Raw genomic sequence first — 55,445 nt, forward strand, 5'->3', positions numbered from 1 at the left:
CCGAGCGTCGCGGCATCGGCGGTCAGATCGAGCAGGTCGTCGGAAAGCTGGAAGGCAAGGCCGATCTTCTCGCCGAAGCGGCGCAACCGCGAACGGCCATCGTCATTGGCGCCGGCAAGGATCGCGCCCGCTTCGCAGGCAAAGCGGATCAGCGCCCCCGTCTTCATCGCCTGCAGCCTGATGATGCCGGCCTCGTCCGGGTTTTCGGTTTCCGCCTGCAGGTCGAACATCTGCCCGCCGGCCATGCCGCCGATACCGGCGGCGCGTGACAGGGCCAGCATCAATTCCACCTTGCGACAGTCGTCGAGCGGCGTTTCCGGCGCGGCGATGATATCGAAGGCGAGGGTCAGCAGGCTGTCGCCGGCAAGGATCGCGGTCGCCTCGTCGTATTGGATGTGAACCGTCGGCTGGCCGCGGCGGGTGTCGTCGTCATCCATTGCCGGCAGATCGTCATGGACGAGCGAGTAACAATGGACGCATTCCAGCGCCGCCCCGACGCGGAGCGCGGCGCCGGCATTGCCGGAGAGAAGCGCCGCGCTTTCGACCACCAGGAAGGGGCGCAGCCGCTTGCCGCCATTGAGCGCCCCATGGCGCATCGCCGCCATCAGCCGCGCGGGCCGGGCGATCTCGTCGGCCTGCGGCGTATCGCCCAGCAGGCGGGCCAGCAGCGCCTCCACTTGCGTGGCGCAAAGTTCCAGGCGGGTCTCGAAGGCGGCGGTCGGCGTGTTCATGGCCGCTGTTTGCCATGCGGGCCGGCCCAAGGCAATGTGAATTGTCGAAACTTCCAGCCCTTGCGGGACGCTGGCGCTTTCCTTGCGGCGGCTGAAACGATATGAGAACCGGAAGAGGGCGGTTCGCGCAAAGAGGTGCGGCAGGACGACAGGCCCGCTAAACCCAGGCGCGGATGATGTGACTTTGGAAATCACCCCCGAGACGAAGCCCGAAGAGGAGCCCATGCCCCAGGGAAGGCAGGGTTTTTGGGCCGGGACTCGCGGTTTCGTCACCCGCCATCGCCGCCGCCTCGTTCTCGGCGTCGGCGCGATCGTCGCCCTCCCCTATGCGTTGATGCTGCTCTATCTGCTGCCCTTCGTGCATCCGGTCTCGACGCTGATGCTGGCCGATCTGGCGCTGCTGCGCGGCTACGACCGGCGCTGGGTGGATTTCGAAAACATCTCGCCCGAACTGGTGAAGGCGGTGATGATGTCGGAAGACGGCCAGTTCTGCATGCATGGCGGCGTCGACTGGAGCCAGATGCGCGGCGTCGTCGAGGATGCGCTGGCCGGCGAGCAGACGCGCGGCGCCAGCACCATTCCCATGCAGACGGCGAAAAACCTGTTCCTGTGGAACAGCCGCTCCTTCGTGCGCAAGGGGCTGGAAGTGCCGCTCGCCATGTCGGCGGATTTCGTCTGGTCGAAGCGGCGGCTGATGGAGATCTACCTCAATATCGCCGAATGGGGCCCGGGCATCTACGGCATCGAGGCGGCCTCGCGCTATCATTTCAAGATCCCGGCCTCGAAGATCTCCAGGAAGCAGGCGGCGCTGCTGGCCGTGTCGCTGCCCAATCCCGCCATTCGCATCGCCAGCAAGCCCGGCCGCGGCATGCGGCGCCTGGCCGCGGTCATCGAACACCGCGCCCGCGCATCCGGCGATTACATCAAATGTCTTTATGACTGATATCAGCCCCCGGGGCTGGATCACCGGCCTTTGCAGGGCCATGCTGCGATTGCGACAGAGACCTCATCGAAAGACGCCCGGACCATGGAAGACCTGACCCTCTATATCGGCAACAAGAACTATTCCTCCTGGTCGATGCGACCCTGGATTGCGCTCACCGCCGCCGGCATTCCCTTCCGGGAGGAACTGATCCCTTTCGATTTCCCGGCCGGCAATCCCGCCATCCGCGCCGTTTCGCCGAGCGGCCGCGTACCGCTGCTGGTTCATGACGGCCTGAAGATCTGGGAATCACTGGCGATCATCGAATATGTCGCCGAGCTTTATCCCGATGCCGGCCTGTGGCCGAAGGCGCGCGTGGATCGGGCGCTCGCCCGCGTGCTGTCGACGGAGATGCTCGGCGGCTTCCGCGCCATCCGCAATGCCTGCCCGATGAACATCCGCCGCCCGAAGCGCGCCATCGAACTGCCCGACGGCGTCATGGACGACGTCGCCCGCATCGAATCGCTGTGGCGCGAGCGGCTGGCGGCCTCGGGTGGCCCGTTCCTGTTCGGCGCGTTTTCGGCCGCCGACGCCATGTTCGCCCCGGTCGTCAACCGCTTCGAAACCTATGAACTGACCCGCGACCAGACCGTGCTCGCCTATATGGCGGCGGTGAAGGCGCATCCGGCCTGGAAGGCCTGGGAAACGGCGGCCCTGGCAGAGCCCTGGATTGTGCCGGAAGATGAAGCCTGAGCCGTAACCGACTCTACAGCCTTAAAAATCAGGCATTCGAGGGCGAAAAAATTGCCATAGGGACTGGTCAACCGCGGGCGAGGCATGTATAAGCCCGGCCAATTCCCGATATCGAACGCGGTTTGCCGCCGGGTATCCGGCTGGAAAATCACGTTTCGTCCCGTCAAGTGGAGTAAGAGAAATGGCTGTACCGAAAAGAAAAACAAGCCCGTCCAAGCGCGGTATGCGCCGCTCGGCTGACGGTCTGAAGGCTCCGACCTACATCGAAGACAAGAACTCCGGCGAACTGCGCCGTCCGCACCACATCGACCTGAAGACCGGCATGTACCGCGGTCGCCAGGTTCTGACGCCGAAGGCTTCTGCCTAAGCGTCTCGCGGAACCGCGATGAGCCGGATGCCGGCTCGCCCGGATAGGATCGAACCCTCGGCGAAAGCCGGGGGTTTTTCGTTTCGGGAGTGTTTGCCGCCAATGCCATTCGCAAACGGCAATGCTATCGGATGTAGCCTTGCCCCTTACGAAAAATTCCAGCATTTCGCCGGCTCAATCAGAACCTCATGCCGGGAATGGCCAGCGGATTGTCTTCCATGGCCTGGCGATCCGGCCGATCGATGCGCGGCGTGCCGGTGAAAGCGTCGAACAGGTCGCGGACGAAGTCTTCCGGCAATCCCTTGGTGATCAGCACCATGCGCGTGCGCCGGTCGCCATCGTCCGGCCAGGCCGGCAGGCGCACCGGCGGGTGGAAGACGGACTGGACGCCATGCAGCACCAGTGGCTGTTCGGGCCGGTCTGCCGTCGCCACGATCGCCTTCATCCGCAACAGCTTTTCGCCATGGGCGGAGCGCAGCAGGTCGACGAACATCTCCAGCGCCATCGGCTCGATCGGCTTGTCATGGATGATCGAGAAGGAGCGGATATCGCCGCCATGACGGGTCACGTCATGATGGTGATGACCGTGATGGTGATGCGCATGATCGTGGTCGTGGTGATGATCATGGTGATGCCCGTCGTGGTGATGCCCGTCGTGGTGATGATTGTCCGCCGCCGCTTCCTCGCCCAGCCATCGCCCGACATCGGCGATCTTGGAGGAAACATCGTAGAGCCCATTGGCGAGCAGGGCCGCCTGGCCGGCCGCCTCGCTGTCACCATCGACGAAAGGCGCGCGCGGATTGAGCTGGCGCAACGCCGCCTTCAACGCCGCGATGGCCTCCGGCGTCGCGAGCGTCATCTTCGACAGCACCAGCCGGTCGGCGACCGCCGCCTGCTTGCGCGCCTCGACATGGTGGTCGAGCGTCGTCAGACCGTTGACGGCATCGACCACGGTGAGGAGACCGTCGAGGATGAAATCTTGCGCCAGCACCGGATTGCCGAGCACCGACTGCATCACCGGGGCCGGATCGGCGAGCCCCGTGGTTTCGATGACGATGCGCTTCAGCGGCTTGATGCGGCCGGTTTGCATACGGTCGACCAGCGTCGCCAGCGTATCGACAAGTTCGCCGCGCACCGTGCAGCACAGGCAACCGTCCGACAGTTCGATGATCGAATCGTCCGACGTTTCGACCAGCAGATGATCGATGCCGACTTCGCCGAACTCGTTGATGATGACGGCGACGTCGCTGATCTCCGGATCCTTAAGGATCCGGTTGAGCAATGTCGATTTCCCCGCCCCGAGAAAACCGGTGACGATGGAAACCGCGATACGGTCGCTGAGCGCGCTCATCGCAAACCTCAGAACGTCGCCGGACGCGGGATCGGGATCGGCACATTGGCGAGCTGGCCGCCGGCGGCGGCCGCCGTCGCCTTCGGCGCGGGCTCGCTGCCGGGAATGAGGCCGGCGAAGACATAGTTCGGCTCGCGCGTCATCTCGCGGATATAGGCCGAATGCATCTTCATGCGGCCCACCTCGTCACGGCCCTCGCTGCGCACCTTGGCGCTCTTGGCATTGCAGATATCGGCGCTGATATCGGCGACGGTGTCGCGGTCGACGCCGTAGGGCTGCAGGGTGCGCAGGGTGGTGTTGCCGTTGCCCGGCGTCGTCAACGCCTTCTGCAGCAGGTCCGCCGACATGTCGGCGCGGGCGCCCAGGCTGTCGGTGCCGAGCACGACCGAGACCACCGTGCGGCCGTCGCGCGTCGCCGAGGACACCTGGTTGAAGCCCGAAGCGCAGATGAAACCGGTTTTCATGCCGTCGGCGCCGTCGAAGCGGCCGATCAGCAGGTTGTAGTTCGGATAGTTCTTCTTGCCGGTGGTAAAACCCTCGACCGCGAAGTAATTGGCATATTCGGGAAATTCCCGCTTGATCGCCACGGCGAGCACCGCCAGATCGCGCGCCGTCGTATACTGGCCCTTGCCGGGCAGGCCGTTGGGATTGATGAAATGGCTGGAGATCATGCCGAGCCTAGCGGCCTGGTCGTTCATGCGCGCCACGAAGGCATCCTGCGAGCCGCCGACCGTCTCGGCGATGGCCACCGCGATGTCATTGGCCGATTTGATCAGCATCATCTTCAGCGCGCTGTCCAGCGTCATCTGCTGGCCGGGCTTGTAATACATCTTGCTGGCCGGCTGGGAAGCCGCGTGCTTGCTCATGGTCACCGGGCTTTCCAGGCTGAGCTGGCCTGCGCGGATGGCGCTGAAGGTGACATAGGCGGTCATCAGCTTGGTGAGCGAAGCGGGATACCAGCGGTGGAAGGCATCTTCGTGATCGATCACGCGGCCGCTCTGCACGTCGACGACGATGCGCGGATTGGCGAAAACGGGCTGTGCAGCCGCAAGCGCCGTCGCCGCAATCGCGGTGAACAGACGCAAGGCAAGCTTGGGGGCAGTCTTCGTTGGCACGGCAGTTCCTCGAATTGTCCGGAATGGTCTCGTCACTTGGCGTTATTTATCCTATATGGCTAAGCCATGGCAAAGGCCATGGCAGACGTCAATCTTTGCGCCTTTTGCATGACGCCAAGCCCGCTTGGCCGCCGAATCACTCGATTTGCGACAGGAACACACCATGCCCATTCTCAACCGCGCCGCCGATCTCCAGGACGAAGTCACCGGCTGGCGACGCCATCTGCACGAGCGGCCGGAACTGCTGTTCGACGTCGACAACACCGCCGCCTTCGTTGCCGAAAAGCTGCGGGAATTCGGCGTCGACGAGGTTGTGACCGGGCTCGGCCGCACCGGGGTCGTCGGCCTGATCCGCGGCAAGGGCGAAGGCCGCACCATCGGCCTGCGCGCCGACATGGATGCCCTGCCGCTCACCGAAATCTCCGGAAAGCTCTGGGCCTCGACCACCCCCGGCAAGATGCATGCCTGCGGCCATGACGGCCACACCGCCATGCTGCTGGGCGCCGCCAAATATTTCGCCGAGACCCGCAATTTCACCGGCAATGTCGCCGTGATCTTCCAGCCGGCCGAGGAAGGCGGCGGCGGTGGCCGCCTGATGGTCGAGGACGGCATGATGGAGCGTTTCGGCATCGCCGAGGTCTACGGCATGCACAACATGCCAGGCCTCCCCGTCGGCCATTTCGCCATCCGCAAGGGCCCGATCATGGCCTCGACCGACGAATTCACCATCACCGTCAAAGGCCGCGGCGGCCATGCGGCCCAGCCGCACCGCACCATCGATCCCATTGTCATCGGCGCGCAGGTGGTCACCAACCTGCAGCAGATCGCCTCGCGCACCGCCGATCCTTTGCGCTCGGTGGTGGTCACCGTCACCAAGTTCAATGCCGGCTTCGCCTATAACGTCATCCCCAACGATGCCGTCATCTGCGGCACGGTGCGCACGCTGATGCCGGAGGATCGGGACATGGCCGAAGCGCGCATCCGCCAGGTGGTCGAAGGCATTTGCGCCGCCCACGGCGCCGAGGGCACGGTCGGCTATCACCGCAACTATCCGGTCACCTTCAACCATGCCAGCGAAACCGATTTCGCCGCTGACAGCGCCCGCGCCATTGCCGGCGCCGACCATGTCGATGCCGAGGTCGATCCGATGATGGGTGGCGAGGATTTTTCCTATATGCTCAACGCCCGCCCCGGCGCCTTCATCTTCGTCGGCAACGGCGACACGGCTGGACTGCACAACCCCGCCTATGATTTCAACGACGACGTCATCGCGCACGGCATTTCCTACTGGGTGCACCTCGCCGAAAGTCGCCTCGCCGCCTGAAACGGCGTGGCAAGCCCGGCGGCAACTCCGCCGGGCTTGCCGAAAGCGTCACGCGCCGCCCGCCGTCCGGCAGACGCGGACCTTCTGGATATAGAGCCGGCCGCTGTAATCATATTTGCGGTGCATTTTCACGACGCAATCCGGCAGTGCCTGCTGCGCCGTTGCCTGGCTGCCCGGACCGCGCGCCACGACATTGGCTGCGGCCGTCAGCAGAAGGGTGAGGACGAGGGCGGAAAGGACGATATGGCTACGCATCGGCGGGCTCCGAAAGGGGCGAAAAGCCCCGTTGACGGTTCCAATCTGCCATGCGGCGCAGCGATCCTCTGTTTCCCGCGGAACAGGCTTGCCCGCCCCTTGCAGCCCGCAATAAGGGTTTGCGAAAACGCCCGCTTTCAGTCTATAGAAGGGCAGCGACAGAATCGCTGACAATGTCCACGTAGCTCAGCAGGATAGAGCACAGGATTCCTAAAATTGGGCGTCATGGACGGAAACGCCATGGCGGATCTGCTCAAAGTCGGGGAACGCTTCGCTGGTCTTCCAGCATGCCGATCCCGAGCCAAGCTTCGGAGAAATCCGTCGAAGGTGTAGAGACTGGACGGGCAGCGCCTAAAGACCTCAGAGTCCATGGCGAAGGGACAGTCCAGACCACGAATGCTGCGGCAGCGGCGAAAGCCGAAGTGGTATGAATCCTGGGGTCGGAGGTTCGAATCCTCTCGTGGACGCCATTTTTCCTGCTTGTCATTGCTTTCTTTTACTTTTTTGAATTTTCCGCACACGAAACAATGAAGATCGTTTGGGACGAACCGGGCGCCTCGACGCCGAGACGGTCGAGCGTTTCAAACGAGCCGGCGGCTCGGCCTGGCGTTCACTGATGGCATCGGCCATCGAAAAAGCCAGACCTTAAAGCGCAGTTATGTTGGGCCGCCACCCTTGCGGATATGAAACCGGTGCCCGTCTTCCATCTTCTGCGTTTCCAGAAGTCTGTGGCCGTCCTCGTTGCACATGTGGGTGATATCGATGACGGCGAGCGGGTCGGTGGTGGTGACGATCAGCTCTTCGCCGGGGGCAAGGCGCAGCAGACGGCGGCGGGCCTTGAGGACCGGCAGGGGACATTTGAGCCCCCTGAGATCGTAAAGCGCCGCCACTTGATTACCAGAACTTCCAGAACGGCTTTTTCGCGTCATCGGTCGCGGCGACGGTAGGCCCTTCGGCCGGGGCCGCGACTTCGGCGGTCGGCTTGACCGGATTGGGCTTCGGCACTGGAATGGATGCGGTCTTTTCCAGCTTTTCGGCGGCGACGGCGGTTGCGGCGGCCGTCTGGCGGCTGATCGCCGCGGCGGCGGTGCGCGCCTCGTTTTCCTTCAGCCGTTCCTGGTAGTCGGAAAGCTTCATCAGCTTGCCGGCTTCGAGCGCCGAGCCGGTCGGCGCATAGGCAAGCTCGCGGCCCTTGCGCTGCTTGGCGACCAGCGCCTTGCGTTCGGCTTCGCTCGGATCGTACCAGACCATGCCGTCGAACTTGCGCATCGCCTTTTCATAGGCGACGTCATAGGTGCGGTTGTAGGCCGAGAGCGCCGCCTGCAAGGCCGGCGGCGTCGACATGGCCGGGCAGGCGCCGATCGGATTGAAAGCGCCGTTCGACTGCTGGTTGAAGACATATCTCTTCTCGCAGACATTGACGTCGGGGGGCCGTTTGGTCACTTCGAAATTGTCGTAGCCGACCTTGAGCATCTTCCAGAAGTCGATGTTCTCGCTATGGGCGTGGCGAGCCATGTTTTCCGCGGTCATGCGGAAGGGGAAGGCCTGCAACTGCACGGTCTTCTGGCCGCCCTTGAAGGCGTCGCGCGCAAAAGCGTAGATTTCCAGCACCTGCTCATCGGTCATCGAATAGCAGCCCGAGGAGGAACAGGCGCCATGAATCATCAGATTGGTGCCGTAGCGCTTGTTGGCAGCGTCATACTTGTTGGGGAAGCCGGTATTGATCGCCAGGTAATATTTGGAATTCGGGTTCAGATGCGCCGGCGTCAGGTTGTAGAACCCTTCCGGCGCCTGCCGGTCGCCTTCCTTGACCTTCGGGCCGAGACGGCCGGACCAGGCGCAGATCTTGTATTCCGTCAGTTTTTCGAAGCGATTGTCGGTTCGCGCCTTCCAGACCTCGAGCACGCCTTCTTCCTTGAAGATGCGCAGTACGATCGGCGAGAACTGGTCCATGCTCTTGGAGCGCATCTTCGCCAGCATCGGCTGCGAAAGCGGCTCGGTCACCTTGTTCTTGACTTTAGACAGATCGACGGTCGAAACGGATTCGAGCGTTTCGTTGCAGCCGGCCAGGGCAGCAGCCATCAGGGAAAGGAGCGCGAGGTTTCTCAGGCGCATTGCACAAGCTCACCGGTGTTCCGGACGGCAGGGGCCGTCTCTTAACGAATCGTAAACGCACCATACGCAGGGACGGTTAACGAAATCTTAACTTCTCGCGACCGCATGCCGTTTCGCCAAGGGCACCGTCCTGCCCGAAGCGCCGCACGCGGCGACTCAAACGCATATATGCGTCCGAATACTACAGGTTACGGCCAATGTTGAGGAATTTCTGACGCCGGTCGTTGCGAAGCTGCTCGCCGGTGCGCTTGTTGAGTTCCTCCAGCGCCTGCGCAATGGTGTCGCCGGCCGAGGCGATGACCTTGTCGGGATCGCGATGGGCGCCGCCGATCGGTTCGGCGATAATGCCGTCGACGATGCCGAGCGCCTTCAGATCGTCCGCCGTGATCTTCATGGCGGTCGCCGCTTCCTTGGCCCGGGCCGAATCGCGCCACAGGATCGAGGCGGCGCCTTCCGGAGAGATGACGCTGTAGATCGAATGCTCCAGCATATAGACGCGGTTGCCGGTGGCGATCGCGATGGCGCCGCCCGAGCCGCCCTCGCCGATGATGACCGAGACGACGGGCACCTTGACGTTGAGGCACATTTCGGTGGAGCGGGCGATGGCCTCGGCCTGGCCGCGCTCTTCGGCGCCGACGCCGGGATAGGCGCCCGCCGTGTCGATCAGGGTAACGATCGGCAGATGGAAACGGTCGGCCATTTCCAGCAAGCGGATCGCCTTGCGATAACCTTCCGGCCGGGCCGAGCCGAAATTGTGGCGGATGCGCGACTTGGTGTCGTTGCCCTTTTCCTGGCCGATGACGGCGACCGGCTGACCGCGAAAGCGGGCGAGGCCGGCCTGGATGGCGGCGTCCTCGGCAAACTTGCGGTCACCGGCCAGAGGCGTGAAATCGGTGAACAGCCCACGAGCATAATCGACGAAATGCGGCCGCTGCGGATGGCGCGCGACCTGGGTCTTCTGCCAGGGATTGAGCTTCGAATAGATGTCGACCATGGCGTCGCGGACGCGCACTTCCAGCCGGCCGACCTCGTCTGACGTATCGATGCTCTCGTCTTCGCTGGCGAGCTTCTTCAGCTCGTGGATCTTGCCCTCCAGATCGGAGATGGGCTTTTCGAAATCGAGATAATTATGCATGAGATCCGTTTCCGATCATTCCAGGACAATAACGCGGCCGCTCCCGTGCCTCTGCAGGGGGTCTAATCCCGTGTTTTTGCCTGTTTGGCAAGAGGGTGATGCGTTTCGACCAGCTCGCGCAGCCTTTCATCCAGCACATGTGTGTAAATTTGTGTCGTGGAGATGTCCGAATGGCCGAGCAATTCCTGCACGACGCGCAGGTCGGCGCCGTTCTGGAGCAGGTGGCTGGCAAAGGCATGGCGCATGACATGCGGCGAGATTTTCGACGGCGTGAGACCGGCGCGGATCGCCAGATCCTTGAGATCGCGGGCAAAGACCTGGCGCGGCAGGAAACCCTGTTTCGAGGCGGCCGGAAACAGCCATGGGTTTTCGGCCGGCAGGTTCGCCGCCGTCTTCAGTCCGGCATAGGCCTTCAGCGCGGCAATCGCCGAGCGCGACAGCGGCACCATGCGCTCCTTGTTGCCCTTGCCGCGGATCATCAGGAAACGCTCGTCGGTCTCCTGCACCCGCGCCGGCAGCGAGACCAGTTCGCTGACGCGCATGCCGGTGGCATAGAGCAATTCCAGCAGCGCCAGCATGCGGGCGCGGGCCAGTTGCTCCGGGCCGGGCTGGGCGGCTTCCTGCTCGGCCAGGCTTAGCAGGCGCGTCACCTCGTCGACGCTCATGATCTTCGGCAGCGCCCGCCCCTTCTTCGGGCTGTCGACGATGCCGGTCGGATCGTCTTCGCGAAGACCCTCCGCATAGAGGAATTTGAAGAATTGACGGAGCGCCGACAGCCGCCGCGCCTGCGACGACGCCTTGAAACCCTCGGCGGCAAGGCCGGCGAGATAGGCGGTGATATCGGCGCTCGCCGCGCGGCTCATGGAGACGCCGCGCCGCGACAGGAAGGCATGGGCATCGAGCAGGTCGCGCTCGTAGGATTGCAGCGTGTTGACCGCCGCGCCGCGCTCGGCGCTCATCATTTCGAGGAAGGATTCGATATGCGCCCGGCTGAGATCGCGTGCCGTCATGGCGTGGCCAGCGCTGGGGTCGGCTTGACGGGTGCGGGCGGATTGACGCGCTCGGAAGGCAGGCGCACCGTGATATCGCGCTCGCGCGGCTCGACGAACACGGCAAGCGCATACAGGGTTCCGTAGACAATGCCGGCGATGCCGGCGCACATCAGCAGGAACCGGAACAGGGTCGGCATGGGCAACTCCGGCGGGCCTTCGAACCTTCTCTATATGACCGGCACCAGTCAATTATGCAAGAACGGCGGTCCGGTCGCGACTTTCGGGGCGGCCATGACTTGACGCTCCCCCCGCATTTGTCGATACGGTGACAAAACGGATTTGTTCAGACCGATGACAGACAGCAACATCGCCATCGCCGACACCTTGCGGGACAGGGCACGCGCCGCGCTCGACGGCCGCAACCTCATCCTCGTCGGCCTGATGGGGGCGGGAAAATCCTCGGTCGGCAAGATCGTCGCTTCCCAGCTCGGCATTCCCTTCATCGATACCGACCACGAAATCGAGCGCGTCTCGCGCATGACCATCCCGGAACTTTTCGCCCGTTACGGCGAGCAGGAATTCAGAGATCTGGAAACCCGCGTCATCAGGCGGCTGTTGCGCCAGGGACCGCGCGTCGTCTCCACAGGCGGCGGCGCCTTCATCAACGAACGGACGCGCCAGCATCTGAAGAGCGGCGGGCTCTCCATCTGGCTGAAGGCCGATCTCGACGTCTTGTGGGACCGGGTCAGCCGCCGCGACAACCGTCCGCTGCTGAAGACCGAAAACCCGAAGCAGACGCTCGAAAACCTGATGACCGCCCGCTATCCGATCTATGCCGAGGCCGATCTCACCGTCCAGTCGCGCGACGTGCGCAAGGAGCTGGTGGCCCGCGAGATCCTGGACGCCATCATCCATGCCCGCGAGGCCCTATGACCGACATTCTCTCTCCGTCGCGCAGCGTCCATGTGCCGCTCGGCGAACGTTCCTATGACATCCTGATCGGCACGGGCCTGATTGCGCGCGCCGGCGCGGAGATTGCCGCGCGCCTGAAAGGCCGTAAGGCGGCGATCATCACCGACGCCAATGTCGGACCGCTCTATCTCGATGCGTTGACAGCAAGTCTCGCGGAAGCCGGCATCGACTCGGTGTCGCTGACCCTGCCGGCCGGCGAAAAGACGAAAAGCTTCGAGCATCTGATCACCGCCTGCGACACGCTGCTCGACGGGCGCATCGAGCGCAACGACGCCGTGATTGCGCTCGGCGGCGGCGTCATCGGCGATCTCACCGGCTTTGCCGCCGGCATCGTCCGGCGCGGCGTCCGTTTCGTGCAGATCCCGACCTCCCTGCTGGCGCAGGTGGATTCCTCGGTCGGCGGCAAGACCGGCATCAACACCCGCCACGGCAAGAACCTCGTCGGCGTCTTCTACCAGCCCGACCTGGTGCTCGCCGATACCGACGTGCTGAAGACGCTGAGCCCGCGCGAATTCCGCGCCGGTTATGCCGAGGTCGCCAAATACGGGCTGATCGACAAGCCGGACTTCTTCGCCTGGCTGGAGGCCAACTGGCGCGACGTCTTCGCCCATGGGTCCGGCCTTGCCGAAGCCATCGCTGTCAGCTGCCAGGCGAAATCCGACGTGGTCGCCGCCGACGAGCGCGAAAACGGCCAGAGGGCGCTGCTGAACCTCGGCCACACCTTCGGCCACGCGCTGGAGGCCGGCACGCAATATGACAGCGCCCGCCTCGTGCATGGCGAGGCCGTGTCGATCGGCATGGTGTTGGCGCACCAGTTCTCGGCGCGCCTCAATCTCGCCAGCCCCGACGATGCCGCCCGCGTCTCGGCGCATCTGCAGGTCGTCGGCCTGCCTGTGTCGATGCGCGACATTCCAGGCCTCCTGCCGCCGGTGGAGATGCTGATGGATGCCATCGCCCAGGACAAGAAGGTGAAGGGCGGCAAGCTGACCTTCATCCTCACTCACGGCATCGGCCAGTCCTTCGTTGCCGACGACGTGCCCGCTTCGGAAGTCTTCGGTTTCCTGACGGAAAAGCACCCCTCCGCCTGATCGCCATCGTCCCGAAACAAAACAGCACCGGACGGGGTTCCCGACCGGTGCTGCGAAGCATGGCAAAACCCCTGCCCTCAGGCGGCGAGGTCGTCGTTGTCGCTTTCCTTGAACATCTTCGTCAGGTTGAGGAAGCAGATCATGCCGGCCTCGCTGGCAATGATGCCTTCGGAATAGGACTTGTCGAAGGAGGCGGTGACTTCCGGGACCGGCTGCACCTGGGTCGCGGAGATCGTCAGGATGTCCGAAACGCGGTCGACCAGCATGCCGATCACCATATTGTGGACTTCGGCGACGACGATGGCGCTGCGCTCGTTGGCGACGATGCTGCTCATGCCGAGCTTGTAGGCGAGGTCGATGATCGGGATCACCGAACCGCGCAGATTCATGACGCCGACCACATCCGGAGGCGAATGCGGGATCGGCGTCGAAGGCGCCCAGCCGCGGATTTCGCGGATCGAGGTCGTCTTGACGCAGAACTCCTGATCGTGGATGCGGAAAGCGATGATCTCGATGGTCTCGCCGCCATAATTGGTCGAATTGATCGGAGCCATTCTCATGTCATCCCACTTTGGGCACGCGCCACGGCGCGTTGCGCTGTTTGTCGACAGTGAGACTAGCAAGCTTTCCTTTCGCAATTCTAAATCGTCGCGCAAAGAAAAAGGCGGCCTGATAGCCGCCTTTCCGGAATGCGATGTCAGCCGTTTCAGGCCGGAATGACGACGCCGTTTAAATGGGTCAGTTCGGCGAGATGACGCTCGAGGTGAAACTTCCGATCATGGCTGTCGGCCCCCTGCAATTCGCCACGAACCGCTTCGATACGCTTCTGCAGCGTCTCGCGGCTCATTTCCGAGGCCGGAACGGCGGATTCGGCGAGAATCGTGCAGCTCGTCGGCAGGATGTCGGCGAAGCCGCCGAACACGACGTAGCGCTCGGTCTTGCCGGAGGCGGTTTTGACCGACACGACGCCGGGCTTGATCGTCGTCATCGTCGGCGCATGGTTGGCCAGAACGGTCATTTCGCCCTCGGTCGCCGGGATGACGACTTCGATGGCCTTCTCCGACAGCAGAAGACGCTCGGGAGAAACGAGTTCAAACGTGAAATTCTCGGCCATGGCGGATCAACTCTTTTATGGGGTCGCAATCGAACACGACGCGCCGGCCCGTCAGGAGCGGCGCGTCGAGATTATTTCCGGATCAGGCCGCTTCGGCGGCCAGCTTCTTGGCCTTCTCGATGGCTTCTTCCATGGAGCCGACCATGTAGAAGGCGGCTTCCGGCAGGTGGTCGAACTCGCCGTTGACCAGGCCCTTGAAGCCCTTGATCGTGTCTTCGAGCGCGACGAGCTTGCCCGGCGAACCGGTGAAGACTTCGGCGACGAAGAACGGCTGCGACAGGAAGCGCTCGATCTTGCGGGCGCGGGCAACGGCCACCTTGTCGTCTTCCGACAGTTCGTCCATGCCCAGGATGGCGATGATGTCCTGCAGGGCCTTGTAGCGCTGCAGCGTCGACTGGACCTTACGGGCGACTTCGTAGTGCTCTTCGCCGACGATCATCGGGTCGAGCATGCGCGAGGTCGAGTCGAGCGGATCCACGGCCGGGTAGATACCCTTTTCGGCGATGGAGCGCGACAGAACGGTCGTGGCGTCCAGGTGGGCGAACGATGTGGCCGGTGCGGGGTCGGTCAAGTCGTCGGCGGGAACGTAGATGGCCTGGACCGAGGTGATCGAGCCCTTGGTCGTGGTCGTGATGCGTTCCTGCATCTGGCCCATGTCGGTGGCGAGCGTCGGCTGATAACCCACGGCCGACGGAATACGGCCGAGCAGAGCCGACACTTCCGAACCTGCCTGGGTGAAGCGGAAGATATTGTCGACGAAGAACAGAACGTCCTGGCCCTTGTCGCGGAAGTCTTCGGCGATCGTCAGACCGGTCAGAGCGACGCGAGCGCGCGCGCCCGGCGGTTCGTTCATCTGGCCGTAAACGAGGGCTGCCTTGGAGCCTTCGCCACCGCCATGCTTATTGACGCCCGACTCGATCATTTCGTGATAGAGGTCGTTGCCTTCGCGGGTACGCTCGCCGACGCCGGCGAACACCGAGTAACCACCATGCGCCTTGGCGACGTTGTTGATCAGTTCCATGATCAGAACGGTCTTGCCGACGCCGGCGCCGCCGAACAGCCCGATCTTGCCGCCCTTGGCGTAAGGCGCGAGCAGGTCGACGACCTTGATGCCGGTGACGAGGATCTGGGCTTCGGTGGACTGCTCGACGTAAGCCGGGGCATCCTGGTGGATGGCGCGCTTGGTCGGGGTGACCAGCGGACCGGCTTCGTCGACCGGCTCGCCGATGACGTTCATGATGCGGCCGAGGGTCTCGTCGCCGACCGGAACCATGATCGGGCTACCGGTGTCAGTGACCTGCTGGCCGCGGACCAGACCTTCGGTCGAGTCCATGGCGATGGTCCGAACGACGTTTTCACCGAGGTGCTGGGCAACTTCCAGAACCAGGCGATTGCCGCCGTTGTCGGTTTCCAACGCGTTCAGAATGGGCGGCAGCTCACCTTCGAACGCCACGTCGACGACGGCGCCGATGACCTGTGTCACCTTGCCAATGGAAGCAGCTGCGTCAGCCATGTTCCTTACCTCTTTCCTTAACCTCAGAGCGCCTCGGCGCCCGAAATGATTTCAATCAGTTCCTTGGTGATCTGCGCCTGGCGCTGACGGTTGTAGTTAAGCGTCAGTTTGTTGATCATTTCGCCGGCGTTGCGCGTCGCATTATCCATCGCGCTCATCTTGGCGCCCATTTCGCCCGCGACGTTCTCAAGAAGAGCGCGGAAGATCTGGACGGTGATGTTGCGCGGGATCAGATCGCTGAGGATCGAACCTGCATCCGGCTCGTATTCGTAGACGGCGGTGGCACCGGAGGCGGTCGCCGTATTGGCAACCGTCGTGTCGACGGCAGCCGGAATGAGCTGGAGCGCGGTCGGGATCTGGCTGATCACCGACTTGAACTCGGAATAGAACAGCGTGCAGACGTCGAACTCTTGCCTGTCGAACATCGACATGACGGTGCGAGCGATCTGGTCGGCGTTCTCGAAGCCGATCTTCTTGACTTCGCGCAGATCCGTGCGACCGACGATCAGCGAGTTGAACTCGCGACGCAGGCTGTCATAGCCCTTCTTGCCGACGCAGTAGATCTTGACCGTCTTGCCCTGCGACAGCAGGCGACGGGCGTGATCGCGCGCAAAACGCGCGATCTGGGAGTTGAAGCCACCGCACAGACCGCGTTCGGCGGTGCAGACGACGAGCAGATGCACGTCGTCCTTGCCGGTGCCGGTCATCAGGCGCGGCGCGCCGTCGTCACTGCCGACCGCCTGGGCGATGTTGGCGAGGACGGCGCTCATGCGCTGCGAATAAGGCCTGGCGGCTTCTGCCGCTTCCTGGGCACGCCGAAGCTTCGCCGCGGCGACCATTTTCATCGCCTTGGTGATCTTCTGCGTCGCCTTGACGGAGGCGATCCGGTTTTTCAGATCCTTAAGTGAAGGCATCCGTGATCCGTCCTACTCGTGATCTGGAAATCAGGCGAAAGACTTGGCGAAGCTGTCGAGCGCGGCCTTCAGCTTGGCGCGGGTGTCGTCGCTGAGCTGCTTTTCCGAACGGATCGCGTCGAGGATCGCCTTGCCTTCCGAGCGGAGGTAGGAGAGGAAGCCCTGCTCGAACTTGCCGACCTGGTTGACGGCGATCTTGTCGAGATAGCCGTTGACGCCGGCGAAGATCACCGAAACCTGCTCTTCCGTCTTCAGCGGCGAGAACTGCGGCTGCTTCAGGAGTTCGGTCAGGCGGGCGCCGCGGTTCAGCAGGCGCTGCGTCGCGGCATCGAGGTCCGAGCCGAACTGGGCGAAGGCGGCCATTTCGCGATACTGGGCGAGTTCGCCCTTGATCGAGCCGGCAACCTGCTTCATCGCCTTGATCTGGGCCGAGGAGCCGACGCGCGAGACCGACAGACCGACGTTCACGGCCGGGCGGATACCCTGGTAGAACAGGTCGGTTTCGAGGAAGATCTGGCCGTCGGTGATCGAGATCACGTTGGTCGGGATGAAGGCCGAAACGTCGTTACCCTGGGTTTCGATGACCGGCAGAGCCGTCAGCGAGCCGGCGCCGCGCTCGTCGGAGAGCTTTGCAGCGCGCTCCAGCAGGCGGGAGTGGAGGTAGAAAACGTCGCCCGGATAGGCTTCGCGGCCCGGCGGGCGGCGCAGCAGCAGCGACATCTGGCGATAGGCGACGGCCTGCTTGGACAGGTCGTCGTAACCGATCAGCGCGTGCTGGCCGTTGTCGCGGAAATATTCGCCCATGGCGCAGCCGGCAAACGGGGCCAGGTACTGCATCGGGGCCGGATCGGAGGCCGTGGCGGCAACGACGATCGAGTATTTCAGGGCGCCGCGCTCTTCCAGAACCTTGACGAACTGGGCAACGGTCGAACGCTTCTGGCCGATGGCGACGTAGACGCAGAACAGCTTTTCGCTGTCCGGGCCGTTGTCGTGGATGGCCTTCTGGTTGAGGATCGTGTCGAGGATAATGGCGGTCTTGCCGGTCTGGCGGTCGCCGATGACCAGCTCGCGCTGGCCGCGGCCGACCGGGATGAGGGCGTCGATGGCCTTGAGGCCGGTCGACATCGGCTCATGCACCGACTTGCGCGGAATGATGCCGGGAGCCTTGACGTCGACGCGCGAACGGCGCGACGCGTTGATCGGGCCCTTGCCGTCGATCGGATTGCCGAGCGCGTCGACGACGCGGCCGAGCAGTTCCGGACCGACCGGAACGTCGACGATGGCGCCGGTGCGCTTGACGGTGTCGCCTTCGCGGATTTCGCGGTCCGAACCGAAGATAACGACGCCGACATTGTCGGCTTCGAGGTTCAGCGCCATGCCGCGGATGCCGTTCGGGAACTCGACCATTTCGCCGGCCTGGACGTTGTCCAGACCGTAGACGCGGGCGATACCGTCACCGACGGAGAGAACCTGGCCGACTTCCGAGACTTCCGCCTCTTTGCCGAAATTCTTGATCTGATCTTTCAGGATTGCGGAAATTTCCGCGGCGCGGATATCCATCAGCCGACCTCTTTCAATGCGAGCTTAAGGGTAGAGAGCTTGGTGCGAAGCGACGTATCGATCTGTCGCGACCCGACCTTGACGATCAGGCCGCCGAGGATCGACGGATCGACGGTGACGGCAATCGTCACGTCCTTTCCGGTCACGCCCTTCAGCGCCGCCTTCAATTCGTTTTCCTGCGCTTGGGTTAGCGCATGGGCCGAGGTGACCTCGGCGGTGATTTCACCGCGATGACGCGCGGCAATGACGCGGAACGCCTTGATCATGCCCGGCAGGGCGAACAGGCGGCGATTGCCGGCGACCACCTTCAGGAAATTGCCGACGAGGCCGGAAATGCCGGCGCTCTGGCAGACGGCCACCAGGGCCTTGGTCTGGTCCTCGGCCGAAAAGACCGGGCTTGCGATCAGACGCTTCAGGTCTTCGCTCTCATCAAGCAGACGCTGAAAACGGTCGAGGTCGGCACTGACGGCGTCCACCGCGTTCGCTTCGAGCGCCAGCTCGAAAAGCGACGAGGCATACCGTTCTGCCACACCGGATGTGATCTGGGAGGTGTCTGCCACGGGCACAAAATTCCCTGATTTCCCTCCAAGACACCGCCACGACGCTTCGAAACGGCGATGTGCTTGAAAATGTTTCGGTTTCACCCGAAAACGGCCGGACGGAGCGTCCTGCCTTTTCCGAAATTCGGGGACCCTCTACCATAGGAGACCGGGACTCGCAACACGCGCAAGCGAGGAATACGCGTTTCGCTCCGCAATAATGCGGAGAAATTGAGGCAAAGTTACCGTATCAGGGGCCTATGCGCCTTGGCGTGGCCGCCGGCGGGATTCAGACCCAGCCGAACACATAGAGAAGCGGCAGCGTGGCGAGCACGGCCTGCGCAATCAGAAGTAGTAAATTCTGAACGGCGCCGCCGCGATCCGACAGGATGGAGATGACCCGGGCGAAGGCGGCGAGCGCGAAGGAGGAGCCGAGCGCGAAATAGACCATCGGCTGGGCGAGGATGATCGCCGCAAGCCCTGTACCGAGATAGAAGCCGCCGAGCATCGAGCGCGCCTCGCCATAGGCGCTTGCCCGGCCCTCACGTGTCTGCAGGCCGAGGATGCGGAAGGTCAGCCCCGGCGCGAACATCATGAAGAAGCCGGCCAGCGCCACGAAGGCGGCCGCGCCGAAGGCCAGCCGCTCGCCCAGTTCGGCCGGAAAGTAAAATTCCATCCTGTCATCCCCGACGAAGCCATTTTCGGTGGTTATGGCACGAAGCCGGCGACCTGGGAAATGCCATGATCCGTTTCGACACAGACTTTTAACCATGTCGCCGCCCGGCAGCGGCCCTACAGGAAGCTTTGCGGGTCGATATCCACCTGCACATGGATGCTCGCCCGCTCCTTCGGCCCTCGCGACAGCATTTCGCGCAGATAGGATTGCAGGTCGCTGTTGCGGCGGCCATGCACGAGCAGGCGGAAGCGATGGCGGCCGCGGATCAGCGCCAACGGTGCTTCGGCCGGGCCGAGCACCATGATGCCGGAGACCTCGGGCGCCGCCTGACGCAAGCCGCGCGCATGCCCTTCCGCATCCTGGCGGGTGTCGGCCGAGACGATGACCGAGGCCAGTCGGCCGAAAGGCGGCAGCGCCGCCTTCTCCCGCTCACCGATCTCGCGGTCGTAGAAGGCCGAGGCATCGCCGGAGACGATCGCCTGCATGACCGGATGCTGCGGCTGGTAGGTCTGGAGAAGCCCATGGCTCTTGAGCCCGGTGCGGCCGGCGCGGCCGGTCACCTGGCTCAAGAGCTGGAAGGTGCGCTCGGCGGCGCGCGGATCGCCATTGGCAAGGCCGAGATCGGCATCGACGATGCCGACCAGCGTCATCAACGGGAAATTATGGCCCTTGGCGACGAGCTGGGTGCCGATGACGATATCGGCCTCCCCCCGGGCAATCGCCTCCAGTTCCAGCCGCAACCGCTTGACGCCGCCGAGATCGGAAGAGAGCACGATGGTGCGCGCGTCGGGAAAATGTCGTTCCACTTCCTCGGCGATGCGCTCGACGCCGGGGCCACAGGCGACGAGATGGTCGAGCGTGCCGCATTCGGGGCAGGCATCGGGCGTGCGTTCGGCATAGCCGCATTGATGGCACTGGATCTGGCCGCGAAACCGGTGTTCCACCAGCCAGCTCGAACATTGCGGGCATTGAAAGCGATGGCCGCAGACACGGCAAAGTGTGAGCGGCGCATAACCGCGCCGATTGAGGAACAAGAGCGCCTGTTCCTGCCTCTCCACCGTCCTGCCGATGGCGCGCAGCATCAGCGGCGACAGGAAACCACCGCGTTCGGGCGGATGCCGACGCATGTCGACGAGATGCAGATCGGGCAGGGCCGCATCGCCGAAGCGGGTCGGCAGGTGGATGGTGGTGTAGCGCCCCGTCTGGCCGTTGACCTGGCTTTCGACCGAAGGCGTCGCCGAGACCAGCACCACCGGAAAGCCGGTGAGACGCCCGCGCACCACCGCCATGTCACGGGCATTGTAGAAGACGCGGTCTTCCTGCTTGTAGGCGGGATCGTGCTCTTCATCGACAACGATCAGGCCGAGATCCTCGAAGGGCAGGAACAGCGCCGAACGGGCGCCGGCCACCACCCGCACCTCGCCGGTCACCGCCTGCCGCCAGACCTTTTCGCGCATGCGCGGTGACAGATCGGAATGCCATTCGGCGGGCTTGGCGCCAAAGCGATCCTGGAAACGCTCCATGAAGCTGGCGGTCAGCGCGATTTCCGGCAAGAGGATCAGCACCTGTTTGCCGCGCCTGAGCGTTTCGGCAATCGCCTCGAAATAGACTTCAGTCTTGCCCGAACCGGTGACGCCGTCGATCAGCGACACGGCGAAACCGCCGCCTTTGACCATCTCCACCAGGTCGGCGGCGGCTTCCTTCTGCGGACCGGCAATGCGCGGCGCGACGAACTCCGGATCGGGCTTCGCCACCACCGGCGGCGGCGGCAGGAAGACGGTTTCGAACAGGCCTTGCGACATCAGCCCGTCGATGACGCTGGTCGAAACGCCTGCCGCATGGGCAAGCCCGCTGCGCGTCCACGAAAACCCGTCCTGCACCAGATCGAGCACCCGCGCACGCGCCGGCGTCATGCGCTCCGGCGTACCCCCGAGGAAGCGAAGTCCCTCGACCATCGGCTCGGGATCGAAAGCGGCCGGCGCGCGCAAGGCCATGCGCGCCACGAGGCCCGGCGGCGTCAGCGTGTAGGCGGCGATCCAGGAAATGAAGGCGCGCATCGTCGCATCGAGCGGCGGGCAATCGAACACATGGGTGATTGGGCGCAGCTTCTTCGGATCGACCTTGCCGTCGTCCCCGCCCTCCCAGACGACGCCGATCACCTGCCGCGGCCCGAGCGGCACCTGCACCACCGAGCCCGGCTCGACATGCATCCCCTCCGGCACGGCATAGCTATACGCGCCCGGCACCGGTAGCGGCACGAGCACGGGAACGGCGCGCTGAAGAGCGGGCGTTTCGAAAAGAGCGCCGAAGAGATCGGACGAATCGCTGGTCATCGCGCCGGACATTGCCGCGTCCCGTCGCGAAAGGAAAGTTTCAGGCAGGCCATGGCCGGATATCAACACCCCGAACAAGGAAATTGCATGGCGGCAGCCCTTAACAATTCCCTAACCGCGACGGCGCAGAATGGCTGCGACCCTGTCCAAAACCGGTGCCGTCCCGTGAACGAACTGCTGATCATCGCCGATTCCGCCCTGATGGGCGAGCGCACCCGCTGGCTGGATACGCTGGCCGGCGAGCGGCGGCTGTCGCCGAAGACGCTGGATGCCTATGAGCGCGACACGCGCCAGTTCCTGACTTTCCTGACCGGCCATGTCGGCGGCCCGGCCGGGCTGGCCGACGTCGAGACGCTGCGGCCCGCCGACCTGCGCAGCTTCCTTGCCGCCCGCCGCAAGGACGGCGCCGGCAACCGTTCGCTCGGGCGCAATCTTGCCGGCATCCGTTCCTTCATCCGTTATCTGGAGCGCAAGGGGCTGGCCAATGCCGCGGGTGCGAGCGCCGTTCGTTCGCCCAAACAGCCGAAATCCCTGCCGAAACCGCTGACCGACATTCAGGCGCTGCGCGTCGTCGCCGACGAAACCCAGCTTGCCGAGGAGCCGTGGATCGCGGCGCGCAATGCCGCCGTGCTGTCGCTGCTTTATGGCTGCGGCCTGCGCATTTCCGAGGCGCTCGACCTGCTGCCGGCCGATTTCGCCGGCGCGCCGGAGACGCTGCGCATCCTCGGCAAGGGCAACAAGACGCGCATCGTGCCGCTTCTGCCGGTGGTGCGCCAGGCGGTCGAGGCCTATCGCGCCGCCTGCCCCTATGATTTGCCGGCGGACGAGGCGCTGTTTCGCGGCGCGCGTGGCGGAAAATTGCAGCCCGGCATCGTCCAGCGCGAGATGCAGCGCATGCGCGGCGCGCTCGGCCTGCCGGAAACGGCGACGCCGCATGCGCTGCGCCACTCCTTCGCCACCCATCTGCTGGCCGGCGGCGGCGACCTGCGCACCATCCAGGAACTGCTCGGCCATGCCAGCCTGTCGACCACGCAGGTCTATACCGGCGTCGATACCGGCCGGCTGCTCGAAGCCTATGACCGCGCCCATCCGCGCGCCTGATTTTTACCGAATCCTAACCATTCCGGTGAATGCCGCATGACATCGAAATACCTTATGACAGTGTGCGCCCGCACCCGGCGGATGAAGGACCGACGATGACGACTGTGACCCTTGACGAGAAGCCGGCGCAACGCGGTGCGGCGCAGCTTGCCGCCTGGCTTCTGGCGGTGGCGGCCAGCATCCCCGCCTTGCTGGTCCTCGCCCTCATCGCCGCTTTTGCGTTTGCCGGCCAGGCCGATGCCCAGGAAACGGAGTGCGGCGGGCGCAACATCCTCGGCGAACTCAGGGACAGCGACCCTGCCGCCTACAAGCGCGTGCTCGACGAGGCTGCGGCCATCCCCAACGGCCAGGGCATTTTCTGGAAGGTGGAAAAAGCCGGCCTTGCCCCCTCCTGGTTGATGGGCACCATGCACCTGACCGATGCCCGCGTGCTCTCCATGCCGGACACCGCCCGCGCCGCCTGGCCGCTGGCGCAGACGGTCATCGTCGAATCCGACGAAATCCTCGACGAAAAGAAAGCGATGGCCGGCCTTCTCTCCCGCCCGGAACTGACCATGCTGACCGACGGCTCCACGATCACCGGCCTGCTTTCGGCCAGCGACGCGCGAAAGCTGGATGCGGGGCTGAAGGCGCGCGGCCTGTCGCTGCCGCTGGTGGCGCGCATGCAGCCGTGGATGATTTCCAGCTTCGTTTCGCTGCCGGCCTGCGAATATGCCCGCAAGGCCAAGGGCGCCGCCTTCCTCGACCAGAAGATCGCCGGCGATGCCAAGGCCGAAGGCAAGACGCTCGTCGGGCTTGAAACCATGGAAGAGCAACTCTCGGCCATGACCGACCTGCCGGTGAAATTCCATCTCGACGCTCTGATTGAGACGCTGGCGCTCGGCAGTCGCATGGACGATGCCGTCGAGACGATGATCGAGCTGTATCGCGCCGGCGATGTCGGCCTGACGATGCCGATGCTGAAGACGCTGACACCGCTCGGCACCGATCCCGACCAAGGCTATGCCGCCTTCGAGCAGCGCATCATCGTCGACCGCAACAAGGTGATGGCGACGCGCGCCGCGCCGTATTTCAACCGGGGCCATGTCTTCATGGCGGTCGGCGCCCTGCATCTGCCAGGCGACGAAGGCCTCGTCTCCCTGCTGCGCCAGCAAGGTTACACCGTCACCCGCGCACAATAAGCCGCATCAGACGCCCTTCGTCATCCGGCTCAAGACCGCCGTCTTCCAGTAGAACTGGTGGACGGCGACGGCGGCGACGTGGGCGGCGATCAGCGCCCAGAACAGCGCCTTCAGCGGCCCGCCATGCAGGAAGCCCGCCTGCGACACGCCGAAATAATAGGCGGCGATACCGCTGAGCGGCATGGCGAAGAACAGCAGGTAGAAAGCGCCATGCGCCAGCTTGGCCGCCAGCCGGAAAAGCGCCGGCTCCTGCGGCGGCGCGGCCGGCGCGCCCTGCGTCAGGCGCAGGAGAAGCCGCAGCACCGCGAGACAGAGGATGGCGATGCCGACATAGGCATGGATATTGGCGGCGGACACATCCTCCGGCGTCACCGGCTCACCGCGCCGCACAAGCCGGTTCCAATGCTCCATGCCATCCGAAAAGATCAGGTTGAAGCCGATCAGCAAGAACATCAGCCAATGCAGGATACGCTGCGGCAGAGAGAAGGCATCAGGGGAATATTGAGCCATTTTCTTGTCTTTCCTCAAGGATTTGGCACGGTTTCCCCCTCATGATAGATGCCGCGGGGCAAAAGCCAATCCGCGGCATCCTGTCTGTCGGAAATTTAATCTTCGACGGCCGAAATTACATATGGATCGGCTTGAAGAAGGTGGCGAGCGCGGCTTCCTTCACCGCTTCCGACATGGTCGGATGCGCATGGCAGGTGCGGCCGAGATCTTCCGAGGAGCCGCCGAATTCCATCAGCACGGCGATCTCGTGGATCATCTCGCCGGCGCCGAAGCCGACGATATGGCCGCCAAGCACGCGGTCGGTGTCCTTGTCCGCGAGGATTTTCACGAAACCGTCCGTCGCCAGCATGGCGCGGGCGCGGCCATTGGCCGTGAACGGGAATTTTCCGACGCGGTAGGCAATGCCGGCGGCCTTCAGCTCTTCTTCCGTCTTGCCGACCGAGGCCACTTCCGGCTGGGTATAGACGACGCCGGGAATGACGTTGTAATTCACATGGCCATGCTGGCCGGCAAGGATTTCGGCCAGCGCCACGCCCTCGTCTTCGGCCTTGTGCGCCAGCATCGGCCCCTTGACGACATCGCCGATGGCGTAGATGCCGGCGACATTGGTGCGATAACCGCCGTCGATCTCGACGCGGCCGCGATTGTCGAGCGCGACGCCCACGTCTTCGAGGCCGAGGCCGGCGGTGTAGGGCTTGCGGCCGGTGGCGACCAGCACGACGTCGGCATTGAGTTCAACCTTGTCGCCGCCCTTGACCGGCTCGAAGGTGACCTTGGCGCCATCGGCCGTCTTCTCGACCGCCGTGACCTTGGCGCCGAGATGGAAGGCAATGCCCTGCTTGGCCAGCATGCGCTGGAACTGCTTGGAGACCTCGCCGTCCATGCCGCCGAGGATGGTGTCGAGATATTCGACCACGGTGACCTTGGAGCCGAGGCGCGACCAGACCGAACCCAGTTCGAGGCCGATGACGCCGCCGCCGACCACGATGAGGTTTTCCGGCACCTTGTCGAGCGCGATGCCGCCGGTGGAGGAAACGATGACCTTCTCGTCGATCTCGACCGGAACGCCGGGAATGCCGGCGACGTCAGAACCGGTGGCGATGACGATGTTCTTCGTCTCAAGCTCGGTGACCTTGCCGTCTTCGGCGGTCACGGAAACCTTGGCCGGGGAAACGATACGGCCCGTGCCCTGATAGGTGTCGATCTTGTTCTTCTTGAACAGGAAGGCGACGCCGTCGACATTGGCCTTCACCGTCGCGTCCTTGTGGGCCATCATTTTCGAAAGGTTCAGCGTCGGCGCCGCGACCTCCACGCCGAGCGCATCCATGCCATGGCCGGCCTGATGGAACATTTCCGAGGCGTGCAGCAGCGCCTTGGAGGGGATGCAACCGACATTGAGGCAGGTGCCGCCATAGGTGGCGCGCTTTTCGACCACGGCGACCTTGAGGCCGAGCTGGGCCGCCTTGATGGCGCAGACATAACCGCCGGGGCCGGAGCCGATCACGATGACATCGTAGGACATGGATTTTTCCTTCAGTTTTCAGGGGTCGAGCCGGTCTATCGGCCACCGCTCACGTTGAGGATCGCGCCCGTCGTATAGGACGAGGCGGGCGAAAGAAGATGGAGGACGGCGTCTGCGATCTCGCGCGCCGTGCCCGGCCGCTGCATCGGAATGGTGGAAGCCAGCCGCGTCGCCCGGTCCGGCTCGCCGCCGGAGGCATGGATATCGGTATCGATGATGCCGGGGCGCACGGCGTTGATGCGCACGCCCTCGCTCGCAACTTCGCGGGCAAGGCCGACCGTAAACGTGTCGATCGCCGCTTTCGAGGCGGCATAATCGACATATTGCGACGGCGACCCGAGGACGGCGGCCATGGACGAAATATTGACGATCGCCCCGCCACGCCCGCCATGGCGGAGCGACATGCGCCGCACCGCCTCGCGGGCGCAGAGCATCGAGCCGATGATGTTGATGCGCATCATCCGCTCCAGCCGTTCGAGGCTCATTTCGTCGACACGGGCCGCGCGATCAACAATGCCGGCATTGTTGACCAGCCCGTCGAGCCGGCCATAGGCGCGGTCCACCTCGGCAAAGAGGGCCAGAATATCCATCTCCGAGCCGACATCGCCCTTCACCGCCATCGCCTCGCCGCCGGCATCGCGTATGCGGGCGACGACATCCTGCGCCGCCGCTTCGTTGCTGGCGTAGTTCACGACCACGCGCCAACCCTGCTCGGCTGCAGCAAGGCAGACGGCCGCGCCGATGCCGCGGCTGCCGCCGGTGACGAGGAGAACGGGACGCTCGCTCATGAAGCGCATCCTTTCAGCGCCAGCACATCCGGCGGCGCGATAGTCAGCTTGCCCTTGCCCCAGGCGGAGGAAGCCTGCAGCGACGGCGCCAAGCCCGGCAACAGCAGTTCGGCCAGTGCCCCCTCGCCTTGCGCCGGCAGCGCCACGATCCTGCCGCCGGCCGTGCCGTAGAGAATATCCTGCCAGACGGTGCAGGCGGCGAGATCGGCGCCGGTCGCATCCCCCTCCGGGCAATTGTAGAACAGCATGCCCTGCGGGCGCGCCACCGGCTCGGTGGTCATCACATAGCCATCCAGCGTCACGGCGCTGTCCTTCGCCGTGACGGAGAAGCGGTGTGTCGCTGCCGAGGTTTCGGCGTCGACCGGCTGGAAGGTCAGCCTATAGAGACCGGCTTCGTCGCCATAGATCGCCCGCTCCTGCGGGCAATCCGCTGCGACAGCTGGGGAGACAACCGTGAGCGCAAGGAAAGCGGCAAGGGCGGCGCGCATCGCTCAGCCCGCCTTTTCGGTCGCCAGCTTGATGCCGAGCGCGATGAAGACGACGCCGCTGGTGCGATCGATCCACTGGCTCATGCGGGCAAAGCCGGCGCGCATGCGCGGTGTCGTCATGAACAGCGATACGCCGACGAACCAGGCGATCAGGCAGGTGGCCATGACAAGACCATAGCCGAATTTCACGACCACCGGCGTATGGGCGCTGACCACGGTCGAGAAGATCGACAGGAAGAAGAATACGGCCTTCGGATTGAGCGCATTGGCGAGGAAGCCGAGGCCGAAGGCGCGGGAGAGCGACTGCCGCTCGACGGCCCCGACCGCATCCGCCGTCTCGGCCGGCAATTCGGTCCTTCCGGCGCGCAGCGCCTTGATGCCGATATAGACGAGATAGGCGACGCCGCACCATTTGACGATGTTGAACAGGTAGATCGACTGCGAAATGATCAGCCCGAGCCCAAGGATCGTATAGGTGACGTGAAACATCAGCGAGGCGCCGATGCCGAAGGACGTGACGATCGCCGCGCGTCGCCCCTGCACGATCGACTGGCGGATGACCATGGCGAGATCGGCGCCGGGCGAAACGATGGCGAAGAAGAAGATCGCCATCAGCGATGCCAGTTCGATGAGATAAGGATGCATCGCATCTCCTCCGTTTCAGGCGCAGGCGGCGGTCAAAAAACCAGCGCGACGAACATCGCGGCAAGCCCCGCCATCGAGCCGGCCCATGCCAGCGAGCGGATATAGGGAACGCCGCCCAGATAGAGCGGAATGTAGACGAGGCGGCAGGCAAACCACAACCACGCACCCCAGAATCCCCAGCCGGATGCATCGCCCTTCAGCACCAGCGCCAGCGCCAGGCCGACAAAGGCGGGATAGGTTTCGCGAAAATTCGCCGATGCCCGCTTCGCGCGGCCGGCGATTTTCCCGGTGGGCTCGAAACTTACGTCGCGCGGCCCGGCATTCCACGACGCGCCCAGCGATTTCGACGCCTCTGCGCTGGTCGAGAATGCCTGCAGCAGAACATGGACGACCAGCAGAACGACGCTCCAGCCGATCATCGGCAGGAAGGGGGATACGGAAAACGGGGAGACGTCCATGGCGATTGCGCTTCTTGCTGTTTTCTCGCATGTCCGTTTTTCAAGGACATGCTCCAGACCTGGTAAAAAGCCGCCCCGCGATGCGGAACGGCTTTGCGCTGGACGACGATCAGAGATCGAGAACCAGACGTTCCGGATCTTCCAGGCTTTCCTTGACGCGCACGAGGAAGGTCACCGCTTCCTTGCCGTCGACGATGCGGTGATCGTAGGACAGCGCCAGGTACATCATCGGGCGGATGACGATCTGGCCGCCGACGACGACCGGGCGCTCCTGGATCTTGTGCATGCCGAGAATGCCCGACTGCGGCGCGTTGAGGATCGGCGAGGACATCAGCGAACCGTAGACGCCGCCATTGGTGATGGTGAAGGTGCCGCCCTGCATGTCGGCCATGGAGAGCGCACCGTCGCGCGCCGCCTTGGCGAGACGGCCGAGCTCCTTCTCGACGCCGGCGATGGAAAGCTGGTCGGCATCGCGGATGACCGGCACGACGAGGCCCTTGTCGGTGCCGACCGCCATGCCAACATGGCAGTAGTTCTTGTAGATGATGTCGGTGCCGTCGATCTCGGCGTTGATGGAGGGAATTTCCTTCAGCGCGTGGGTGACCGCCTTGGTGAAGAAGCCCATGAAGCCCATCTTCACGCCATGCTTCTTTTCGAAGATGTCCTTGTAGCGGTTGCGCAGGTCCATCACCGCCTTCATGTCCACCTCGTTATAGGTGGTCAGCATGGCGGCGGTGTTCTGGGCGTCCTTGAGGCGCTTGGCGATGGTCTGGCGCAGGCGCGTCATTTTCACGCGTTCTTCACGGCCGGCATCCTCGACCGTCGAGGGTGCGCGCGCCGCAGCCGGCTGGGCCGGAGCCGCCGGGGCGGAGGAGCCCTTGGCGATGGCGGCGATGACGTCGCCCTTGAGGATCTGGCCACGTTTGCCAGAGCCGTCGACATCGGCGGCGGCAACGTTGTTGTCGGCCATCAGCTTGGCGGCGGCGGGTGCTGCCGGCATGGCGGCTGCGGGAGCGGCAGCCGGTGCAGCGGCAGGCGCCGGTTCGGCCTTGGCGGCTGGAGCGGCGGCGGCGGCCGGAGCCGAAGCAGCAGCGGCACCGCCTTCGGCGATCTGACCGAGCAGCGCGCCGAGGCCGACGGTCTCGCCGGCCTGCGCCACGATTTCGGACAACGTTCCGGCGGCGGGCGACGGAACCTCGATGGTGACCTTGTCGGTTTCCAGCTCGAGCAGCGGCTCGTCGGCCTTGACGACGTCGCCGACCTTCTTGAACCAGGTGCCGACGGTTGCCTCGCTGACGGATTCGCCAAGGGTGGGAACGCGGATTTCAGTGGCCATAATATCTATATCCGTTGATCAGATAGGGTCTATCGAAAGGCGAAACGCAGGGCGGCCGAGGATCAGCCGCCGAGCGCGTCTTCGAGGAAGGCCTCGAGCTGCGAGAGATGCTTGGACATCAGGCCCGTCGCCGGCGAGGCGGCGGCCGGACGGCCGGTGTAGCGCACCCGCTGGTACTTGGCGTCGATATGGGCGAGCACCCATTCCAGATAGGGGTCGATGAACGACCAGGCGCCCATATTCTTCGGCTCTTCCTGGCACCAGACCATCTCCGCATTGCGGAAGCGCGACAGCTCGTTGATGAGCGCCTTGGCCGGGAACGGATAGAGCTGCTCGACGCGCAGCAGGTAGATGTCGTCGATGCCGCGCTTTTCGCGCTCTTCCAAGAGGTCGTAATAGACCTTGCCCGAGCACATGACGACGCGACGGATCTTGTTGTCTTTCTGCAGCTTGATCGGGCCGTCCTTGATCATCTCCGCATCGTCCCAGAGCAGACGATGGAAGGCCGATTCGCCGGCGAGTTCGGCGAGCGTCGAGACGGCGCGCTTGTGGCGCAGCAGCGACTTCGGCGTCATCAGGATCAGCGGCTTGCGGAAGTCGCGCTTCATCTGCCGGCGCAGGATGTGGAAGTAGTTGGCCGGCGTCGTGACGTTGGCGACCTGCATATTGTCCTCGGCGCACATCTGCAGCCAGCGCTCCAGGCGGGCGGAGGAGTGTTCCGGACCCTGGCCTTCATAGCCGTGCGGCAGCAGGCAGACGAGGCCGGACATGCGCAGCCACTTGCGTTCGCCCGACGAGATGAACTGGTCGAAGACCACCTGCGCGCCGTTGGCGAAATCGCCGAACTGGGCTTCCCACAGCGTCAGCGCGTTCGGACGGGCCAGCGAATAGCCGTATTCGAAGCCGAGCACGGCCTCTTCCGACAGCATCGAGTTGATCGCCTCGTAGCGCGCCTGGGTCGGCGACAGGTTGGCGAGCGGGATGTAGCGCTCCTCGGTCTCCTGATCATAGAGCACCGAATGGCGCTGTGAGAAGGTGCCGCGCTCCACGTCCTGGCCGGACAGGCGGATCTTGACGCCGTCGAGCAGCAGAGAGCCGAAGGCCAACGCTTCGGCCATCGCCCAGTCGATGCCTTGGCCGGTCTCGATCATGTTGGCGCGGTTGTCCATGAAGCGCTGGATGGTTCGGTGCGCATGGAAGCCTTGCGGGATCTCCGAGATCTTGCGGCCGATCTCCTTGAGCGACTTCATCGGCACCGCGGTCTTGCCGCGACGCTGCTCGTCGGCATTGTCGGCGGCGCGCAGGCCCGACCAGGCGCCATCCAGCCAGTCGGCCTTGTTCGGCTTGTAGGACTGACCGGCCTCGAATTCCTGCTCGAGATTGGCGCGCCAGTCGGCCTTCATCTTCTCGAATTCGCCCTCGGTCAGCAGGCCCTCGGCGATCAGGCGCTCGCCATAGAGCTGCACCACGGTCTTGTGGCCGCGAATGACCTTGTACATCTTCGGCTGCGTGAAGGACGGCTCGTCGCCTTCGTTATGGCCGAAGCGGCGATAGCAGAACATGTCGATGACGACCGGCTTGTGGAACTTCATGCGGAATTCGGTCGCGACCTTGGCCGCATAGACCACCGCTTCCGGATCGTCGCCGTTGACGTGGAAGATCGGCGCCTCGATCATCTTGGCGACGTCGGACGGATAGGGCGACGAGCGCGAGAAGGCCGGATTGGTGGTGAAGCCGATCTGGTTGTTGATGATGAAATGCATGGTGCCGGCCACGCGGTGGCCGCGCAGGCCCGACAGGCCGAAACCTTCGGCGACCACGCCCTGCCCCGCGAAGGCGGCGTCGCCATGCAGCAGCAGCGGCATGACCCTGGCGCGCTCCTTGAGCGGAATGATGTCGCCCTCGAACACCTTGGCGCGCAGATCCTGTTTGGCGCGGGCCTTGCCCATGACCACGGGATTGACGATTTCCAGATGCGACGGGTTGGCCGTCAGCGACAGGTGGACCTTGTTGCCGTCGAATTCGCGGTCGGAGGAGGCGCCGAGGTGATACTTGACGTCGCCGGAGCCTTCAACGTCGTCAGGCTTGAACGAGCCGCCCTTGAATTCATGGAACACGGCGCGGTGCGGCTTGCCCATGACGTTGGTCAGCACGTTCAGGCGGCCGCGATGGGCCATGCCGAGAACGACTTCCTCGAGGCCTTCCTGGCCGCCGCGCTTGATGATCTGCTCCAGCGCCGGGATCAGCGATTCGCCGCCGTCGAGGCCGAAACGCTTGGTGCCCTTGTACTTGACGTCGATGAACTGCTCGAAGCCTTCGGCCTCGATCAGCTTCGACAGGATCGCCTTCTTGCCTTCGGCGGTGAAGGCGACGCCCTTGTCCGGACCTTCGATACGCTCCTGGATCCAGCCCTTTTCGTCCGGGTTGGAGATATGCATGAATTCGACGCCCATGGTCGAACAATAGGTACGCACCAGGATCTCGACCATCTCGCGCACGGTGGCGTATTCGAGGCCGAGAACGTTGTCGATGAAGATCTTGCGATCGAGATCCTTCTCCTCGAAGCCGTAATTCGCCGGCGAAAGCTCATGGTAGTCGTCGACCGGGGCGGCAATGCCGAGCGGGTCGAGCTTGGCATGCAGGTGGCCGCGGGCACGATAGGCGCGGATCATCATGATGGCGCGCACCGAATCGCGGGTCGCCTGATGCACCTCGGCCTCGCTCACCGGCTTGCCCGCCGCTTCCGCCTTGGCCTTCACCTTGGTCTCGACAGCCTTTTCGACGAGGCCCCAATTGCCGTCCAGTGCCGAGACGAGTTCGCCGCCGGCGGCGATCGGCCAGTTGCCGCGCTTCCAGGAGGCACCGCTCGCCGCCTTCTTCACATCGGCGGGATTGTCGCCCAGCGCCTTGAAGAAGGAGCGCCACTCATCCGAAACGGATGCGGGATCGTCCTCGTAGCGCGCATAGAGCTGCTCGATATAGGCCGCGTTCGCGCCGTCCAGGAAGGACGTGATCAGAAACTGTTCGTTGGCTTCTTGTCGTGCCATGGTGTTCATGCGGACGTCTTCGTCCGCCTCCCGCCTAGATGGTTTCGCCGGTCTCTTGAAAAAACCGGCCGCCGCATTTGTCGTTTACCGCCTGTCCGCGGTTCGGTCTTGTATGCCTGGAGCATGCCCGAACGGAAAACCGGTAGCCGCTTTTCCTGGAAATGCCCTGAACGTCCATGGCCGGGCGGGAGGCGAACACGCCTCCCGCCCGGCCCAAAGCTTGGAAGCCGATCAGCCCTTGAGGACTTCGACCAGCGTCTTGCCGAGGCGGGCCGGAGACGGCGACACCTTGATGCCTGCCGATTCCATCGCCGCGATCTTCGATTCCGCGTCGCCCTTGCCGCCGGACACCACGGCGCCGGCATGGCCCATGGTGCGGCCCTTCGGCGCGGTGCGGCCGGCAATGAAGCCGGCCATCGGCTTCTTGCGGCCCTTCTTGGCTTCGTCCTTGAGGAACTGGGCCGCGTCTTCTTCAGCCGAGCCGCCGATTTCGCCGATCATGATGATCGAGGTCGTGGCGTCGTCGGCCAGGAACATTTCCAGCACGTCGATGAACTCGGTGCCCTTGACCGGGTCGCCGCCGATGCCGACCGCCGTCGTCTGTCCCAAGCCTTCGTTGGTGGTCTGGAACACGGCTTCATAGGTCAGCGTGCCCGAGCGCGAGACGATGCCGACCGAGCCCTTGCGGAAGATCGAGCCCGGCATGATGCCGATCTTGCATTCTTCCGGCGTCAGGATGCCCGGGCAATTGGGGCCGAGCAGGCGCGAGTTCGAGCGGTCGAGGCGAGCCTTGACGCGCACCATGTCCATCACCGGGATACCCTCGGTGATGCAGGTGATGAACGGGATCTCGGCGTCGATGGCCTCGATGATCGCGTCCGCAGCGCCTGCCGGCGGCACGTAGATGACGGTGGCGTCGGCGCCGGTCTTGTCACGGCCCTCAGTGACCGAGGCGAAGATCGGCAGGCTTTCGCCCTTGGAGCCGGTCCAGGTTTCGCCGCCCTTCTTGGGGTGGATGCCGCCGACCATCTTCGTGCCGTAATAGGCGAGCGCCTGTTCGGTGTGGAAGCTGCCGGTCTTGCCTGTCAGGCCCTGGACCAGGATCTTGGTGTCTTTGTTGACGAGAATGGACATAAGTTTCCGGTCCTTCAATTAGCCGTTGATCGCCGCGACGATCTTCTTGGCGGCATCGTCCAGATCGTCGGCGGCGGTGATCGCCAGACCCGATTCGTTGAGGATTTTCTTGCCAAGCTCGACATTCGTGCCTTCGAGGCGAACGACCAGCGGAACCTTGAGGCCGACTTCCTGCACCGCGGCGACAACGCCTTCGGCGATGACGTCGCACTTCATGATGCCGCCGAAGATGTTGACGAGGATGCCCTCGACCTTCGGGTCGGCGGTGATGATCTTGAAGGCAGCCGCCACCTTCTCCTTGCCGGCGCCGCCGCCGACGTCGCAGAAGTTCGCCGGCTCCTTGCCGTAGAGCTTGATGATGTCCATGGTCGCCATGGCAAGGCCGGCGCCGTTGACCATGCAGCCGATGTTGCCGTCGAGCGCGACATAGGCGAGATCCCACTTGGAGGCCTCGATTTCCTTGGCGTCCTCTTCGGTCTCGTCACGCAGCGCGCGGATGTCGTCGTGGCGGAACAGGGCGTTGCCGTCGAACGACACCTTGGCGTCGAGCACGCGCAGATGGCCGTTGGTCATGACGATCAGCGGGTTGATTTCGAGAAGGGCCATGTCCTTCTCGTTGAACGCCTTGTAGAGAATCGGGAACAGCGACTTGGCGTCCTCGATCGCAGCGCCTTCCAGCGCCAGCGCCTTGGAGATCGCCTCGACGTCGGCGGCGGTCACGCCGGCTTCCGGGTCGATGGCGATGGTGTGGATCTTCTCCGGCGTGTCATGGGCGACAGCCTCGATGTCCATGCCGCCTTCGGTCGAAACGACGAAGGCGACGCGGCCGACCGAGCGGTCGACCAGCAGCGAGCAATAGAGTTCGCGGGAAATGTCGGCGCCGTCCTCGATGTAGAGGCGGTTGACCTGCTTGCCGGCATCGCCGGTCTGGGCGGTCACCAGCGTATTGCCGAGCATGTCCTTGACGTTGGCGACAACCTCGTCGATGGACTTGGCGAGGCGAACGCCGCCCTTGGCTTCCGGGGACAGTTCCTTGAACTTGCCCTTGCCGCGGCCGCCGGCATGGATCTGGCTCTTGACCACGTAGAGCGGTCCCGGAAGCTGCTTTGCAGCCGCCTCGGCCTCGGCGGCCGTGAAGATCGCGACCCCGTCGGCAACCGGTGCGCCATAGCTCTTCAGCAGAGCCTTCGCCTGGTATTCATGAATATTCATCGGATGATTCCTGACTAGGAGCGGACAGCGCTTACTTCAGCGCCGGGGCGATGTTCGTGCAGGCTTCGCACAGGCCGGCAACGGCCGAAACCGACTTGCCGAAGGCTTCCTGCTCGGGACCGTTCAGGTCGATCTCGATGATGCGCTCGACGCCGCCGGCGCCGATGACCGTGGGAACGCCGACATACATGTCCTTGACGCCGTACTGGCCCGAAAGATGGGCGGCGCAGGGCAGGACGCGCTTCTTGTCCTTGAGGAAGGATTCGGCCATCTCGATGGCGGAAGCGGCCGGCGCGTAATAGGCAGAGCCGGTCTTCAGCAGGCCGACGATCTCGGCGCCGCCGTCACGGGTGCGCTGGATGATCTCTTCGAGACGCTCCTTGGTGACCCAGCCCATCTTGACGAGGTCGGTCAGCGGCACGCCGGCAACCGTCGAGTAACGGGCGAGCGGCACCATGGTGTCGCCATGGCCGCCGAGAACGAAGGCGGTGACGTCCTGGACCGAAACGTTGAATTCCTGGGAGAGGAACAGGCGGAAGCGGGCCGAATCGAGCACGCCGGCCATGCCGACCACCATGTTCTTCGGCAGGCCGGAGAACTTCTGCAACGCCCAGACCATGGCGTCGAGCGGGTTGGTGATGCAGATGACGAAGGCGTTCGGGGCATACTTCTTGATGCCGGCGCCGACCTGTTCCATGACCTTGAGGTTGATGCCGAGCAGGTCGTCGCGGCTCATGCCCGGCTTGCGGGCGACACCGGCGGTGACGATGCAGACATCGGCGCCTTCGATGGCGGAATAGTCGCTGGCACCGGTCAGATTGGCATTGAAGCCCTCGACGGGCGAAGACTGAGCGATGTCGAGGCCCTTGCCCTGCGGGATGCCGTCGGCAATGTCGAACAGGACGATGTCGCCGAGTTCCTTGAGGCCGGCGAGATGCGCCAGCGTGCCGCCAATCATTCCCGATCCGATAAGTGCGATCTTTTTGCGCGCCATTGAAGTGCTTCCTTTGCGGTCAAAATCCCTGGGGACGGCCATCGAAGACGCCTCCCACCGTGGCCAACCGCAATACGACGAAAGCCACCAAATGGCAACGTGTTATTTTGGTGTCATATATTTCAATCGGTTATATGAAAAATAACTTACGTCAACGTAAGAATTTCAGACACACCGCCGTCACATTTCCGCCAGCAGTTCCGCATGGCGACGCTGATATTCGCCGCTGCGCATCTCAAACAGACGCGAGATAGTCCGATCGAACTCGAAACCCTCGGTGCCGCGCCGTTCGGTGAGCAGATCCTCCGGCATGGCCGCCGCCGAGGCGATCAGTCGGGCGCCCTGGTCGTAGAGCGCATCGACGAGAATGATGAAGCGCTTCGTCTCATTGCGCTTTTCCGGGCCGAGGCGGGGAATGTGATCGAGGAAGACGACGTCGAAACGTTCGACGATCGCCAGATAATCGGCCGCCCCCAGCGGGGCTTCGCAGAGTTCGGCGAAGGTGAAGCGCGCCGCCCTTCCCGCCGCCTGACGCACGGGAATGCTGCGGCCCATGCGGTCGATTTCGACGGCGGCGGGCCTGTGGCCATCGGTGGCCGCCTTCCAGGCCCGGTCCATCGCCGCGTCGGTCTCGGCATTGATCGGCGTCAGGTAGACCGGCAGCGAATCGAGCTTTTCCATGCGGTAATCGGTCGGCGAATCCAGGCTGACGACATCGACATGGGCTTTGAGCAGATCGACGAAGGGCAGGAAAAGGCCGCGGTTGAGCCCGTCGCGATAGAGATTGTCCGGCTCGACGTTGGAGGTCGCGACCAGCACGCAGCCGCGCTTGAACAACTCCCCGAACAGCCGTGCCAGGATCATCGCATCGGCGATGTCGGTGACGGTGAATTCGTCGAAGCAGAGCAGTTCGGCCTCGGCAAACAGCGCTGCGGCGACCGGCGGCACCGGATCGGCTTCCTTCGTCTCGCCGGCCTTCAGCTTCTGGCGATGGGCATGGATACGGGCATGCACGTCGGCCATGAATTCATGAAAATGGGCGCGGCGCTTGCGCCTGATCATCGCCATGTCGAAGAACATGTCCATCAGCATGGTCTTGCCGCGCCCGACGCTGCCATGGACATAGAGGCCGCGAATCGGCTTTTCCCGCTTCTTGCGCCCGAACAGCCAGCCGAGCGCGCTGGACTTGGCGGCGGCGGGGCTGTCGGCAAGGGCAAGCAGGATCTTGTCCAGCCGCGCGGCGACCGCCATCTGCGCCGGATCCGTCTTCAGTTCGCCCGAGAGCGTCAGGGCCTTGAGCTTCGCGACGAGGCTCAACGACGGATCGAAAGCGGCAGTCATGGGAGGGTCCGATTCAAGCGATGCGGCATACGTGAAAATGGCCGGCGATGGGCCGGCCAGTCAGAACGATCAGCGGCTGAGGCTGACGGGCTGGCCGCCGGTCAGCGTGCCGTCGAAGCGGGAATCGGCGGTCTTGTAGAGATTGCCGATAACGTTGCCGGAGCGGTCCTTGAGCGCGACCTGCTTGCCACTGACTTCCCAGGATCCCATCGAGGTCAGGACGCCGGCGCAGCCGCGCGTGCCACCGCGCGAACCGCCGCCGAGATTGGTGAGCGTCAGGAACATGTCGCAGCTGGCTCCGGCATTGGAAACCTTCCAGTTGCCGACCATGGATTCCTTCTTCACGTCGAGCGCGGTGGCCGCCATCTGGTCGTTGCCGGTCGCAGTGGCCGGCGCCGTCGGCGCGGTCGGGAACTGGGCGGAATTGACATTGGCGCTGGCGCTGGCCGTCGGATCGGGCAAGGCGCTGGACTGGACACCCGACACCGGCTGCGCGGCGAGCGGCGCCGGTTGGCTCGGCCGGCTGGCGGGGCCGAGGTCGCTATAGGTCGTCCGCTGGCACCCGGCAAGCGCAAGCGCGACACCCAGCGTAGCGGCGGCAAATTTCAACTGCATCATGACACTCCCGATACGTGCGCGTTCGGCCCGTCCTATTGCGCAATCAAGGCGGAAATACCGTAGGACGCAATGGTTAATCAACCCTTGTCATACGGTCGCCGCAGCCGTGCAACGGCCATCGGCGGTTGAGGTAATCTGCAATTCGCGATTTTCAACATCGCAACGGGCACATCCTGGCCTCCCCGCCGCATTGCCCGCCACGGCGTTGCCGGGCGGACACAGCGGCAGGACGGACAGGCGGATCACATCCGCCGTTCCACCATCATCTTCTTGATTTCGGCAATCGCCTTGGCCGGGTTCAGCCCCTTCGGGCAGGCCTGGGCGCAGTTCATGATCGTATGGCAGCGATACAGCCGGAAGGGATCTTCCAGGTTGTCGAGGCGCTCGCCGGTCGCCTCGTCGCGGCTGTCGATCAGCCAGCGATAGGCCTGCAGCAGAACGGCGGGACCGAGATAACGGTCGCCGTTCCACCAGTAGCTCGGACAGGAGGTCGAGCAGCAGGCGCACAGGATGCATTCGTAGAGGCCGTCGAGCTTGAGGCGGTCCTCATGGCTCTGCTTCCATTCCTTGGCCGGCGTCGGCGACACCGTCTTCAGCCAGGGCTCGATGGAGCGATGCTGGGCGTAGAAGTTGGTCAGATCCGGCACCAGATCCTTGACGACGGGCATATGCGGCAGCGGATAGACCTTCACCGTGCCCTTGATCTCGTCCATGCCCTTGGTGCAGGCCAGCGTGTTGGTGCCGTCGATGTTCATGGCGCAGGAGCCGCAGATGCCTTCGCGGCAGGAGCGGCGCAGCGTCAGCGTCGGGTCGATCTTGTTCTTGATGTAGAGCAGCGCGTCGAGCACCATCGGGCCGCAATCGTCGACATCGATGGTATAGGTGTCGATGCTCGGGTTGCGGCCATCGTCCGGGTTCCAGCGATAGATGCGGAATTCGCGGGTTTTCGTCGCGCCGGCGGGCTTGGGCCACACCTTGCCTTCGGTCATCTGCGAATTCTTGGGAAGAGCGAGTTCAACCATGTCTTTATCCTCGGCTCAATAGACGCGGGCCTTGGGCGCGATCTTCTTGGGATCGATGCCTTCGGCGATCAGTTCGGTGTGAACGGGACGGTAGTCGAGCTTGACGTCGCCATCCGCATTCACCCAGGCGAGCGTATGCTTGCGCCAGTTCTCGTCGTCGCGCCCGGCGAAGGGACCGCTGGTGTAATCCTCGCGGGCATGCGAGCCACGGCTTTCCTTGCGCGCCTCGGCGCCGTAGACCGTGGTGATGGCGTTGGCCATCAGGTTTTCCAGCTCCAGCGTCTCGACCAGGTCGGAGTTCCAGATCATCGAGCGGTCGGTGACCTTGACGTCGGGCAGTTCCTTCCAGATGGCCGAGAGGCGCTTGCAGCCGCTTTCCAGCGATTCCTGGGTGCGGAACACGGCAGCGTCCTCCTGCATGGCGCGCTGCATCTTGTCGCGCAGCACCGCCGTCGGCATGCTGCCATTGGCGTGACGCAACCGGTCGAAGCGCTCCATGATCCTATCGCAGGCGGCCGTGTCGAGCGCGGGGATCGCCGAAGCGCGGTCGATGACCTCGCCGGCGCGGATGGCGGCGGCGCGGCCGAAAACCACCAGGTCGATCAGCGAGTTGGAGCCGAGGCGGTTGGCGCCATGCACCGAGGCGCAGCCGGCCTCGCCGACCGCCATCAGGCCCGGCGCGATGCGCTCGGGGTTTTCGCTGTCGGCGTTGAGCACTTCGCCCCAGAAATTGGTGGGAACGCCGCCCATGTTGTAATGCACGGTCGGCAGGACCGGGATCGGCTCGCGGGTAACGTCGACGCCGGCGAAGATCTTCGCCGATTCCGAAATGCCCGGAAGACGCTCATGCAGCACGGCCGGATCGAGATGGTCGAGATGCAGGAAGATGTGGTCCTTGTTCTTGCCCACACCACGGCCCTCGCGGATTTCCATGGTCATGCAGCGCGAAACGACGTCACGCGAGGCCAGATCCTTGGCCGAGGGCGCGTAGCGCTCCATGAAGCGCTCGCCTTCGGAGTTGACGAGATAACCGCCTTCGCCGCGTGCGCCCTCGGTGATCAGACAGCCGGCGCCGTAGATGCCGGTCGGATGGAATTGTACGAATTCCATGTCCTGCAAGGGCAGGCCGGCGCGCGCGATCATGCCGCCGCCGTCGCCGGTGCAGGTATGGGCCGAGGTGGCGGAGAAATAGGCGCGGCCGTAGCCGCCGGTCGCCAGCACCACCATCTTGGCGGTGAAGCGATGGATGGTGCCGTCATCGAGGTTCCACGCGACGACGCCGGTGCAGCGGCCGTCGGCCGACATGATCAGGTCGAGCGCGAAATATTCGATGAAGAATTCGGCATTGTTGCGCAGCGACTGGCCGTAGAGCGTGTGCAGGATGGCGTGGCCGGTGCGGTCGGCGGCAGCACAGGTGCGCTGCACCGGCGGGCCTTCGCCGTAATTCTGCATATGGCCGCCGAAGGGGCGCTGGTAGATCTTGCCTTCGGCGTTGCGCGAGAAGGGCACGCCGTAATGCTCCAGTTCATAGACGGCCTTCGGCGCTTCCATGGCGAGATACTGCATGGCATCGACGTCGCCGAGCCAGTCGGACCCCTTGACGGTGTCGTAGAGGTGCCATTGCCAGCAATCCGGCGTCATGTTGCGTAGCGAGGCGGCGATGCCGCCCTGGGCGGCGACGGTGTGCGAGCGCGTCGGGAAGACCTTGGTGATGCAGGCGGTCTTGAAGCCCTGTTCGGCCATGCCGAGCGTGGCGCGCAGGCCAGCGCCGCCGGCGCCGACGACGACCACGTCATAGGCGTGGTCCACATAGGTATAGGCCTTGCCGTTCTGGGCGGGGGAAGGATTGGAAGCCATGATCGGATTACCCTGCGAATGCGATTTTCAGAATGGCGAACAGACAGAGCCCGGCCACCGCGACGCAGAAGAACGTGTTCAGCATCAGAAGGGCGATCTTGCTGCCTTCGGCATGGATGTAGTCCTCGATGATGACCTGCATGCCGAGCTTCATGTGGATGACGCCGGAGACGACAACCAGCGCCATGACGACCGCAACCAGCGGATTGGCGAGCGCTGCGACCAGCTCCGGATGCGGGGCGCCGGCATAACGGATGAGGAAAATGACGAAGAAGGTGAGAAGCGGCACGTTGGCGACGGCCGTCAGGCGCTGGCGCCAGAAATGCTCGGTGCCGTCCTTGGCAGAGCCGAGGCCGCGAACCTTGCCGAGAGGGGTGCGCATATCCATGAAACGATCCTCTTAGCGAACGAGAAGGGCGATTGCCCAGATCAGCACGGTCAGACAGATAGAGACGACCGGTTGCGCCTTGGCGAGCTTGGTGGTGAAATGCTTGTCGAAACCGTGGCCCAGATCCCACATGAAATGGCGCAGACCGCCCAGCATGTGATGCACCAGCGCCCAGGTATAGCCGATGAGCACGAGACGACCGATCCAGGTGCCCATGACCCAGTTCGCCCACTCGTAATAAGCCGGGCCGGACGCCGCCGCCACCAGCCACCACGCGACCAGCAGCGTGCCGACATACAGCGCGCCGCCGGTGATGCGGTGCACAATCGACATGACCATGGTCGGGATCGGCTTGTAGATTTGAAGGTGCGGCGATAGGGGCCGGTTGTTTGTCACGTTCGCCATCAGAACCTCGCGGCGTTCACGGGTGCGCTTCGGATTTGGGGCTATCATTGCCTCTGGGGGAACAGCGCGCGCGGATTTGGCCTGTGCGCTGCATCAATTGCGACGTTTAATCGCCGATGGGCGGTCCGACAAGCAGATTCCATGCAAGTGGTGATTTTAATCGATTGGGGATCGCAAGCGCCTGAAGCGACGCCAAGTATCGGGCAGCGTTAACGCTTTTTTCAAAAACGCGGGATGCGGGGGTGACAAAACCGCCTCCCCGCGCCACATTCGATTGACGCTTTGTTAACGTTTTGGAGTTTTGGACATGGTATCGCGTCGCTCGCTCGCCGCTTCGCTTCTGTCGCTGGCGCTGGCCGCCTGCTCCGCAACCCCGCTTTTCGCCGGGGAATGGCGCGGCCACCATCACCGCCGTCACGACGCCGTCTCCGGCCTCGTCGATTCCACGCTTCCCTCGATCATCCCCGGGCTCGGCACCTATAGCGGTGCGATCTCGGCGTTGCGGGTACGCGGCAACGGCATCTATTTCTCGGTAAGTGGACTTGGCGGTGAAGCGCCGGCCCGGCCACGCCCGAAGGCGACGATCATCGACGTCTCCTCCGGGATCGCCGACCCTTGCTCCTACGAGTCGGGCGTCTGCGTCATCAGACCCCGATGAACCGCCAGACCGTGGTCTTCTTGACCTCACTGTCCTCCAGCACCCGCGTCACCGGTACCTGGTAGGTAGCGCAGGGAGCGAGCCGGTCTTTCGGCAGATAGGCTCGGCCGGGATCGCCGACCAGCACGGTCTTGCCCGCCGCCGTCAGGCCGTCGAACCACGGCACCAGCATTTTCGCGAAATCGCTGTCGTAGAAGACATCGCCGGCGAGGATGACATCGGCCTCGACCGGCCGGCCGAGCAGATCGGCGGCAGTATAGTCAAGCGCGACCTCGTTCGCCGCCGCATTCAGTGCGATCGCCGTTTTGGTCCAGGGATCGATATCGGCTGAGAGCACTGATGCCGCGCCCGCCTTCATCGCGGCAATGGCGACGAGGCCCGAACCGCTGGCGAAATCCAGCACGCGTTTTCCCCGCACCGTCTCAGGCGTATCCAGCACATAACGCGCCAACCCTTGACCGCCCGCCCAGGCAAAGGCCCAGAAGGGCGGCGGCAGGCCGATTTCCTCCAACTCCGCCTCGGTCTTCAGCCAGAGATCATGCACTTCGCTGGCCAGATGCAGGCGCACCTCCGGCACATGCGGCGGTGCGATCAGGCTGGTATTGTCGAGGATAAAGCGGCGCGGCTCGGTCTTCACGGGGCCTCAGCGCGGCGGATCGTCGAGACCGCCGAGACGGCAGATTTCCAGATATTCCTCCTCGGTCACCGGCTGCACCGACAGGCGCATGGAGGTGACCAGCGACATTGCCGAAAACGCTGGATTTGCTTTGATTTCCTTCAGCGACACCGGCTTGGGCACATCGCAGACGGCGCGGATATCGACGCAATCCCAGCGCAGATCTTCCTTGGCCGTCGAATCGGGATGCGACAGTGCCGAAACCTCGACGATGCCGACGATCTCCAACCCCTCGTTGGAGTGGTAGAAAAAGCCCTTTTCGCCGAGCTTCATCGCCCGCATGTTGTTGCGGGCCTGATAGTTGCGCACGCCGGTCCATTCCTCGCCGGCCGCACCCTTGGCCTTCTGCTGTTCCCAGGACCAGGTCGAGGGCTCGGATTTGAAAAGCCAATAGGCCATGTCGTCTCAATTCTCCGGCTTGTTGAAAACCCAGTTGAACGGCTTGACCTCGACCGTTTCGAACAGCCCCGCCTGGGCATAGGGGTCGCTGTCGGCGAGCGCCCGCGCCGCGTCGAGCGTCTCGGCCTCGACGATGACGAGGCTGCCGCAGGGCTTGCCCTCGTCGTCGAGAAAGGGGCCGGCCATCTTCAGCGTGCCCTCGGCGTTCAGCCGGTTGAGATGGTCGACATGCGCGGGCCGTGTTTCCATGCGCACGTTCAGGTGGGCGGGCTTGTCCTTGCAGATCATGGCGAAAAGCATCGCATCCTCTCCTTTATGTTTCCGGCCGAGCATACTCGGTTGTAATCGGGCGTGTCATCAACTGTTCGGTGGCGCTTTTCACATCCAGCCGTCCGTCGATGATGGCGGCAACCGCATCGGTTACCGGCATTTCCACCCCGCGCGCGTCCGCCAGCCGCGAAGCAACGGACGCGGCAAAGGCGCCTTCGACCAGCCCTCCGGCCCGGCCCGTATCCACCGGCTCGCCCTCACCGAGCTTGATGCCGAAGCGGAGGTTGCGCGACTGGTGGCTGGTGGCGGTCAGCACGAGATCGCCAAGCCCGGAAAGTCCGCGCACGGTGTCGGCCCGCCCGCCTTCGGCAACGACGAGGCGCGACATTTCCGCAAGGCCCCGCGCAATCAGCGCCGCACGGGCCGAATCGCCAAGCCCTGCGCCCTCGACGATGCCGCAGGCAATCGCCAGCACATTCTTCAAAGCGCCGCCGAGCTGCACGCCGACCCGGTCGTCGGAGGGATAAAGGCGAAAGCTCGGGCCGGAAATCGCATGCGCCAGCCGCTCGGCGACATCCAGCTCCGCCGCCGCCACCGACATCGCCGTCGGCAGGCCGCGCGCAATATCGGCGGCAAAGCCGGGACCGGAGAGCACCGCCACCGGATGATGCGGCAATTCGCTTTCGAGCACATCGGTCAGCAGCCGGTTCGAGGCGCGGTCGATGCCCTTGGCGCAGGTGACGACGATCGCATCCGCCGCCAGATAGGGGCCGTATTGCCGCGCGGCCTCGGCCTGCGCCTGCGAGGGCATGACGAACAGCACGATGCCGGCCTCGGCCAGCACCTCGGGCTCGGCCGAATAATCGAGCGAATCGGGAAGCTGCACGCCCGGCAGTGCCGCCTCATGCAGGCCCTCGTTCCTGAGATCGGCCATCAGCGTCACGTCCCGGCCGAGCAGCGTCACCTTCGCCCGGCCGGTCTGGGCGATGACGGCGGCGAGCGCCGTTCCGAAGGCGCCCGCGCCGATGACGACGATCCGTTCCATCTGCTCTCTCCTTCTGACGTCTCTATCGCGTCAGGCTTTGACGCCGCGTTTTCCCGAACCGATCTTCGCCGCCGCTTCCGGGTCGAGCGGCCAGCGCGAGCGCGGCGCCGTCGCCAGATCGTCGGCGGGCAATCCCTCGGCCAGACGCTCCAGCCCCGCCCAGGCGATCATCGCCGCATTGTCGGTGCACAGTCGCATCGGTGGCGCGACGAAGGTGAAATTGTTGGCGGCGCAAAGATCATGCAAGGTCTGGCGCAGGACTTTATTGGCCGCAACCCCGCCGGCCACGACCAGCGAAGGTTTTTCGATAGCCGGGTAAAGATCGCGAAACCGCTGCAGGCCCCGTCCGATGCGATCCTTCAATGTCCGCGACACGGCTTTCTGGAAGGAGGCGCAGATATCGGAAACATCCTGGGTCTTCAGCGGCTGCAGGCCGGTCGCGGTCTGGCGCACCGCCGTTTTCAGGCCGGAAAAGGAAAAATCGAGCCGCGCCTCGCCGACCAGCGGCCGGGGGAAGGAGAACCGGTCGGCATCGCCCGAAAGGGCGGCCCGCTCCACCGCCGGGCCGCCGGGATAGGGCAGGCCGAGCAGTTTTGCCGTCTTGTCGAAGGCCTCGCCCAACGCATCGTCGATGGTCGTGCCCCAGCGCTGGTAGTCGCCGACGCCGCGCACAAGAATGAGCTGCGTATGCCCGCCGGAGACCAGCAGCATGAGATAGGGAAAGGAAAGTCCATCGGTCAGCCGCGCCGTCAGCGCATGGCCCTCGAGATGGTTGACGGCATAGAGCGGCTTGTCCGCCGCCCGCGCCATGGCTTTCGCGGTCATCAGCCCGACCAGCAGCCCACCGATCAGGCCCGGCCCGGCGGTCGCCGCGATGGCGTCGACATCGGCAAGCGACAGATTGGCGCGGGCGAGCGCCTCCTCGATCAGCGTGTCGAGCGCCTCGACATGGGCGCGGGCTGCAATTTCCGGCACGACGCCGCCATAGGCGCTATGCTCGTCGAGCTGGCTCAGCACCACGTCGGAGACGATCTCGCCACGCCCGTCCGGATGGCGCAGAACGATGGCGGCGGCGGTCTCGTCGCAGCTTGTTTCGATGCCGAGGATGCGAAGGGGGTCCGTCATGGCTGGGTGTTCACCGGTTGCGGTCGCCTCAAAAGCTGGATACGGAAGTTCCGGTAACAATGGAACGAAGCGGATGCAAACAAAACCTTTGCGGATCGGCACGCGCGGCAGCCCCTTGGCGCTGGCCCAGGCTCACGAAACCCGCGACCGGCTGATGGCCGCCCACGGCTTGCCGGCCGAGATGTTCGAGATCGTCGTGCTCTCGACCACCGGCGACCGCGTCACCGACCGGGCGCTGTCGGAAATCGGCGGTAAGGGACTGTTCACCCAGGAACTGGAGGAGCAACTGACCTCCGGCGAACTCGACATGGCCGTGCATTCCTCCAAGGACATGCCGACCGTGTTGCCCGACGGCCTGCACCTTTCCGCCTTCCTGCCGCGCGCCGATGTACGCGACGCGGTGATCGGCCGAAGCGCCCCGACACTGATGGCGCTGCCCCACGGCGCCACGGTCGGCTCCTCGTCGCTGCGCCGCCAGGCGCTGATCCGCCGCCTGCGCCCGGATATCACCGTCATCACCTTTCGCGGCCAGGTCGAGACGCGGCTGCGCAAACTCGCCGAAGGCCAGGTCGATGCGACGCTGCTCGCCGTCGCCGGCCTCAACCGCCTCGGCAAGACCGGCATCGTCACCGAATTCCTCGATCCTGCCGAATTTCCGCCGGCCCCGGCGCAAGGGGCGATCTGCATCGAATGCCGTATCGACGATATCAGGATCAACGCCCTGCTCGACGCCGTCAATCACCGCCCGACCTATGACGCCGTCACCTGCGAACGCGCTTTCCTCGCCGCGCTCGACGGCTCCTGTCGTACGCCGATTGCCGGCCTGGCGCTCACCGAGGGCGATGCGCTGTTTTTCTCCGGCATGATCCTCACGCCGGACGGCCAGACCGTCCACCGCATCGCCATTGACGGCAAGACGGCGGAAGCGGCAAACCTCGGCCGCAAGGCGGGCGAAGAGGTGCGCGCCATCGCCGGCAGCGGCTTCTTCGAGGGATGGATCTGACGGTATCAGGACGGGAGGCAGCATGCGCGTCATCGTCACCCGGCCCTGTCAATCAGGCCGCCGCACCGCCGAGAAGCTGCGCCAGCGCGGCCATGATCCGGTCATCCTGCCGCTGACGGCGCCGACTCATGACGTGCTGGCCGCCGCCCGTGCGCTCAAGCAGCCCTACAGCGCCATCGCGGTTACCAGCGCCGAGGCGATCCGGGCGCTGGAAAAGCTGGAGGAGGGGCTGGAGCCTCACCGCGACGCCCTGCTGTTCGGCGTCGGTCGGGTGACGGCGGCGGCGGCGCAAGCGGCGGGTTTTACCCGGGCGCAAGCCGCCGAGGGCACCGGCCTCGATCTCGCCGATCGCATCCTCGCCCATTTTCGCCAGACCGGCCCGCCGCAAGAACCGCTGCTCTATCTCGCCGGCCGCCCGCGCAGCCCGGCGCTGGAACGAACGCTCTCCGCCGCCGGCCTGCCGTACCGCGCCGTCGAATGCTACCACATGCTGCCGATCGAGCACGCGCCGGAGCGCCTGCATCGCCTTCTGGTCGAGACGCCGGTCGAAGCGGTGCTGTTCTACTCGCGCGAAAACGTCGACCGCTTCTTTTCGCTGAGCCCGTTCATGGACGGCTTCGCGGCGCTTGCACAAACCCGCTTCTATTGCCTCAGCCGCAATATCGCCGCCGCCGTGCCGGCGGCCATGTCGGAACGAGTCCGCATTGCGCCGTCGCCGGACGAGGAGGCCCTGCTCGACCTGTTATGATCGGGTCGAGCAGCAGAACCTCCGGACGCCAGCGGCCGGTAAACGTTCCAGATGTGCCGAAATCGATTTCGACCGGAGGAATTGTGGACGGGCCTCTTTCCTTGGCGGGGTTTGCTGACTAGGTTTGTTGCAATGCATTGAAGTGAAGAGGTTGCCATGGTCGAAGATCCGCCGCGCCACACCCGATCGCCCGACGAGCCGATCACGATCGAGGGGACCGCACAACGCATCACCGAACCGACGGACACCGCTTCCCCCGCAGAGGATAACGCTCCGCCGCCGCAGGAAACGCCGGACGCCGCCTCCGCCGGCCTCGAAGCCGATAAGCCGCAAGCACCGCCGGAGACCGTCGCCGCCGAGCCGGAACCGGAGCCCGTGAAGGTCGAGCCGGCTGAAACGCCGGAGCCGGAAGAGACGGAACCGCCGCGCCCACCCACCTGGACGCAGGCCCCGCCCGCCCCCACCGCCGTCAAGCAGACCGCCACCTCGACCCTGGTCGCCGCCGGCATTTTCGGCGGTCTGGTGGCGCTCGCTCTGGCCGGGGCCATGCAATATGCCGGCGTCCTGCCGGGCGCGGGTGCGAACAAACCCGCCGACACCGGCGCGCTCAGCGCCGAAATCGACGCCCTGCGCCAACAGGTCGCCGCCTTGCCCACGGCACCTGTCGCGCCTGCCCCGGACCCCGCGCTGGAACAGCGCATCGCCGCGCTCGAAGCCAAGGTCGCGCCGCTGGCGGACGGCATCGACAAGGTCAGCAACGGCCTTGCCGCGCTTGGCCAGACGGCGGCCAGCGGCACCGGCGACGTCACCGCCCGCCTCGATGAGATCGAGAAGAAGCTGAGCGAACCACAGAATGACGGCGCCGTCGCCCGCACCATCGCGCTGACCGCGCTACGCTCGGCGATCGATCGCGGCGGCGCGTTTTCGGCCGAGCTGGATGCGCTCGCCAGCGTCAGCCACGATGATCCGGCCATCGGCGAGTTGCGGCCGCTGGCCTCCGGCGACCTGCCCTCCCGCGCCGAGCTGGTCGAGCAGTTCCGGGATGTCGCCTTCGCGATGATCGAGGCGGTCAACCAGCCGGGACCGGATAGCGGCATCGGCGAGCGGCTGTTCGCCAGCGCCCTGTCGATCGTCAAGGTGCGCAATGTCGGCGATGTCGAGGGCACCGGTCCCGACGCGATCACCGCCCGCATCGAGGACAAGTTGAAGAAGGGCGCCCTGAAGGATGCCGTAGCCGAATGGGACACCCTGCCCGAGGCGGCGAAGACGGCAGGCGCCGCTTTCAAGGCCAGGCTGGATGCCCGCATTCGTGCCGAAGACCTGTTGAGCGCCGTCTCGGCGGCAACGAACAAGCAGAGCTGAGCCGGGAGACGACATGATCAGAATTCTCGTATTCGCCATTCTCGTCCTGGCGCTCGGCTTCGGCTTCTCCTGGCTGGCCGACCGGCCCGGTGAACTGACCCTGCTCTGGGAAGGCCGCATCGTCGAGATGAGCCTGCTGGCCGCCGCCGGCTTCACCGTCGCCCTCGTCGCCGCCGTGCTCGTCTGTTGGTGGCTGCTCAGCGGCCTGTGGAACTCGCCGCACACGATCAACCGCTATTTTCGCGCTCGCAAGCGCGACCGCGGCTACCAGGCGCTGTCGACGGGGTTGATCGCCGCCGGGGCCGGCAATTCGCTGCTGGCGGCCAAGATGGCGGCGCGCTCGCGCGGCCTGATCAGCGCCGACCAGGAGCCCCTGATCCATCTGCTGGAGGCCCAGACGGCGCTCATCGAAGGCAAGCATGACGATGCGCGCCGCAAGTTCGAGCTGATGGCCGACGATCCCGAGACCCGCGAGCTTGGCCTGCGCGGTCTCTATCTCGAAGCCAAGCGCCTCGGCGCCGACGAGGCTGCCCGCCAATATGCCGAGCAGGCGGCGGAAAAGGCCCCCTACCTGCCCTGGGCGGCGCAAGCGGCGCTGGACTACCGCTCGCAAGCCGGCCTCTGGAACGACGCCATCCGCCTGCTCGACCAGCAGCGCGTCGCTCATGTTTTTCCCAAGGCCGAGGCCGAGCGCAAGAAGGCCGTGCTGTTGACCGCGCGCGCCGCCGCCGCATTGGAGGCCGATCCGAAGACGGCACGGCAGGATGCGCTCGCCGCGCTCAAACTGGCGCCGTCGCTGGCCCCGGCCGCCCTGATCGCCGCCAAGAGTTATTTCCGCGAGGACAATGTCCGCAAAGCTTCCTCGGTGCTCGAACAGGCGTGGAAACAGGCGCCGTCGAGCGAGATCGCCACTACCTATCTGCGCGCCCGCAGCGGCGACAGCGCGCTCGATCGCCTCAAGCGCGCCGAGCGGCTGGAGGCGCTGAAGCCCAACAACATCGAATCGCTGCTCGCCGTCGCCCGCGCCGCCCTCGACACCAAGGATTTTTCCCGCGCCCGGCAGAAGGCGGAGGCAGCCGCCCGCATGGATGCGCGCGAAAGCGTCTTCCTGCTGCTGGCCGATATCGAGGAGGCCGAAACCGGCGATCAGGGCCGCATCCGCCATTGGCTGGGCCAGGCGCTGCGCGCCCCGCGCGATCCCGCCTGGGTGGCAGACGGCTTCGTCTCGGAGACCTGGCTGCCGGTCTCACCGGTCAGCGGACGTCTCGACGCCTTCGAATGGAAGGCGCCGTTCCACCAGATCGCCGCCCGCATCGAGGACGGCACGCTTGCCGAAGACGCGCTGCAGACCCTGCCGCCGCTACCGGAAAAGACCGTATCGGAACCGCCGAAACCGGCCGCCGTTCCCGCGATCATCGATGCCGAACCGGTGGTGAAGCCGGTGCCGCAGGCGATGAAACCTGCGCCGCGCCCGGCCGAGGCGCGGCCGACGCCGGAGCCGGTCGCGGCCAACAGCTCGCGCGCGCCCGATCCGTTCAACGGCCGCCCGCCGGATGATCCCGGCGTGAAATTCGCCGAAGCCGACAGCGGCGAGAAGACGCGGTTGCGGTTGTTCTGAGCACGGGAGCGCCAATGTTCGAACGTATCCAGAACTTCTTCAACAACCTCACCGCTTCCCCGGCTGCCTTCGCGCCCGGCGATCCGCTGGTTGCGGTCGCCGCCCTTTGCATCCAGGTGATGGAGGCGGACGGCACCGTCTCCGATAGCGAGAAGGAAAGATTACGCACCCTGTTGCGCGAGCATTACGGCCGCGACGGGGCTTCGCTGGAAGCGCTGATCGAGGCTGGCCGCGAGGCCGGCAACGAGGCCGTCGACTATTATCGCTTCACCGCCGACCTCAAACGACATCTCGACGACGACCAGCGGCTGGAACTGATCGGCATCCTCTGGGATATCGTCTATGCCGACGGGGTGCGCAACGAACTGGAAGATCATGTCATATGGCGAATTGCCGATCTGCTCGGTGTCTCCGGAACCGACCGGGTCGCGCTCAGACAGCGCGCCGCAGCCCGCGCCCCCGAACCCGACGCGCCTGACGGCTGAACCGCCGGCCCGCCGGCCCTCGACCGGCGAACAGCCCGCCATTCTCGTCGTGCTGCATCAGGAGCGCTCCAGCCCCGGCCGTGTCGGCCAGATGCTGGAACGGAAGGGTTTCAGGCTGGATATCCGCCGGCCGGTGCTCGGCGATCCCCTGCCGAAAACGCTGGCCGACCATGCCGGCGCCGTCGTCTTCGGCGGGCCGATGAGCGCCAACGACGCGGACGACTTCGTGCGCGCCGAAATCGACTGGCTTTCGGTGCCGCTCACCGAAAACAAGCCCTATCTCGGCATCTGCCTCGGCGCGCAGATGCTGGTCAAGCAGCTCGGCGGGATGGTCGAAAGCCATAGCGACGGGCTGGCGGAAATTGGCTGGTATCCGCTGCGCGCCACCGAAAAGGGCCGAGCGTTGCTGCCCGACTGGCCCGATATGGTCTATCACTTCCATCGCGAGGGTTTCGATCTGCCGGCCGGCGCCGAGCTGCTGGCCGAGGGCGACACCTATCCCAACCAGGCTTTTCGCTACGGCCGCACCGCCTGGGCGCTGCAATTCCATGCGGAGCTGACGCGGGCGATGATGCAGCGCTGGGTCGTGCATGGCGCCCACCGTTTCGAGCTGCCGAATGCGCAGCGCGGCAAGGCCCATCTCGATGGCCGCCTGTTGCATGACGAACCGCTGCGCGTCTGGCTGTCGAACTTCCTCGACATCGTCTTCCTGCAGCCGCCGCAACAGCGGTTGCTGACGGAAAGCGTTTAGACCGCCTGCCGCTGCGAGGGCGCGTCGAGTGAATCGATGCGCCGCAGCTTCGGAAAACTCGACGCCCAGATGATCGACACCGCGAGCGTGCCGAAACCGCCGATCACCACGGCCGGCACGGCGCCGAAGATCGCCGCCATGGTGCCGGCGCGGAATTCTCCGAGTTCGTTGGAGGCGCCGACGAACACCATGTTGACGGCATTGACGCGGCCGCGCACCGCATCCGGCGTCCACAGCGCGATCAGCGTTTCGCGCACATAGACGGAAATCATGTCGGAAGCGCCCATGACGAACAGCGCGGCAATCGACAGCCACGCCGTCTGCGACAGGCCGAACAGAATGGTTGCCGTCCCGAACAGGCCGACGCCGATGAACATCAGCATTCCGGCCCGGTGGCGGATGGGATAGGCGGCAAGGATCAGAGCGACGAGGATGGCGCCGACGCCGGGGGCCGCGCGCAGCAGGCCGAGGCCCCATGGCCCGAGCACCAGCACATCGCGCGCGAAGACCGGCATCAGCGCCACGGCGCCGCCGAGCAACACAGCGAAGAGATCGAGTGAGATCGCTCCCAGCACCACCTTTTCCGAACGGATGAAGCGGAAGCCGGCCAGCATGCTGTCGAGCGTCACCCGCTCGCGCACACTTTTCTGCGGCGGCTTCGGCACCATGAAGACCAGCACGGCGGCGGCGGCCATGAACACCAGCGCCACCGAATAGGCCACCAGCGGCCCGAGACCATAGAGCAGGCCGCCCGCCACCGGCCCGACGATCGACGCCGCCTGCCAGGAGGAGGAGTTCCAGGCGATCGAATTGGCCAGATCCTGCTCCGGCACCAGGTTCGGCGCCAGGGACTGCACGGCGGGCGCCATGAAGGCGCGCTCGATACCGAACAGCACCAGCACGGCGAAGACCGGCAGCGGCGCAAACGCGCCGGTGACCGTCAACCCCAGCAACGCGGCGGCGCAGAGCGCGCTGACCACCATGCAGATGGAGACGATGGCACGGCGATTGTAGCGATCCGCCACCGAACCGGTGACGAGGATCAGCACCAGCGAGGGCAGGAACTGGAACAGGCCGATGAGGCCGAGATAGAAGGTGCTGCGCGTGACGTCATACATCTGCCAGCCGACCGAGACGGAGATGATCTGCGTCGCGAACACGGCGAGGAAGCGCGCGGCGAAGAAGCGCGCATAGGCCACATGCCGGAAAGCCGCGAAACGGTCTGGCGTGGTCGAAACGGACATGGAGAACTGTTCCTTGCATCTGGGCCGCAATTCCAGCCCGGCGGGCCGATGGCGAGAGGCCGGCCCGTTAAACATGATTCCGCTTTACGGCTTTTGCGGCCCTTGCTCGTTAAGTCGCCAATGTCTACATCTCTGTCAATCGAGAAATGGAGACCTGGATGCTTGCTCTTTTTCAAACCATTGACCTGGCTTTGAATATCTATACCTGGATTTTGATCGCCAGCGCGATCTTCTCCTGGCTCTACGCCTTCAACGTGGTCAATTCGAGCAACCAGTTCGTCAACTCGATCGGCTTGTTCCTGCACAATGTCACCGAGCCGGTGCTGCGGCCGATCCGCCGCCTGCTGCCGAACCTCGGCGGCATCGACATCTCGCCGATCATCCTGCTGCTGATCATTTTCTTCATCCGCTCGCTGATGTGGAATTCGCTCTGGCCGATGGTCGCCCGGTAACAGGGTGACCAGCCCCTTCAAGGCGCTGGCCGATGGCGTCAGCCTCCGCCTGCGGTTGATGCCGAATGGCGGTCGCGACGCAATCGACGGCATCGAGACCGATGCCAACGGCGACGCTTTCCTGAAGGCGCGGGTGAGCGCGGTGCCGGAGGACGGCAAGGCCAACAAGGCGCTGATCGCGCTGCTCGCCAAGCGGCTGAAGATCGCCAAATCGGCGATCTCGGTCGTCTCAGGCGAAACCGCCAGAAAGAAAATCCTCCGGATCGAGGGCGACCCGGAGGATGTGATCGGAAAGATCGAAAGCCTGCTGAAAGGCTGATTATTTCTGGGCTTTGGCGCGCTCGATGGATTCGAGGATGATGCGCTTGGCGGCGTCGACATCCAGCCAGTCGCCGATCTTCACCCACTTTCCGGGCTCCAGATCCTTGTAATGCGTGAAGAAGTGCTCGATCTGCTTGAGCGTGATTTCCGGCAGGTCGGTGTAGTTGGCGACCTTGTCGTAGCGGCGCGTCAGCTTCGGCACCGGCACGGCGAGGATCTTTTCGTCCTTGCCGCCATCGTCTTCCATCATCATCACGCCGATCGGGCGAACGTTGATGACGCAGCCCGGCACCAGCGGGCGGGTGTTGCAGACGAGCACGTCGAGCGGATCGCCATCCTCGCAGAGCGTATGCGGCACGAAGCCGTAATTGCCCGGATAGGTCATCGGCGTGTAGAGGAAACGGTCGACGACCAGCGTGCCGGCCTCCTTGTCCATCTCGTACTTGATCGGCTGACCGCCAACCGGCACTTCGACGATGACGTTGACGTCGTTCGGCGGGTTCTTGCCGATGGAAATTGCATCAATACGCATTCATGCCCCCGGGGAGAAACTGTGGAAACTGGTGAGCAGATAATCCCTTTCCCATGGCAAAGCAATGTCTTTCGACCCGTTGACCCATGGTGGAGGGCGGACGCATTTTCCGCTTGATCGCTACCGCCGGCGGGTTCATGGAAGCGCAAAACGCCGGGCCGGAACACCGATTCTGGCCCGTTTCCAGTCCGAGGTATGCCCCCATGAAATCCGTTCTGCTCACCGTCCTCCTGCTGGCAACCGGCGCCGTTGCGGCAAACGCCAATGACAGCCGCTACACCGACCTGAAGCCGAAATCCTGCCAGACGATCAGCCAGGCCGAGGACGAAAGCGGCAGCGTCTCCCTGAAATGCAAGGGGCTCGACGGCTATCCTGTCTATGTCAAGGAAGGCGATCTGCGCCAGTCTGCCTTCTTCGGCCCGATCGATGACCTCTATATCGAGCGCGCCTTCGAAAGTTTCGGCACCTTCAACCATGCCGGCGAGAAGGTCGAATGGCGCGTGGATGCCGGGGGCAAGCCGGTCGCCGCCATCCTGCGCTATGTGATCGAACACGCCGACCCGAAGACCGGGGCGCCGTCCAAGGCCTCGCAAGGACAGATCCTCGTCGTTTCCAAGGTGGCGCAGAAGGACAACGGACAGGGTTGCGTTGCCGGTTATGTCGATGCGCTGGCCAATCCTGACGCCAACGACTTGGCGCGCCAGATCGGCGATACGGTCGTACCCGATTTCCGCTGCGGCAGCGACGAGCCGACCTGGCACGGCAAGAAGGGCGAACGCGCCGACGAGCCGATGCGTTACCTGCCGCAATAAACCTCGAATCGAACGGGAAAAGCGCGCCGGCATAGAAGCCGGCGTGGCCGCGTCAGTTCCAGACGAAACCGACCTTCTTCAGCGAGACTTCACCGAAATCTTCCATGCCCTCGGCAAGGTCGACGCCA

At 64.5% G+C, this 55,445-nt stretch carries 60 protein-coding genes and 1 tRNA gene (2 of these 61 running past the window's edge); 19 read left to right on the forward strand and 42 right to left on the reverse strand.

The features are described 5' to 3' along the window. On the reverse strand, positions 1-731 hold the 5' portion of the coding sequence (locus tag P7F60_RS13655; protein ID WP_277918291.1) for a polyprenyl synthetase family protein. 184 nt of this gene lie to the left of the window's left edge; 731 of the gene's 915 nt are visible here — the first part of the coding sequence; it begins with the start codon at positions 729-731; its stop codon lies off the left edge, out of view. Between the two features lie 223 nt (positions 732-954). Between P7F60_RS13655 and mtgA the strand changes: the two genes are divergently transcribed. From mtgA to rpmF, 3 genes are all read left to right on the forward strand, one after another. Then, a complete protein-coding gene (gene mtgA / locus P7F60_RS13660) occupies positions 955-1,674 on the forward strand; it encodes a monofunctional biosynthetic peptidoglycan transglycosylase (RefSeq protein ID WP_277918292.1) in 720 nt (239 codons plus the stop codon). Positions 1,675-1,758: 84 nt separating this feature from the next. Continuing rightward, entirely contained in the window at positions 1,759-2,406 is a 648-nt protein-coding gene (locus P7F60_RS13665; RefSeq protein ID WP_277918293.1) for a glutathione S-transferase family protein, read from the forward strand. A gap of 181 nt (positions 2,407-2,587) precedes the next feature. After that, positions 2,588-2,773: a 50S ribosomal protein L32 gene (rpmF, locus tag P7F60_RS13670; RefSeq protein ID WP_109459508.1), complete on the forward strand. Its 186-nt coding sequence runs from the start codon at positions 2,588-2,590 to the stop codon at positions 2,771-2,773. A gap of 178 nt (positions 2,774-2,951) precedes the next feature. On the opposite strand, the gene P7F60_RS13675 is transcribed toward rpmF, so the two are convergent. Both P7F60_RS13675 and P7F60_RS13680 read right to left on the reverse strand, forming a co-directional pair. Continuing rightward, positions 2,952-4,124 carry a GTP-binding protein gene (locus P7F60_RS13675; protein WP_166096884.1) on the reverse strand — a complete coding sequence of 391 codons (1,173 nt, stop codon included), beginning with the start codon at positions 4,122-4,124 and terminating at the stop codon, positions 2,952-2,954. Positions 4,125-4,132: 8 nt separating this feature from the next. Continuing rightward, on the reverse strand, positions 4,133-5,239 hold the full coding sequence (locus tag P7F60_RS13680) for a D-alanyl-D-alanine carboxypeptidase family protein (RefSeq protein ID WP_166096885.1): 1,107 nt from the start codon (positions 5,237-5,239) through the stop codon (positions 4,133-4,135). 163 nt (positions 5,240-5,402) lie between these two features. Between P7F60_RS13680 and P7F60_RS13685 the strand changes: the two genes are divergently transcribed. Then, positions 5,403-6,563 carry a M20 aminoacylase family protein gene (locus tag P7F60_RS13685; RefSeq protein ID WP_166096887.1) on the forward strand — a complete coding sequence of 387 codons (1,161 nt, stop codon included), beginning with the start codon at positions 5,403-5,405 and terminating at the stop codon, positions 6,561-6,563. Between the two features lie 48 nt (positions 6,564-6,611). Here P7F60_RS13685 and P7F60_RS13690 read toward each other — a convergent pair whose 3' ends face one another. After that, positions 6,612-6,818, reverse strand: coding sequence for a hypothetical protein (locus P7F60_RS13690; protein ID WP_166096889.1), 207 nt, complete (start codon positions 6,816-6,818; stop codon positions 6,612-6,614). 401 nt (positions 6,819-7,219) lie between these two features. Here P7F60_RS13690 and P7F60_RS13695 point away from each other — a divergent pair. Then, a tRNA-Ser gene (locus P7F60_RS13695) sits at positions 7,220-7,288 on the forward strand. Between the two features lie 186 nt (positions 7,289-7,474). Here P7F60_RS13695 and P7F60_RS13700 read toward each other — a convergent pair. The 5 genes from P7F60_RS13700 to P7F60_RS13720 form a co-directional block, all read right to left on the reverse strand. Beyond that, on the reverse strand, positions 7,475-7,708 hold the full coding sequence (locus tag P7F60_RS13700) for a sulfurtransferase TusA family protein (RefSeq protein ID WP_235914671.1): 234 nt from the start codon (positions 7,706-7,708) through the stop codon (positions 7,475-7,477). A gap of 4 nt (positions 7,709-7,712) precedes the next feature. Continuing rightward, positions 7,713-8,933: a murein L,D-transpeptidase family protein gene (locus P7F60_RS13705; RefSeq protein ID WP_166096892.1), complete on the reverse strand. Its 1,221-nt coding sequence runs from the start codon at positions 8,931-8,933 to the stop codon at positions 7,713-7,715. 181 nt (positions 8,934-9,114) lie between these two features. Further along, on the reverse strand, positions 9,115-10,068 hold the full coding sequence (locus P7F60_RS13710) for an acetyl-CoA carboxylase carboxyltransferase subunit alpha (protein ID WP_277918294.1): 954 nt from the start codon (positions 10,066-10,068) through the stop codon (positions 9,115-9,117). Between the two features lie 62 nt (positions 10,069-10,130). Beyond that, entirely contained in the window at positions 10,131-11,078 is a 948-nt protein-coding gene (gene xerD, locus P7F60_RS13715) for a site-specific tyrosine recombinase XerD (protein ID WP_277918295.1), read from the reverse strand. Beyond that, a complete protein-coding gene (locus P7F60_RS13720; RefSeq protein WP_277918296.1) occupies positions 11,075-11,257 on the reverse strand; it encodes a hypothetical protein in 183 nt (60 codons plus the stop codon). The genes xerD and P7F60_RS13720 overlap by 4 nt, the downstream gene beginning before the upstream one ends. Positions 11,258-11,411: 154 nt before the next feature. On the opposite strand from P7F60_RS13720, the gene P7F60_RS13725 reads away from it, so the two are divergent. Then, positions 11,412-11,993 carry a shikimate kinase gene (locus tag P7F60_RS13725; protein ID WP_277918297.1) on the forward strand — a complete coding sequence of 194 codons (582 nt, stop codon included), beginning with the start codon at positions 11,412-11,414 and terminating at the stop codon, positions 11,991-11,993. Continuing rightward, entirely contained in the window at positions 11,990-13,120 is a 1,131-nt protein-coding gene (aroB, locus tag P7F60_RS13730) for a 3-dehydroquinate synthase (RefSeq protein ID WP_277918298.1), read from the forward strand. The genes P7F60_RS13725 and aroB overlap by 4 nt, the downstream gene beginning before the upstream one ends. A gap of 77 nt (positions 13,121-13,197) precedes the next feature. On the opposite strand, the gene P7F60_RS13735 is transcribed toward aroB, so the two are convergent. The 8 genes from P7F60_RS13735 to P7F60_RS13770 form a co-directional block, all read right to left on the reverse strand. After that, the gene (locus P7F60_RS13735) at positions 13,198-13,674 is read right to left on the reverse strand and encodes a chemotaxis protein CheW (RefSeq protein ID WP_277918299.1); all 477 of its coding nucleotides are present in this window, start codon (positions 13,672-13,674) and stop codon (positions 13,198-13,200) included. 152 nt (positions 13,675-13,826) lie between these two features. Further along, positions 13,827-14,234, reverse strand: a complete 408-nt coding sequence (locus P7F60_RS13740) for a F0F1 ATP synthase subunit epsilon (protein ID WP_277918300.1) — start codon at positions 14,232-14,234, stop codon at positions 13,827-13,829. Positions 14,235-14,316: 82 nt separating this feature from the next. Then, entirely contained in the window at positions 14,317-15,747 is a 1,431-nt protein-coding gene (atpD, locus tag P7F60_RS13745) for a F0F1 ATP synthase subunit beta (protein WP_277918301.1), read from the reverse strand. A 23-nt stretch (positions 15,748-15,770) separates the two neighbouring features. Then, complete coding sequence (locus P7F60_RS13750; RefSeq protein ID WP_277918302.1) at positions 15,771-16,661, reverse strand: F0F1 ATP synthase subunit gamma; 891 nt, start codon at positions 16,659-16,661, stop codon at positions 15,771-15,773. A 30-nt stretch (positions 16,662-16,691) separates the two neighbouring features. Further along, positions 16,692-18,221, reverse strand: coding sequence for a F0F1 ATP synthase subunit alpha (gene atpA / locus P7F60_RS13755; protein ID WP_277918303.1), 1,530 nt, complete (start codon positions 18,219-18,221; stop codon positions 16,692-16,694). Continuing rightward, the gene (locus P7F60_RS13760; protein ID WP_277918304.1) at positions 18,221-18,787 is read right to left on the reverse strand and encodes a F0F1 ATP synthase subunit delta; all 567 of its coding nucleotides are present in this window, start codon (positions 18,785-18,787) and stop codon (positions 18,221-18,223) included. The genes atpA and P7F60_RS13760 overlap by 1 nt, the downstream gene beginning before the upstream one ends. Before the next feature lie 262 nt (positions 18,788-19,049). After that, complete coding sequence (locus P7F60_RS13765) at positions 19,050-19,436, reverse strand: DUF4345 domain-containing protein (protein ID WP_277918305.1); 387 nt, start codon at positions 19,434-19,436, stop codon at positions 19,050-19,052. A gap of 116 nt (positions 19,437-19,552) precedes the next feature. Beyond that, a complete protein-coding gene (locus tag P7F60_RS13770) occupies positions 19,553-21,769 on the reverse strand; it encodes a primosomal protein N' (protein WP_277918522.1) in 2,217 nt (738 codons plus the stop codon). 165 nt (positions 21,770-21,934) lie between these two features. On the opposite strand from P7F60_RS13770, the gene P7F60_RS13775 reads away from it, so the two are divergent. Together P7F60_RS13775 and P7F60_RS13780 are read left to right on the forward strand one after the other, a co-directional pair. Continuing rightward, entirely contained in the window at positions 21,935-22,870 is a 936-nt protein-coding gene (locus P7F60_RS13775) for a tyrosine recombinase XerC (RefSeq protein ID WP_277918306.1), read from the forward strand. 95 nt (positions 22,871-22,965) lie between these two features. Then, positions 22,966-24,051, forward strand: a complete 1,086-nt coding sequence (locus tag P7F60_RS13780) for a TraB/GumN family protein (protein ID WP_277918307.1) — start codon at positions 22,966-22,968, stop codon at positions 24,049-24,051. Between the two features lie 6 nt (positions 24,052-24,057). Here the strand turns inward: P7F60_RS13780 and P7F60_RS13785 are convergent, their stop codons facing one another. From P7F60_RS13785 to sdhC, 17 genes are all read right to left on the reverse strand, one after another. Next, positions 24,058-24,561 (reverse strand): cytochrome b/b6 domain-containing protein, encoded by a 504-nt coding sequence (locus P7F60_RS13785; RefSeq protein ID WP_277918308.1) that lies wholly within the window; start codon positions 24,559-24,561, stop codon positions 24,058-24,060. Positions 24,562-24,676: 115 nt separating this feature from the next. After that, positions 24,677-26,083, reverse strand: a complete 1,407-nt coding sequence (gene lpdA / locus P7F60_RS13790; protein ID WP_277918309.1) for a dihydrolipoyl dehydrogenase — start codon at positions 26,081-26,083, stop codon at positions 24,677-24,679. Positions 26,084-26,118: 35 nt separating this feature from the next. Beyond that, positions 26,119-26,871 (reverse strand): SDR family oxidoreductase, encoded by a 753-nt coding sequence (locus tag P7F60_RS13795; protein WP_277918310.1) that lies wholly within the window; start codon positions 26,869-26,871, stop codon positions 26,119-26,121. Further along, a complete protein-coding gene (locus P7F60_RS13800) occupies positions 26,868-27,359 on the reverse strand; it encodes a hypothetical protein (protein ID WP_277918311.1) in 492 nt (163 codons plus the stop codon). The genes P7F60_RS13795 and P7F60_RS13800 overlap by 4 nt, the downstream gene beginning before the upstream one ends. A gap of 3 nt (positions 27,360-27,362) precedes the next feature. After that, complete coding sequence (locus tag P7F60_RS13805) at positions 27,363-28,004, reverse strand: LysE family translocator (protein WP_277918312.1); 642 nt, start codon at positions 28,002-28,004, stop codon at positions 27,363-27,365. Between the two features lie 32 nt (positions 28,005-28,036). Next, the gene (locus P7F60_RS13810; RefSeq protein ID WP_277918313.1) at positions 28,037-28,462 is read right to left on the reverse strand and encodes an MAPEG family protein; all 426 of its coding nucleotides are present in this window, start codon (positions 28,460-28,462) and stop codon (positions 28,037-28,039) included. Positions 28,463-28,571: 109 nt separating this feature from the next. Further along, complete coding sequence (odhB, locus tag P7F60_RS13815; protein ID WP_277918314.1) at positions 28,572-29,798, reverse strand: 2-oxoglutarate dehydrogenase complex dihydrolipoyllysine-residue succinyltransferase; 1,227 nt, start codon at positions 29,796-29,798, stop codon at positions 28,572-28,574. Positions 29,799-29,860: 62 nt separating this feature from the next. Next, positions 29,861-32,845 carry a 2-oxoglutarate dehydrogenase E1 component gene (locus tag P7F60_RS13820; protein WP_277918523.1) on the reverse strand — a complete coding sequence of 995 codons (2,985 nt, stop codon included), beginning with the start codon at positions 32,843-32,845 and terminating at the stop codon, positions 29,861-29,863. A gap of 231 nt (positions 32,846-33,076) precedes the next feature. After that, positions 33,077-33,979 (reverse strand): succinate--CoA ligase subunit alpha, encoded by a 903-nt coding sequence (sucD, locus tag P7F60_RS13825; protein WP_277918315.1) that lies wholly within the window; start codon positions 33,977-33,979, stop codon positions 33,077-33,079. A gap of 18 nt (positions 33,980-33,997) precedes the next feature. After that, positions 33,998-35,191, reverse strand: a complete 1,194-nt coding sequence (sucC, locus tag P7F60_RS13830) for an ADP-forming succinate--CoA ligase subunit beta (RefSeq protein ID WP_277918316.1) — start codon at positions 35,189-35,191, stop codon at positions 33,998-34,000. A gap of 31 nt (positions 35,192-35,222) precedes the next feature. Beyond that, positions 35,223-36,185 (reverse strand): malate dehydrogenase, encoded by a 963-nt coding sequence (gene mdh / locus P7F60_RS13835; RefSeq protein WP_277918317.1) that lies wholly within the window; start codon positions 36,183-36,185, stop codon positions 35,223-35,225. A 180-nt stretch (positions 36,186-36,365) separates the two neighbouring features. Then, positions 36,366-37,526: a cell division protein ZapE gene (gene zapE, locus P7F60_RS13840; RefSeq protein ID WP_277918318.1), complete on the reverse strand. Its 1,161-nt coding sequence runs from the start codon at positions 37,524-37,526 to the stop codon at positions 36,366-36,368. Between the two features lie 69 nt (positions 37,527-37,595). Beyond that, positions 37,596-38,141 (reverse strand): protease inhibitor Inh/omp19 family protein, encoded by a 546-nt coding sequence (locus tag P7F60_RS13845; protein WP_277918319.1) that lies wholly within the window; start codon positions 38,139-38,141, stop codon positions 37,596-37,598. A gap of 245 nt (positions 38,142-38,386) precedes the next feature. After that, positions 38,387-39,166 carry a succinate dehydrogenase iron-sulfur subunit gene (locus tag P7F60_RS13850; protein WP_277918320.1) on the reverse strand — a complete coding sequence of 260 codons (780 nt, stop codon included), beginning with the start codon at positions 39,164-39,166 and terminating at the stop codon, positions 38,387-38,389. Between the two features lie 15 nt (positions 39,167-39,181). Beyond that, positions 39,182-41,023 carry a succinate dehydrogenase flavoprotein subunit gene (sdhA, locus tag P7F60_RS13855; RefSeq protein ID WP_277918321.1) on the reverse strand — a complete coding sequence of 614 codons (1,842 nt, stop codon included), beginning with the start codon at positions 41,021-41,023 and terminating at the stop codon, positions 39,182-39,184. 7 nt (positions 41,024-41,030) lie between these two features. Further along, positions 41,031-41,411, reverse strand: a complete 381-nt coding sequence (gene sdhD / locus P7F60_RS13860) for a succinate dehydrogenase, hydrophobic membrane anchor protein (RefSeq protein WP_277918322.1) — start codon at positions 41,409-41,411, stop codon at positions 41,031-41,033. 12 nt (positions 41,412-41,423) lie between these two features. Beyond that, a complete protein-coding gene (gene sdhC / locus P7F60_RS13865) occupies positions 41,424-41,816 on the reverse strand; it encodes a succinate dehydrogenase, cytochrome b556 subunit (protein WP_277918323.1) in 393 nt (130 codons plus the stop codon). Positions 41,817-42,123: 307 nt separating this feature from the next. Between sdhC and P7F60_RS13870 the strand changes: the two genes are divergently transcribed. Continuing rightward, positions 42,124-42,474, forward strand: coding sequence for a hypothetical protein (locus tag P7F60_RS13870; protein WP_277918324.1), 351 nt, complete (start codon positions 42,124-42,126; stop codon positions 42,472-42,474). Here the strand turns inward: P7F60_RS13870 and P7F60_RS13875 are convergent. Genes P7F60_RS13875 through tsaD form a run of 5 tightly spaced genes read right to left on the reverse strand, consistent with a single transcriptional unit; the run spans position 42,461 to position 45,989 of the window. Then, positions 42,461-43,111 carry a methyltransferase gene (locus P7F60_RS13875; RefSeq protein WP_277918325.1) on the reverse strand — a complete coding sequence of 217 codons (651 nt, stop codon included), beginning with the start codon at positions 43,109-43,111 and terminating at the stop codon, positions 42,461-42,463. The genes P7F60_RS13870 and P7F60_RS13875 overlap by 14 nt on opposite strands. Before the next feature lie 6 nt (positions 43,112-43,117). Then, entirely contained in the window at positions 43,118-43,549 is a 432-nt protein-coding gene (locus tag P7F60_RS13880) for an EVE domain-containing protein (protein ID WP_277918326.1), read from the reverse strand. A 6-nt stretch (positions 43,550-43,555) separates the two neighbouring features. Further along, positions 43,556-43,849, reverse strand: a complete 294-nt coding sequence (locus tag P7F60_RS13885; RefSeq protein ID WP_277918327.1) for a YciI-like protein — start codon at positions 43,847-43,849, stop codon at positions 43,556-43,558. A gap of 13 nt (positions 43,850-43,862) precedes the next feature. Further along, complete coding sequence (locus tag P7F60_RS13890; protein WP_277918328.1) at positions 43,863-44,864, reverse strand: NAD(P)H-dependent glycerol-3-phosphate dehydrogenase; 1,002 nt, start codon at positions 44,862-44,864, stop codon at positions 43,863-43,865. Between the two features lie 30 nt (positions 44,865-44,894). Continuing rightward, the gene (gene tsaD, locus P7F60_RS13895) at positions 44,895-45,989 is read right to left on the reverse strand and encodes a tRNA (adenosine(37)-N6)-threonylcarbamoyltransferase complex transferase subunit TsaD (RefSeq protein ID WP_277918329.1); all 1,095 of its coding nucleotides are present in this window, start codon (positions 45,987-45,989) and stop codon (positions 44,895-44,897) included. Between the two features lie 73 nt (positions 45,990-46,062). Between tsaD and hemC the strand changes: the two genes are divergently transcribed. The 6 genes from hemC (at position 46,063) to P7F60_RS13925 (ending at position 51,956) form a co-directional block, all read left to right on the forward strand. Next, on the forward strand, positions 46,063-46,992 hold the full coding sequence (gene hemC, locus P7F60_RS13900) for a hydroxymethylbilane synthase (protein ID WP_277918330.1): 930 nt from the start codon (positions 46,063-46,065) through the stop codon (positions 46,990-46,992). 22 nt (positions 46,993-47,014) lie between these two features. Continuing rightward, the gene (locus P7F60_RS13905; RefSeq protein ID WP_277918331.1) at positions 47,015-47,740 is read left to right on the forward strand and encodes a uroporphyrinogen-III synthase; all 726 of its coding nucleotides are present in this window, start codon (positions 47,015-47,017) and stop codon (positions 47,738-47,740) included. Between the two features lie 156 nt (positions 47,741-47,896). Continuing rightward, positions 47,897-49,102, forward strand: coding sequence for a hypothetical protein (locus P7F60_RS13910; protein WP_277918332.1), 1,206 nt, complete (start codon positions 47,897-47,899; stop codon positions 49,100-49,102). Positions 49,103-49,115: 13 nt separating this feature from the next. Continuing rightward, positions 49,116-50,720, forward strand: coding sequence for a heme biosynthesis protein HemY (locus P7F60_RS13915; protein ID WP_277918333.1), 1,605 nt, complete (start codon positions 49,116-49,118; stop codon positions 50,718-50,720). Positions 50,721-50,734: 14 nt separating this feature from the next. Then, on the forward strand, positions 50,735-51,205 hold the full coding sequence (locus tag P7F60_RS13920; RefSeq protein WP_277918334.1) for a TerB family tellurite resistance protein: 471 nt from the start codon (positions 50,735-50,737) through the stop codon (positions 51,203-51,205). After that, positions 51,195-51,956, forward strand: a complete 762-nt coding sequence (locus P7F60_RS13925; protein ID WP_277918524.1) for a glutamine amidotransferase — start codon at positions 51,195-51,197, stop codon at positions 51,954-51,956. The genes P7F60_RS13920 and P7F60_RS13925 overlap by 11 nt, the downstream gene beginning before the upstream one ends. Here P7F60_RS13925 and P7F60_RS13930 read toward each other — a convergent pair. Beyond that, positions 51,953-53,200, reverse strand: coding sequence for an MFS transporter (locus tag P7F60_RS13930; RefSeq protein WP_277918335.1), 1,248 nt, complete (start codon positions 53,198-53,200; stop codon positions 51,953-51,955). The genes P7F60_RS13925 and P7F60_RS13930 overlap by 4 nt on opposite strands. Before the next feature lie 158 nt (positions 53,201-53,358). On the opposite strand from P7F60_RS13930, the gene P7F60_RS13935 reads away from it, so the two are divergent. After that, complete coding sequence (locus tag P7F60_RS13935) at positions 53,359-53,652, forward strand: YggT family protein (RefSeq protein WP_277918336.1); 294 nt, start codon at positions 53,359-53,361, stop codon at positions 53,650-53,652. A gap of 4 nt (positions 53,653-53,656) precedes the next feature. Beyond that, on the forward strand, positions 53,657-53,971 hold the full coding sequence (locus tag P7F60_RS13940) for a DUF167 domain-containing protein (protein ID WP_277918337.1): 315 nt from the start codon (positions 53,657-53,659) through the stop codon (positions 53,969-53,971). Here P7F60_RS13940 and ppa read toward each other — a convergent pair whose 3' ends face one another. Next, positions 53,972-54,505: an inorganic diphosphatase gene (gene ppa, locus P7F60_RS13945; RefSeq protein ID WP_277918338.1), complete on the reverse strand. Its 534-nt coding sequence runs from the start codon at positions 54,503-54,505 to the stop codon at positions 53,972-53,974. A gap of 203 nt (positions 54,506-54,708) precedes the next feature. Here ppa and P7F60_RS13950 point away from each other — a divergent pair, with 203 nt between their 5' ends. After that, complete coding sequence (locus P7F60_RS13950; protein ID WP_277918339.1) at positions 54,709-55,317, forward strand: hypothetical protein; 609 nt, start codon at positions 54,709-54,711, stop codon at positions 55,315-55,317. A gap of 52 nt (positions 55,318-55,369) precedes the next feature. On the opposite strand, the gene P7F60_RS13955 is transcribed toward P7F60_RS13950, so the two are convergent. After that, positions 55,370-55,445, reverse strand: partial view of a GNAT family N-acetyltransferase gene (locus tag P7F60_RS13955; protein ID WP_277918340.1) — the 3' portion only. The gene runs 431 nt beyond the window's last position; 76 of the gene's 507 nt are visible here — the last part of the coding sequence; the start codon falls outside the window, past its right edge; its stop codon occupies positions 55,370-55,372.

The sequence above is a fragment of the Rhizobium sp. YJ-22 genome (genome assembly GCF_029601685.1).
GTDB lineage: Bacteria > Pseudomonadota > Alphaproteobacteria > Rhizobiales > Rhizobiaceae > Metarhizobium.

Coding starts and splice junctions, on each gene's coding strand:
- atpA (WP_277918303.1), bottom strand. CDS start 18,221: ATGGATATCCGCGCCGCGGAAATTTCCGCAATCCTGAAAGATCAGATC.
- P7F60_RS13725 (WP_277918297.1), top strand. CDS start 11,412: ATGACAGACAGCAACATCGCCATCGCCGACACCTTGCGGGACAGGGCA.
- P7F60_RS13845 (WP_277918319.1), bottom strand. CDS start 38,141: ATGCAGTTGAAATTTGCCGCCGCTACGCTGGGTGTCGCGCTTGCGCTT.
- P7F60_RS13770 (WP_277918522.1), bottom strand. CDS start 21,769: ATGACCAGCGATTCGTCCGATCTCTTCGGCGCTCTTTTCGAAACGCCC.
- P7F60_RS13885 (WP_277918327.1), bottom strand. CDS start 43,849: ATGCTTTTCGCCATGATCTGCAAGGACAAGCCCGCCCACCTGAACGTG.
- P7F60_RS13750 (WP_277918302.1), bottom strand. CDS start 16,661: ATGCCTTCACTTAAGGATCTGAAAAACCGGATCGCCTCCGTCAAGGCG.
- xerD (WP_277918295.1), bottom strand. CDS start 11,078: ATGACGGCACGCGATCTCAGCCGGGCGCATATCGAATCCTTCCTCGAA.
- P7F60_RS13880 (WP_277918326.1), bottom strand. CDS start 43,549: ATGGCCTATTGGCTTTTCAAATCCGAGCCCTCGACCTGGTCCTGGGAA.
- P7F60_RS13920 (WP_277918334.1), top strand. CDS start 50,735: ATGTTCGAACGTATCCAGAACTTCTTCAACAACCTCACCGCTTCCCCG.
- sucC (WP_277918316.1), bottom strand. CDS start 35,191: ATGAATATTCATGAATACCAGGCGAAGGCTCTGCTGAAGAGCTATGGC.
- P7F60_RS13740 (WP_277918300.1), bottom strand. CDS start 14,234: ATGGCCGAGAATTTCACGTTTGAACTCGTTTCTCCCGAGCGTCTTCTG.
- P7F60_RS13850 (WP_277918320.1), bottom strand. CDS start 39,166: ATGGTTGAACTCGCTCTTCCCAAGAATTCGCAGATGACCGAAGGCAAG.
- P7F60_RS13720 (WP_277918296.1), bottom strand. CDS start 11,257: ATGCCGACCCTGTTCCGGTTCCTGCTGATGTGCGCCGGCATCGCCGGC.
- odhB (WP_277918314.1), bottom strand. CDS start 29,798: ATGGCCACTGAAATCCGCGTTCCCACCCTTGGCGAATCCGTCAGCGAG.
- aroB (WP_277918298.1), top strand. CDS start 11,990: ATGACCGACATTCTCTCTCCGTCGCGCAGCGTCCATGTGCCGCTCGGC.
- rpmF (WP_109459508.1), top strand. CDS start 2,588: ATGGCTGTACCGAAAAGAAAAACAAGCCCGTCCAAGCGCGGTATGCGC.
- P7F60_RS13800 (WP_277918311.1), bottom strand. CDS start 27,359: ATGCGCGCCGCCCTTGCCGCTTTCCTTGCGCTCACGGTTGTCTCCCCA.
- mtgA (WP_277918292.1), top strand. CDS start 955: ATGCCCCAGGGAAGGCAGGGTTTTTGGGCCGGGACTCGCGGTTTCGTC.
- sdhD (WP_277918322.1), bottom strand. CDS start 41,411: ATGGATATGCGCACCCCTCTCGGCAAGGTTCGCGGCCTCGGCTCTGCC.
- P7F60_RS13710 (WP_277918294.1), bottom strand. CDS start 10,068: ATGCATAATTATCTCGATTTCGAAAAGCCCATCTCCGATCTGGAGGGC.
- P7F60_RS13810 (WP_277918313.1), bottom strand. CDS start 28,462: ATGGACGTCTCCCCGTTTTCCGTATCCCCCTTCCTGCCGATGATCGGC.
- P7F60_RS13780 (WP_277918307.1), top strand. CDS start 22,966: ATGACGACTGTGACCCTTGACGAGAAGCCGGCGCAACGCGGTGCGGCG.
- P7F60_RS13930 (WP_277918335.1), bottom strand. CDS start 53,200: ATGTCCGTTTCGACCACGCCAGACCGTTTCGCGGCTTTCCGGCATGTG.
- P7F60_RS13765 (WP_277918305.1), bottom strand. CDS start 19,436: ATGGAATTTTACTTTCCGGCCGAACTGGGCGAGCGGCTGGCCTTCGGC.
- P7F60_RS13890 (WP_277918328.1), bottom strand. CDS start 44,864: ATGGAACGGATCGTCGTCATCGGCGCGGGCGCCTTCGGAACGGCGCTC.
- mdh (WP_277918317.1), bottom strand. CDS start 36,185: ATGGCGCGCAAAAAGATCGCACTTATCGGATCGGGAATGATTGGCGGC.
- P7F60_RS13785 (WP_277918308.1), bottom strand. CDS start 24,561: ATGGCTCAATATTCCCCTGATGCCTTCTCTCTGCCGCAGCGTATCCTG.
- lpdA (WP_277918309.1), bottom strand. CDS start 26,083: ATGTCCTACGATGTCATCGTGATCGGCTCCGGCCCCGGCGGTTATGTC.
- P7F60_RS13665 (WP_277918293.1), top strand. CDS start 1,759: ATGGAAGACCTGACCCTCTATATCGGCAACAAGAACTATTCCTCCTGG.
- P7F60_RS13675 (WP_166096884.1), bottom strand. CDS start 4,124: ATGAGCGCGCTCAGCGACCGTATCGCGGTTTCCATCGTCACCGGTTTT.
- sucD (WP_277918315.1), bottom strand. CDS start 33,979: ATGTCCATTCTCGTCAACAAAGACACCAAGATCCTGGTCCAGGGCCTG.
- P7F60_RS13690 (WP_166096889.1), bottom strand. CDS start 6,818: ATGCGTAGCCATATCGTCCTTTCCGCCCTCGTCCTCACCCTTCTGCTG.
- P7F60_RS13705 (WP_166096892.1), bottom strand. CDS start 8,933: ATGCGCCTGAGAAACCTCGCGCTCCTTTCCCTGATGGCTGCTGCCCTG.
- P7F60_RS13915 (WP_277918333.1), top strand. CDS start 49,116: ATGATCAGAATTCTCGTATTCGCCATTCTCGTCCTGGCGCTCGGCTTC.
- hemC (WP_277918330.1), top strand. CDS start 46,063: ATGCAAACAAAACCTTTGCGGATCGGCACGCGCGGCAGCCCCTTGGCG.
- zapE (WP_277918318.1), bottom strand. CDS start 37,526: ATGACTGCCGCTTTCGATCCGTCGTTGAGCCTCGTCGCGAAGCTCAAG.
- P7F60_RS13820 (WP_277918523.1), bottom strand. CDS start 32,845: ATGGCACGACAAGAAGCCAACGAACAGTTTCTGATCACGTCCTTCCTG.
- sdhA (WP_277918321.1), bottom strand. CDS start 41,023: ATGGCTTCCAATCCTTCCCCCGCCCAGAACGGCAAGGCCTATACCTAT.
- P7F60_RS13795 (WP_277918310.1), bottom strand. CDS start 26,871: ATGAGCGAGCGTCCCGTTCTCCTCGTCACCGGCGGCAGCCGCGGCATC.
- P7F60_RS13935 (WP_277918336.1), top strand. CDS start 53,359: ATGCTTGCTCTTTTTCAAACCATTGACCTGGCTTTGAATATCTATACC.
- P7F60_RS13870 (WP_277918324.1), top strand. CDS start 42,124: ATGGTATCGCGTCGCTCGCTCGCCGCTTCGCTTCTGTCGCTGGCGCTG.
- P7F60_RS13805 (WP_277918312.1), bottom strand. CDS start 28,004: ATGCATCCTTATCTCATCGAACTGGCATCGCTGATGGCGATCTTCTTC.
- P7F60_RS13950 (WP_277918339.1), top strand. CDS start 54,709: ATGAAATCCGTTCTGCTCACCGTCCTCCTGCTGGCAACCGGCGCCGTT.
- ppa (WP_277918338.1), bottom strand. CDS start 54,505: ATGCGTATTGATGCAATTTCCATCGGCAAGAACCCGCCGAACGACGTC.
- P7F60_RS13735 (WP_277918299.1), bottom strand. CDS start 13,674: ATGGCTCCGATCAATTCGACCAATTATGGCGGCGAGACCATCGAGATC.
- P7F60_RS13905 (WP_277918331.1), top strand. CDS start 47,015: ATGCGCGTCATCGTCACCCGGCCCTGTCAATCAGGCCGCCGCACCGCC.
- atpD (WP_277918301.1), bottom strand. CDS start 15,747: ATGGCTGACGCAGCTGCTTCCATTGGCAAGGTGACACAGGTCATCGGC.
- sdhC (WP_277918323.1), bottom strand. CDS start 41,816: ATGGCGAACGTGACAAACAACCGGCCCCTATCGCCGCACCTTCAAATC.
- P7F60_RS13685 (WP_166096887.1), top strand. CDS start 5,403: ATGCCCATTCTCAACCGCGCCGCCGATCTCCAGGACGAAGTCACCGGC.
- P7F60_RS13910 (WP_277918332.1), top strand. CDS start 47,897: ATGGTCGAAGATCCGCCGCGCCACACCCGATCGCCCGACGAGCCGATC.
- tsaD (WP_277918329.1), bottom strand. CDS start 45,989: ATGACGGACCCCCTTCGCATCCTCGGCATCGAAACAAGCTGCGACGAG.